We start from the raw sequence: 57364 nt of genomic DNA on the forward strand, positions 1-57364 counted from the left end.
TTTCCTTACTTGCTTCGCGCTTGGTCTCTATCTGGTCTCGGAGTTCACTGGCCAACGCATCCAGCTTCCCGGAAGCTACAGTTCTTAGGTTCGGATATTTAGATTCAATGTGATCGATCCAGGCGAGCGATAAGCTGTTTTTAAACAAAGCAATCCCCTCCTCAATCGAACCTGCATTACTGGACGTTATTTCATCCAAAACTTTAGACTCTTCTGAACTTAAATCCGACTTCAGCTTATGATACTCGCAGATTGCATCAAAATCCTTTTTCAGAAGTTTTTCCAGCTTATGAGGATCTTCCTTTTTCAGGATAATGGCCCGGATTTGATGGATATTCACATACCTCTTCCAAAGTGAAAGCTGATGAGGGATTTTATGAACCAAAGAAACCAGCTGATCCAGACGCTTGTGATAACTTTTGTGATCAAGTCGCGATACAGGGAGATAATCATTGAGAGACCGGATGGTTTGTGCCACAGCAAACATATTGAGCCCCATTTTTTGCCAGTAAAACCAATCCTGTAAATCGATCTTTCTGAATCCAGAAGGAAAATTATGTAGCCACGGATTTTCCTGAATTTGAGAAAGGGAATGTTCAAAGTTCAGCCGATTATCAATTCGTTCAACCAGAATGTTAAATCCCCGCTTATTACTCTTCAGGTCATTTGCAACCATAACTCTCTTTAGGAAGGTTTTTTCTTTAGAAAACAGTCGCCACTTTAGCCAGCTAAAAGGATTCTTTCGTGCTTTCATAGCGGATCTGAGAACTTCCTGAAATCGTCCTAAGTTTTCAGCTTTCAATGTACTCTCCAGACCAGCGCCCCGAAAGCAAGTCATCATGATTCGCTCGGTTTGCGAGAGCCAGTTTAGATCTTTGGTGGGCTTGTCAGCATTAAGTTGTTGATACACCTTGTAAACAACCCCCTCCTTTAATCCTTCGAAAAGTTCAATGAGTTCAGGCAGTTTATTGGCTAGGTACTCACCGGTTTCAAAATCTACTGGTTGGGAACAAAACTCCTTTGATGTAGCTAACAGTTTTTCATTAAAGGCTGGAACTTCATAAAGCACTTCCTTGAGTTTTACTAAATCCTTGGTTTGAAAACCAGCAAAGGATGGTCCCTTGGCCCAAAAGTGGGTGCGCTTCTCAAACTTATCGAAGTACTCCAGATAAGTTTTAAACCTCCTCATGGTTTCATCCAGTTTAGTGAAATGAAACGCCCGATACTCCAGGTTCATACTAAAGCTGGGTTGATCAGGGCTGCTCGTGAGATAAAGTTCTTTGGCGGATTTACCACATTCCGATTCATCAAACAATACATCCCTAAACTCCTGTAGTTCTTCAACTATCTGATCAATTCTCCTGCTGGCCTGCAGGAAACCGCGCTCCAGTTGGATGGCATCTAAGCTATTGTTTTTCTTTTCATAAACCTCTACCGATTCTATCTGCTGATCGATTTGTTCATAGATCGGTTTGCGATCATTTTTAAAGTCATGAACCAACGCCACAAAATCGTGCATCTCTTTTTCTTTGAGCCTTTGATACACCACATCCAGAGCTGCTTTTTTCTGACACACGAGAAGCACGTTCTTACCTCTGGCAATGAAGTCACAGATGAGATTACTTATTAGCTGTGATTTGCCCGTTCCGGGAGGTCCCTGCACAACAAGTGAATTTCCTTTTTTTATTTCCTTAAGTGCGTGCTCCTGGTACGCATCTAGGGGGAACGGTGTGAACGTGTTTTCTTCGTTGACCCGATCAAAAAGAGCAAGTTGATTCTCGTTTTCTTTCTGAATTTTTTTTACAAAGAATTCTTCCAGATCTGTTTCATTCTGATCTTCCAGAAGCTTTACATAGTCAGGAACGAGATAGGAACCGGATTGAGGAAAAATACCCAATACAGCCTGAGGAAACATTTTGAGCGAACCGGTCTTTTCACTGGATTCCAATTGGGATTTTTTCATATCCGCAAATGGCTTTAGCTCATCAGCAAAATTCTCCTGATTGAAATTCAGTTCAACACCACTATTCTTCAAAAGCTCATAAAGCTGAGTCCTAAAAACCGTGGCATCACGATCATAATCATCGATGACCGTCTCTATCAGCTCTTCATCCAGTGGTATTTGGTTGTAGTATGAATAGGCTAGCAAGAAAGTCTTGTTTAAGGTGATGTTCACATCATCCCTGCGAGAGAGAAACCACTCGTTTCCATTTTTTTCAATGGATACTGGGAAAAAGATCAGAGGACACCTTACCGGAGTTTCATCCGAGAATTTTCCTTTGATAAAGGGCCACCCAATGTACAGGTCCTTCGCGCCCCGTTCTTCGAAAATGAACTTCTCTATTCGCTGAATTTTTTTTAGGCGTTTGCTTAGATCATTGGATGATTTACTTCGGCTGTCCACCTCGCTGCAGAGAGGAATTTTCTTTCGCTGCTCAATAAGGTTTTTGATGATGTTGAAGCTTGCTTCATTTTCTGCATAGTCAAAATCATGAACATCAATGAATTGATCCTTCAGCAATCTTAGCAATAGAAGTGAACGATTGTTACCGGATAGATTACTTAACCTCCTTAAATATGACTTGAGGATTTTCTGCATAGCCTAGTCCAAATATGGCTTTAATCTCAGGAAAGTACGTTCATCGATCGCTTTTATTTTTAGCAGTTCTTCCGTGGACGTTATATCACCGTGTTGCTGGCGATAGTTGAGGATAATTCGAGCCAGGTCATAGTTGATGTATGGGTGTTTAGAAAGTACTTTCAGCGAGTCTGTGTTAATCTCAATTGGGTTTACATCAGACATAATTTGGAAGTGTTCTACTAGCTCTTTAATTGTCTCTGTCGTCAGTCCATATACTTCATTTAGTTGCGTGGTGTCTGCGAAACCACCAAGGAGCTTTCTGTATTTTACGATTCGTTCTGAATAGGCCGGGCCAATACCTTTTACAATTTGTAACTCTTCCGCAGTAGCTTTATTTAAGTCTTTTATTTCAATTTTGACAGCTTCCTTTTTAGGCGAGCTACTGGCATTTTTTTTCGCTCTTTTCTCGTAAGGTTTTTTAGTCGGGAGGTAAACTGATTTATCAAATGTTGATTTAGATTCCTTTTTGACTTCAATAGAAGCCTGTACTTCTTCCATCCATTTAAGTGCGGTACTATCTGCGACAATGGGCGCTCCTTTTTTGATGTTTTTAATTTTCCAATTAGTCAATAAAAGGCCTACGAGAATGATAATAATCAGCACCAAAGCACCTCTAGATTCGGTCTTGGTGAAGCCAATCGCTCGTGATATGGTATCAGTTAGGTATTTCAACATTATTTAAAATGATTCTAAATAAGGAATTGCTGATTTTTATCACAACCAATATACACAAGGCGCTGTTATTTTTGCCTTCGCAATTGATTGAGATGGAAGGATTTAAGGCTTTAGGACTGTCGTACAAGAATGCGCCGATCGAAATTCGGGAGAAGGTAGCTTTTAGCGAGCAAGAAGCAGGTCAGTTTTTACTGAGTCTGAAGGACATGTTCGAGATTGAGGAGGCTCTTTTGGTTTCCACTTGTAACCGAACCGAGCTTTATTATACGTCTAGTCAAATGCAGCATGATGAAATTATTCAATTGATTTCGTCATTCAAGTCAATTCCATCTGATAAACTTTCAGGGTTTTTCAGAACATACGACTCATCTTCAGCTTCCCGACATCTTTTTAGAGTAGCCTTGGGTCTGGAATCTCAGGTTTTAGGAGATATCCAGATCAGCAATCAGGTAAAAAGAGCTTATCAGCAAAGCGCTGATTTAAGTCTGGCTGGTCCTCATTTGCACCGATTGATGCACACCATCTTTTATGCTAACAAACGAGTGGTTCAGGAGACGAGTCTTCAGGATGGTACTGCTTCCGTAGCGTCTGTGGCTGTTGATTTGATTGGAGGATTCATTCGAAATATTGAACAGCCGCGAGTGGCATTAGTAGGCCTGGGGGAAATCGGTCAGAATGTGCTTGAAAACCTAAACAGCGATGAGGCTACTATAACATTAGTGAACAGAACAAAATCTAAGGCAGACAAGCTTGCGATTGGAAAAAATATTAAAGTCAGCGATTTTAATTCACTTGATCAGGTGATAGCTGATAATGATGTGATTATCTCAGCAATAACTTGTACCGATCCTATTATTTCTGCAGATAATCTTGGGCAGGGCTCTATCCATAAGCTCTTAATAGATCTTTCAGTGCCAAGAAGCATGAATACGGATCTGGAAAATGTTCCGGGTATCTCTCTTTACAATGTAGATCAACTTACAGAAAGAACGTTGAAAGCAAGGAAGGTGCGGGAAAAAGCCATTCCAAATGCGGAGTGGATCGTTGAAGAGGAGTTTATAAACTTTTCTAAATGGAAAAGTGAAATGGAGGTCTCTCCAACCATTCAAAAACTAAAAAACGCACTGGATCAAATCAGGAGAGAAGAGCTTGCCAGGCATAAAAAATTGTCCGATGAGGAAATGGAGTTGCTCGAAGTGGTGACTAAGAGCATGATCCAAAAAGTAATCAAGCTGCCTGTGCTACAATTGAAGGCAGCATGCAAGCGAGGGGAGGCGGATACATTGGTAGGAGTTCTCAATGACTTATTTAACCTAGAAGCCGCAGTAGTAGAAAAGAAATAGACCCGCTTTATATTTGTTTGCGGGGAGTATGCGGTATCTAACTTTAATTTTATTCATCTTTTGTTTTTCGGCTGTTCAGGCCGATCAATTCACTGTATTCGAAAAAGACGGGTACTTTGGCGTAAAAGACGAAACGGGCAATGTGACCGTGCCAGCTGTTTATGAAAAACTAGGATGGTCAGATGGATCCACGAATGTCGTAAGTGGTGTTATCGGATTTAAAAAGAATAACCTTTGGGGACTTATCAATGTGCGAAACAAGTCGCTGACAGGGCAGAAGTTCTACACCATTCAACCCATCGCCAACAATTACTTTAAAGCTTCGATAAAGGGAAGGTTTAGCAATCATCTATTTCATGGAATATTAGATGAAAAAGGTCGGACTATCATCAGCTTCAATTATTTCACTATTGAGCCTCTAGGCGCAAACTGGCTGGTAAGTGATTTTGATGGAAAACGTCAAAATTTTGGGGTAGTGTCTTTCCAGAATGAAATAATTATACCTTCAAAATATCGGCATATCATTGAGCGCCATTCATTATACACAGCAAAAAGATCTGGAGGTGAAATTGACCTTTACAACACCCGAGGGACGGTACTTGAACTAGGTCTTGATTCTCTCAGCTTTAACAATGGCTGGATTGCATTCCGGGACGGATATGCAGGATATCTCTCCAGAGAAGGAAAAAGCATTCATGATTTTAAATTCAAAAACATTCGGATTTCCGAAGGAGAAGCTCAGCCCATTGAATTTCCAGAATGGACGATTTATGAAGGAGATAGTGTATTGATGCAATGGGAATGCGACTCACTCACTATAAGTAAGAGTGGTCTTTTAATGGCCTACCTAAATGGAGCTCATCATCTCCTACTAAAAAATGCAACTTTACTCAACAAACATGAACTCGTTCTCAAGGAGTTTATTGACGATCATCTGATTGTTCAAAACAGCAAGACACGTTTATGGTCAGTATTGGATGAAGATGGTAACCGATTGTTTACTGGTTACGATTCTATTCATTTTCTGTCTGAACATTATGCTGCTATTGATAAAAAAGGCTGGTGGCTGTTCAATAAAAAGGGAGAAAAAGTAAATCGACTTCCTTTTCAAATGTTGATGGCGGGCAAGGAAAATCAATTCATAACAAAGCGAAATGAACATTGGGCTGTTTTTGATCCGAGAGAAGAAGACACGACGTACAAATACGACAGCCTTTCCCTTTTCTCAGGAGGCTACATTGTTAATTATCTAAACAGGTGGGGTGCCATGGATGAAGCTGGCAATTGGATCATCCGATCAGAGTTTGATGAAATTATTTCAATCGGAAACTTTCTCATCGGCCGGAGAGGAAAGGGGTACTCCTACTTCAAAAAAGGTGAACTAGTGTATAAAACCACCTCTTCTCCTGTTAGAATTTTGGGTTCTCACCTCCTTATCAAAGATGTGGAAGGCTATGGATTACTCAATTCATTAGGTGAAGTTTGGGTTCAGCCTGAATATGACACCATTCGAATGATTGGGGGGCAATTTGAACTAAGCCATGATGGAATGATTACCCTTAAGTCCCAATCAGGGAAAGTACTACTTCATTCAGATGAGGGCTACCAGCAGGTTCTGGATTATAGTGAGGGCTATTTTTTGATTGAAAAAGAAAACAGATGGGGCTTTGTAGATGACCGTGGAAGGCTGAGAATCAGCAACAGGTATGATGCCGCAGGAGCCTTTCATGAGGGTCTCGCTCCAATTATGCTTCGAGGCAAATGGGGGTTTATAGATAAAAATGAGGTAATTAAGATTCAGCCCTACTATGATTCCGTCACACCTTTTTTCGGCGGAGCTTCAATCGTTTTACAAAATGAAAAATATGGTCTTTTGGATAAAGATGGTGATGAAGTATTAGAACTTATTTGGAAATCTGTTTACCGATTGAGTACAGGTAATTATATTGTGCAAAATATGGATGATCAGTATGGTCTTGTTAATGGAGATGGCAGTTTCATTTTAAGGCCGGCTTTCGATTATCTGGAAGATTTTGGAGACCGGGTTTTGGTATCCAAAAATCGGGCCTGGGGTGTTTTGAACTACACCGGGCAACAAGTGTTTAAGATTAACCATGAGAGAGCAAAGATTGTGGGTAATTACACCATGATTAAAAATTAACTTTGCACTTCTTTAAAACAAAAGGGTAGGCCAGCTAAGTACCCAGAATATTTGTATGAATTTTAACCAACTTCTGGAGTCAGTAAACCAGAACATTAGTGAAGCCGTTTTTCGAAGTGACAAGAATGGATTGATCTATGTGAACAAAGCCTTTGTTAAAATGTTTGGTTTTGACTCAGAAGATGAGGTTAAAAACATTCCCATCATCTCAATGTACAAAGATCCTCGTGATAGAGATAGACTTCTAACCAGGTTGAATGATGATAATTCATATGAAAATGAAGAAGTTGTTTTTCTAAGAAAAGACAAGTCAGAATTTACTGGGCTGATGAGCACCACCATGCATAAAGACGAAAAGGGAAATTATTATTGGGATGGTGCGATCAGAGATGTGACCAAAGAGCGTGAATTTTTGGATAGTATTCGCACACGAGAACAGTTGCTTGAAAGCATCAACAAGAACATCAACGAAGCGATATATCGAAGCGAAAGTGAAAAAGGGATCATCTATGTCAATGATGAATTTGTAAAGATGTTTGGGTATGACACTGCTCAGGAAATCATGGACATGGATCCAATGGAATTATACAAAGATCCCAATGAACGATCAGAAGTTGGGAGGGAGGTCTTAGAGAAAGGATCCATTGAAAATAAGGAGGTAGAATTCCGAAGAAAAGATGGGAGTACATTCTGGGGTTATCTCAATTCAATCAAAATTGAAGGTGCTGACGGCAAAATGTACTTTGATGGGGCGGTGCGAAACATCACCAAAGAGAAGGAGGCTGAACGGGCACTCATGAGATATGCAGAGATGCAACGTATTCTGATAAATCTTTCTACAAAATATATCGACTTACCATTGGCCGAAGTAGAGCAGGCGATCAATGATTCGTTAAATGAGTTGGGTGAGTTTGTGGGTGCGGATCGATCCTATGTTTTTGACTTCAATAAGGAAAAAGGAGTTTGCAGTAACACCTACGAGTGGTGTGCCGATGGTATCTCTCCTGAAATTCATAACAATCAGAATCTTCCTTTGGAGATCATGCCTGAGTTGGTGAACGCTCACCTAAAGGGTAATCCTTTGATAGTGGATGATGTAAAGAAGGTGAAGAAAAAGGATTTTAAAGAGTTGTTGGAAGATCAGCACATTAAAAGCCTTATGACCATGCCCATGATCCACAACAAGGAATGCGTAGGCTTTGTGGGTTTTGATTGGGTGAAGATCCATCATAAGGCAAATGAAAAAGAAGTGTTGCTCTTGGAGTTGTTTTCTGAAATGCTGGTAAATATCCGAATCAGATCACACAATGAAAGAGAGCTGCACAAGCTATTCAGCAAAACGATCGAGCAAAACCAACGACTGAAGGATTTTTCTTACATCACCTCTCACAATTTTAGGTCATCAGTAGCAAACCTTGTAGGTCTGCTTACTATCATTGAAGATGATCCAACAAATAAGGAGTATTTCGATATGCTCAAAGCAACAGCCTTGAAACTCAATCTGGCTATTGATGCGATTAATGATTTGTTGAACTTTGAAAAGGATATTTCCATGCTTGAGAAGGAGGAAATAAATCTTTTGGAGGTGGTGAATGATGTGATTCTTCTAAATAGAAAATCTGCTAACGAGAAGGAGATTGTGTTTGATGTAGATATTCCTAAAGACCTCACGCTCAGAATTCTACCGGCTTACCTGCAAAGCATCTTGCATAACTTAATTACTAATGCAATGAAGTATGGGGTGACCAAAGACAAACGATTAATCGAAATTTCTGCAAAAAAAGAAGCAAAAGAAGTACTTTTAACAGTGGCAGACCAAGGTCGTGGGATCGATTTAAAACGATTCGGTGACAAAATGTTTCGGCTTGGCTCTAGATTTCATCCGGAAGAGGAGAGTGGGCACGGGATGGGATTGTATATGACCAAGCAGCAAATCGAAGCAATCAATGGTCGTATTGAGGTGGAAAGCGAAGTTAACCAAGGAACCAAGTTTAAGGTATATTTTAATGGGTAATCCAAATAAAATATTGCTTGTTGATGATGACCCGATTTTTCTGACTTTAGCAGAATTGGCCATTAAAAAAGAGCAAGAATCGATAGAAATTTTCAAGGCAATGAATGGTGAAGAAGCCATTAATTTTCTGAAATCACAATCCGTAGATATTATTTTTCTGGACCTGAATATGCCAGTAATGAATGGGTGGGAATTTTTGGATGCGTTTCCCCAGGTGGATAATAGTGGGAACCAGATTTACATTCTCACGTCATCAATAGACCCATCTGATCAGAGAAAAGCGGATGAAAACCCATTTGTGACTTCAATGCTTGAAAAACCCCTTGATAAAGAGAAAATATCAAAAGCATTAACATCTTAATCTGGAAATAACTCCAGCTGACTCGGTAATAACTGAAAGCTCATCCGATGGTGTGGTGTGCTTCCCTTCTCTTTTATTCCATCTCGATGCGCACGTGTTGGATAGCCAACATTGGTTTCCCACCCATACCCCGGAAAATCTATAGCCAACTGGCGCATCAAATCATCCCTGTATGTCTTGGCCAGGATTGAAGCGGCAGCTATGGAAAGATATTTTCCATCTCCTTTGATGATACACTCATGCGGAATATCATTAAATGGTTTGAATCGATTACCATCTATCAAAAGCAACTCCGGCGTAACCTTCAGATTCTCAACTGCCCGGTGCATGGCCAGGTAGCTGGCGTTCAAAATGTTGATTTCATCAATCTCACCTGGAGATGCGACTCCCACGCCCCAGGCCAGCGCATCTTTTACAATGTCTTTTTTCAACCCTACCCGCTGTTTTTCAGAAAGCTGCTTTGAGTCATTCAGTACCTCATGAGAGTAATCCTTTGGAAGGATCACAGCTGCGGCCACTACTGGTCCGGCCAGGCATCCTCTACCGGCCTCATCACAGCCCGCCTCAATTTTTTCTTTTTGAAAGTAGGGTTTAAGCATTGGCGATCAAATTTAATTGAAGCCTTCTTAAAACATACGAATTGTAAGGAAGGTTACTTTGTTGCTTACTTAATAATCCCATAGACCAGAAGGATCGTACATTACTAAAAACTAAAACGATGAAATACATAGTCTTAATCACAGGTTTATTCTTCTTTAATTGTCAAACCCAAGGCAATAATTCAGACAACACGAAAAAGGCTGCCTCCGAACAAGTCAATTATCAGAAATTGGACACAGCCACTTTTGCAGGTGGTTGTTTCTGGTGCGTAGAGGCATCATTTGATCAAATAAGGGGTGTTGCCGAAGCAGTTTCCGGCTATGCTGGCGGCAAAAAGTCCACTGCTGATTATCGATTAGTAAGCTCTGGGAGAACGGGGCATGCTGAAGCGGTCCAGGTTTATTATGATCCTTCGGTGATTGACTATGAAACCTTGCTCGAAATATTTTTTACAGCACATGATCCTACTCAGCTGAATAGGCAAGGCCCGGATGTAGGTGCACAGTATCGATCTGAAATTTTTTATCATAACGAAGGCCAAAAAAGAATGGCCGAAGCGAAAATGAAAGAGCTTGCACCTGAATTTTCAGACCCCATAGTGACCAGATTGAGTAAACTGGAGGCTTTTTATATGGCTGAGGAGTATCACCAGGATTATGAAAAAAAGAATCCGAACAATAGCTACATCGTGAATGTCTCACGTCCCAAAATCGAGAAAGTGGCCAAAAAATTTAAAGACAGACTGAAAAATAAATAAGAACGTCATGCCGGACTTGATCCGGCATCTTCTTTATTTGAAAAGAATTTTTCAATCGCATCTACAGCACACTTTTTACGCTCTTCCTCTATTCCTGACACAAGAGCATATGGAAGCTCGTGTTCTTCCAGGTAGTTTTTGTAAACTTCAAAAAAGTGTTGTCTCAAATTTGGGTGCTCCCGTTGTGGGTCTGGTCTCCAAGGGATGTCAATGTTTGAGAGCAGGTAGAAATCATACCTTCTCTTCTGGAGCTGGGTTTCGATCCAGGGATCAGTTTCTCCATATTTATGATCACTCCATATTTTGATCACAATTAAGTTGGTATCACAGATCAGGTAGTTGTTGGCATATCCTGCTTTCTCGTCTTCCCAGGCCAGTTGCCCCTCAGCAATAGATGTTAAATCTTGCTGTTCATAATCCCGGTCTAGCCGATCGATGTAAAAGCGGGCATACTCAGGTACCCACTCTGTATCGTAGTGTCTCGCAAGATGCTGGCATAGTTCACTTTTGCCTGTAGATTCAGGGCCTATTATGGCGATTTTTCTAGGTTTATTGACAATCACTTTTTAATGCTTTCAGTATAGGATGTCATTTCGAGCCTGTCTGCCGACAAAGGCAGGTGAAGCGAGAAATCTTTAAACCTGAGGTAAAGATTCCTCCTTCGTCGGAATGACACAAAAAGTATTCATTTCTCACCCATCAACAACTTCCTTCTCCAGGAAATCCACCCCAAAACAGCTATGTAGGTAAATACTAAAAATTGGAAGCTTGTAAACGGAAGTCCCTTATAGATATAAAGAGGTATAGCAATTAAATCACAGGCGATCCAGAAAATCCAGTGCTCTATTTTCTTCAGTGCCATCAGATACATGCCCGTTACAGCAAGTCCGGTAGTCATGGCATCTAAAATAGGCACATCACTATCGGTGAATTTTATGAGCAACAAATAGATGATTCCAAAAGCGGCCAGAAAGGTAGATACATTGAGCACATGGCCCCATCCGGAGCTTTTAGTGATCGGAATTTGGCTTCTTGCAATGTCTTTCGTGTTTTTCCAGTTCCACCATCCGTATACACTCATTACGAAATAGTAGACATTGATACCGGTTTCGGCGTAGAGTCCGTACTCGTAGGTCAGGTAGACAAAGATCAGTACGCTGACGATTCCGAATGGGTAAACCAAAATGCTTTCCTGCTTACTAAACCAGACGCTTAATATGCCGCATATCACAGCAATAAACTCCAGCCAGGTAGTTTCCAGCAATTGGTCATAAAACGAATTCCATATCTCCATAACATTGAAATTGAAAAGGGCAATTTGACACAAATCAACAGTTTGTTGTTGATTTGACTCAATAATAAAAATAAGTCATGCTTATCCCACTGTGTAAAAATATGTCTTGTCATAGTACTTATTCTAAGTAACCGACATAATTTTGCACGGCAAATAATCATAACAGTTCAGTATTATTTGCCATGACGACAAACGAAAAATTCCTCTTTGAAGCACTTACCTACGATGACGTGCTTCTTCTCCCCGGTTATTCTGAAGTACTTCCCCGTGACACTGACACTTCTGCACAGATCACTCGAAATATCCGATTAAATATTCCTTTGGTTTCCGCTGCAATGGATACCGTTACCGAGGCAAAGCTTGCTATTGCTATGGCACTGGAAGGAGGAATTGGGATTATTCACAAGAACATGACCATCGACCAGCAGGCGATTCAGGTGCGTAAAGTAAAACGATCCCAAAGTGGTATGATCCTGGATCCTATTACATTGGACATTGATGCCAAGGTAGGGGAAGCTGAGGCAATCATGCGCGAAAATAAGATCGGTGGAATTCCTGTCGTGGATAAAGAGCAAAAGCTGATCGGGATTGTGACAAACCGGGACCTTCGTTTTGAAAAAATCATGAAGCGACCGGTGAAGGAAATTATGACAAAAGACAACCTAGTTACTGCAACGGCAGAAGTGGGGTTGAATGAAGCAGAGGCAATTCTTCAGGAACATAAAATTGAAAAGCTTCCGATCGTTGATAAAAATGGAAAACTCACGGGGCTGATCACATACAAGGACATTCTTAAAAATAAAGATCGTCCTAATGCGTGCAAAGATGAGTACGGCAGACTAAGAGTGGGTGCTGCAGTGGGTGTAACACCGGATATTGAGGATAGAATCGCAGCACTGGTTAAGGCAGGAGTAGACCTGGTTTCAATTGATACTGCACACGGTCATTCCAAAGGGGTGATTGATATGGCAAAAAGAATCAAGAAGGCATTCCCTGATTTGGAAACCATTGTTGGGAATATCGCTACTCCGGAAGCAGCAAAGGCACTTGTGGAGGCAGGAGCTGATGCCGTAAAGGTTGGGGTAGGACCGGGAAGTATATGCACAACACGCGTAATTGCCGGTGTGGGCGTTCCACAGCTTTCAGCCGTTTATGAATCATCCAAGGCGATCCAAGGCTCTGGTGTTCCTGTTGTAGCTGATGGAGGAATTCGGTTCTCTGGTGATGTAGTCAAAGCAATAGCCGGAGGGGGAAACACTGTGATGATTGGATCATTGCTCGCGGGAACTGAAGAAGCACCAGGAGAGGTGATCTTATATGAAGGAAGAAAGTTTAAATCTTACCGAGGAATGGGCTCTGTTGAGGCAATGGAAGAGGGCTCTAAAGACCGCTATTTCCAGGATGCAGAGGATGATATTAAAAAGCTTGTTCCGGAAGGAATTGTAGGCCGTGTGCCTTTCAAAGGATCTGTTCAGGAAGTGCTTTATCAAATGGTAGGAGGATTAAGAGCCGGTATGGGCTACTGTGGGGCTGGTTCAATAGAGGACTTACAGAATGCGAAGTTTGTGAAGATCTCAGGAGCAGGCGTAGCAGAGAGCCATCCTCACGATATTCATATTACCAGAGAAGCGCCTAATTATAGTAGAAAGTGATGTCGCTCAAGCCGCTGGGCTTTTACTTTTTTCATTGTCAAAAAAGTAAATAAAAAGACTAGTCAAAATCAAACCAGCCTTGGCGCTTGCCATCACGTGATTTTGACGCTCTCCGTTATACGGAGATGAACTCGGCCTTTAAATCATGAACGTTGAGAAAATTGATTCAAGAGAATGATTATGCAAAATCATTGTCTGAGCTGACGCAGGAAGCGAGTTTGATTTTGCGTGTAGGGTCAAATCAATTTTTAGTGAATGATTTACAGCCTTGAATTTTTGTTTCTTTTTCTTCAAGGAAAAAGAAAATAGATAAGCTAGTAACCTTGTCTTCTTAAAGCTTCATCAACTCCATGAAGTAGGAGCTTAACCTGAATCAAGTATCTCTTTTGTCTTGAGCTTTCTTTGTTTGAGAAAGGCATTGGGTCTTTTAAGCGGACAATCATGGCAATGATTTGTTCCACAATAGTTAATTCATAATCATCACTGCTGTACGTAGTTAATTTACTTGCACAATCACGAACCATATGATCATTATATCCAATACCGATCTCTCGAATTTTTACTACTTGTTTTACTAGTCTTAAGTGGTCAAAATCTTTTAACCTTAGCAAACGATCACATTGCTCTATAGCATTCTGAACATACCAACGAAAATCCTTGGGACTCATTTCAAAAAAGCCACTTCCGTCTCCCCACCTTTTGTCAAATCACCAATTTTGACTTTGATGTCTGCATCAAGGGGAAGAAATAAATCCACACGGCTACCGAAGCGAATGAAACCAACGGATGTGCCCTGCTCGACTGCATCACCTACTTTTGGATAGAATGCGATACGTCGGGCGACTGCACCGGCAATTTGGCGCATTAGGATGTTTACTCCGGTCTCTGTTTTAAAACCAACTGAAGTACGCTCATTATCCGTGCTGGATTTTGGGTGCCACGCTACTAAAAACTTACCGGGGTGGTACTGGAAGAAATCTACCTTTCCCTTCACCGGACTTCTATTTACATGCACATTTAGTGGCGACATGAAGATAGAGACCTGAATACGATCTTCTTTGTGATACTCTCCTTCGTAAGTACGTTCTATCACCACGACTTTACCTTCTGCAGGCGCATATACCACGCCATCTTTTTGTGGTGTTTCTACTTTTGGATCGCGGAAAAACCGAACCACAAGAACCATAAAGATAATGGCTGCAGCTGCCAAGATCATCTGGATGATGAAGATCGGTATCAGCCAGTATAGCAATGCATACAGACCACCTGTCAGCACTGCCATTATTGGGATCATCTTAAAACCTTCCTTGTGTATCCTCATTATTAAGTCAATTTTAGAATGTCATTTTGAACAAAGCGAAAGAGCTATCTTCTAAAAAGCAGATACTTTACTGCTCAGAATGACACAAATAAAAGGGCGGCCGCCCCACGGTCTAGAAACCGCCTCGGAATTTGTAAGTCTTAGCTACTTTATCGATCGCAACAATATAGGCAGCAATACGCATGCTTACATTGTACTCCTGCGACGTTTGATAAACCTTGTCAAAAGCAGTTTTCATGATCCGATCTGATCGACGGCTTACTCGCTCTCTGGTCCAGCCATAGCCTAACCTGTTTTGAACCCACTCGAAATATGATACAGTAACACCTCCGGCATTCGCCAGGATATCAGGAACAGCCAAAATGCCTTTTTCATTCAAAATTGCATCTGCTTTTGCAGAAGTTGGGCCATTGGCGCCCTCAACGATCATTTTCGCTTTGATCTTATCCGCATTTGCTTTGGTTATCACATCCTCAATAGCAGCCGGAACCAGTACATCCACCTCTAACAACAGTAACTCTTCAGGGTCGATCTTCTCTGCTCCTGCAAAGCCTTCCATGCTTCCATTGTTACCATTTCGGTATTCAATTGCTTTCTTGATGTTGATCCCCTCTGCATTATAATATGCTCCTGAAAGGTCACTGATTGCGACGATATTCACTCCTCTTTCTTCAAGGAGCGTAGCAGCCCATGATCCCACGTTTCCAAAACCCTGAATAGCACAGGTAGCTTTGAAAGGGTTGATTTTTTGTTTTTCCATTGCAGCCAGAGCGGAGATCATCACGCCTCGTCCGGTTGCTTCTTCACGACCAAGTGATCCTCCAAGTACAATTGGTTTGCCAGTCACCACAGAGTTTACAGTCATTCCCTGATTTCTGGAATACTGGTCCATCATCCAGGCCATCTCTCTAGGGCCTGTTCCCATGTCCGGAGCAGGAATATCACGGTCTTTTCCAAAGACATCATGCATTGCTTGGGTGAATGCTCGCGTAAGGCGTTCCACTTCACCTGCAGACATTTCTCGTGGGTTACATTTGATCCCTCCTTTGGCACCACCATAAGGGATATCAACAACGGCGCATTTCCAGGTCATCCATGCTGCTAATGCTTTTACCTCATCGATGTTTACATCCATGTCGTATCGGACACCTCCCTTGGAAGGTCCCAAAATCGTGGAGTGAATCACTCGATAGCCTTCAAATACTTTGATGGATCCATTGTCCATCGTAACGGGCAAAGACACGATCACCTGCTTGGCAGGGGTCTTTAACACATCGTACACTTCCTGATCCAAACCCAGATGCTCTGCTGCAATCTGGAAGCGGGACATCATCGATTCAAATGGATTGTCTCTGTCCTTTATTGGCGCGGGTTCTATATATGCCATAGGAAATTAATAAATGGGGTTGCTGTTTATTTCAGGCGCAAAAGTAAGTGGAATTCCACATCTCTTTAGAATAATTTCAGGAAAACTACGACGAAAGGAACAGCAATTAACAAGCTATCAAATCGATCCAAAAATCCACCATGTCCGGGGATGGTGGTTCCGGAATCTTTTATCTGAATAGAACGCTTGAAATGTGACTCTACCAGGTCGCCATAAGTCCCCGCAATTACCACAATAATGGAGACACTGATCCACTCAATTGGGTTGAGTCCTTCGAAATAAAAACCAATGACCACAGCCGTTAAAGCAGCAGTAATCGCACCTCCGATACTGCCTTCCCAGGATTTGTTAGGCGAAATACGCTCAAATAATTTTCTTCTTCCGAAAAGGATACCGGAAAAATAAGCGCCGACATCATTGGCCCAGGTAAGGAACAAAAGCCCCATTATTATCTCGAAGGAATATTCCCCGCTGTGAAAAACAAGGAAGTTGATTAGTGCAAATGGTAATGCTACGTAAAGTATACCAAGGTAGAAAAGTGCAATATTGATAAAAGGGTGTACATCGCTTTTTTTGTAGAGCTTGATCAGAAAAACAAATGAGGCAAGAGGAAAAAGCAATACATAGTATTGAGAGGGAAGGATGTCGGCTTCAATGAGAAAAGTAAACACAAATAGCAGACCTCCAATCGTCACACCCAAAAGCCGGATAGGGACATAGCTCTGCAGTCTCATCAGTCGGTAAAACTCCCACATGGTCATACAGGAGATGAACAGAAACACCGCGAAGAATCCCCATTGATTCCAAAGCAACGAAAGAATAATGATCATTCCGCCAATAACAGCAGAAAACAGGCGTGGGGCTAAATCGGGGTACTTACTCAAACTTTATTTCCTCTTTAATAACTTTCAAAGCCCTGATCACCTGATCAGGAGCCACAAATATTTCGAAATTTCCGAAACCATACGCAGAAACTTTTTTATTCACGATCACAGGTTGCATCCCCAGGTCTTCCAGCACTTCCTTCACAATGAGTGCCCGATACTCTCTGCCGTCTTTAAATACGGATTGCCAATCACGCATGATTGAATTTTTTGTAGAACGTCCGGATGAGGAAAAATGAAATTCCTGCAAAAATTAAAACTGCTGGCCATGGAGCCGACTGTTCCATTTGTTCTGGAGAAACTTCCACTACATCCTTTTGTGCCAGGTAGAGTGCTATTAAAGCAAACCCATTATTGACCAGATGGCCAATCATTGCCACACTCAGTTTCCCACTCCAGTGATATAGGTATCCAAAAAGTACACCCAGAAGCATTCGTGGCATCACACCAAAAAACTGCATATGTATAGCGGCAAAAATGAATCCTGTCACCCAAATAGCCACATGATGATTAGCAAATGCTTTTGCAAACATGTTTTGTATCAGGCCCCTAAAGAGAAGTTCTTCACCGATTGCTGGGATAATCGCAACAACAATCAAAGCAATAATAAAATGATTGGTTGAGGTGAAGTCGGTCAAATGTTCTGTCAATACCTTCAATTGCTCTTCTGATCTTTTTGCCCATTCGGCAAAGTCTGAATTGCCAAAGTCCAGGTTCATGTTCCACTCGCCAATGGCGCTATTCACCACCATAAAGCTGATTGAAATCAAAACAGTTAGTCCGGCAGTCGTTAACGACACTTTTGGAAAAAACTCTTTGAAAGGCACCTTCAGTGCAATTCCAATAAACAGCAATGGAACACCAATAAACATGAAAGTGGATGCAATACCCTGAATAACCAACAGAAAGACAGGGTCCATTTGCAAAATCATGTCGGTCTCGACTTCATCACCGCCACTCCCGCCTAGCATCATCACGATTGAGATGTAGGCCGTAAGGCCCAAACCAAACGCCCAGGCACGTGCCCTTTGTTTATCTTCTGTGTTATTTCTGAGAATGTCCTGCATATGGCTAACTTTGCGGACAAATATAACCGTTCAAGGTGGTTAAGATCAGCAACATAGAGATAGGAGAGTTTCCATTGCTACTGGCACCCATGGAGGATGTCAGTGACCCCCCATTCAGGGCGGTCTGTAAGCAGAATGGAGCAGATTTGATGTTTACGGAGTTTATCTCCTCAGAGGGTTTGATCCGGCATGCAGAAAAAAGTGTCCAAAAGCTGGACATCTATGATTACGAGCGTCCAATTGGAATCCAGATTTTTGGTGATAAGATTGAATCAATGCGAGAGGCTGCCGCAATAGCAGAGGAGGCTGATCCTGAGATCATCGATATCAATTATGGCTGCCCGGTGAAAAAAGTGGCCTGCAAAGGAGCAGGCGCAGGCATTTTGCTGGATCTTCCAAAGATGCAAAAGATGACCGAAGAGATTGTGAAGCAGGTCAATAAACCCGTTACAGTGAAAACTCGTCTAGGATGGGATGATTCTACCATTAAAATTCATGAAGTAGCTCATCGCCTGCAGGATGTGGGCATCAAAGCACTGAGTATTCATGGTCGGACCAGAAAGCAGATGTACAAGGGAGAGGCCAACTGGGAACCGATCGCTGAGGTAAAAAATGACCCGGGTATTCACATACCTATTTTCGGAAACGGAGACATTGATTCACCCGAGAAGGCACTGGAATACAAAAACAAGTATGGGGTAGATGGCATCATGATTGGCCGTGCGGCAATTGGTTATCCTTGGATTTTCAATGAGATTAAACATTTCATGAAAACGGGTGAAATCCTGGATCCACCTTCATTGGATGAGCGTGTGAGGATTGCTGTCCAACACCTGGATTTTTCTATTGAGTGGAAGGGAGAGAAGCTGGGACTTTTTGAAATGAGGAGACACTACACCAATTATTTCCGGGGAATTCAAAATTTCAAACCAACACGAACCACGCTAGTGGAGTCAGAATCATATCAGGAAGTGAAGGAAACCTTGCTTCAAATACCTGAGGTTTTTGGGGAGGCTGCTATTTTCAGTAAAGTGGTTAACTGAATGAAGGTTTATTATTCCAGAAAAAGCTGGATTTTAGGTTTTCTCCTGTGGGGGACTATTGGTTTTTCGTACTATCTGGTGGGGTTAGAAAAATTGGGCTTGATTCACATTCTTATTTTAAGTTTCGTAGGATTTCTGTGGTTCGGATTAAAATATGTGATAGAAAATGAAGTCCTTCTTGTGAAAATAGGGCCTATCACAATTTATCGCATTACAATTAAGAAGATTGTATCAGTAAATCGAAGCTTCAATCCGCTAAGCTCCCCAGCAGCCTCTTTAAAGCGGATAAAGGTCGATTTTGGTAGGGATTCTGTTCTTATCTCTCCAAATAAGGAAAAACAGTTTGTAGCTCACTTGAAGGAAATAAATTCAACCATTTATTGTGGGATCAGTTGGGAGAAAGAAAATGAATCAATCTTTACAAGATTTGTTTATGCTATTTTGTAGGTCATTTATTGAATCAAATTAAATGCAAAAAACACCACTTCTGGCCTGGGTGCTCTTACTCACTCTGGCTTTCATTTGGGGCAGTTCATTTATCCTGATTAAAAAAGGGCTAGTCGGGCTTGAACCCCAGGAAGTGGGGTCACTTCGAATCGTAGCAGCTTCTTTGTTTTTGCTACCCTCTGCTATCAAGCGATTCAAATGGGTTGATAAATCACGCATTGTTTATTTGATGTCAGTGGGCTTTCTCGGGAGTTTGGTTCCTTCATTTCTTTTTGCGATCGCACAGACACAGCTTGAAAGTGCCATCACGGGTGTTTTAAATGCCCTGGTTCCAATTTTCACCATCTTGATCGCACTTATTGTCTTTAAGCAAATACAAACCAAGGCAGTTTATTTGGGTGTCATTATAGGGTTTATTGGAACTGCAATACTGATTACTGCTGGTGAAGGAAATTCCCTGAGCGGAATCAATGCCTATGCATTACTAGTGGTTCTTGCAACCATCTGCTATGCTTCCAACCTCAACCTGATCAAGCAAAAATTGAATGACTTGCATGCGGTGACAGTAACCAGTGTATCATTGATTTTGGTGGGCCCTATTGCAGCAACCTATCTTTTTGGGTTCACAGATTTTTGGCCAAAGCTGATGAATGTGGAGGGTACGGGTTTGGCTACTTTCTATATCGTTTTGCTTGGGGTGTTGGGTACGGCCATTGCCCTCATCATCTTCAATAAAGTTCTTCAGATGAAGGATCCGCTTTTTGCCTCCTCGGTTACTTACATCATTCCAATATTTGCAGTGATATGGGGAGTGCTGGATGGAGAGCGACTTTATTTAATGCACTATGTTGGGATGATCGCTGTGGGGATAGGTGTTTACATTGCGAATTCCAACCGGGCAGCTTACAAAAAGGCTGGTAAAACAAAATAAACCAGTACGCTGATTAGTGTACTGGATACAATATTTAACCAAACACCTGCCCGAACCATATCACTCATTTTTAATTCGCCTGAGCTAAATACGATGGCATTTGGCCCGGTCGCAATTGGAAGCATAAATGCACAAGATGCTGCCATTGTCGCAGGTATCATTAGGTAGAACGGATGAACGCCAATGGCCTCTGCCAATGAAGCTAACACAGGCAGCATGATGGAGGCGGTGGCAACATTAGAAGTGACCTCTGTTAAGAAATTCACCGATAGTGCGATGATTAGAATAATTAGGAAAAGAGGAAGTTCTGCTACTCCTGTAAGTTGTAACCCTAACCATTCGGCTAGCTGTGAGCTTTGAAATGCTGCAGCTATGGAAAGCCCACCACCAAAAAGGATGATGACACCCCATGGAAGGTTTTCAGCCTCTGCCCAGGTCAATAATGGTTTTCCCTTTTTTGATTTTGAAGGAATAATAAATAGCGTAAGTGCCGCAGCAATAGCAATTACAGTGTCGTTGATGGCTGGTATAAATTGATCGAGAATGAAAGAACGTGTGATCCATAAAATAGCGGTAACAATGAAGACAATGGCTATTACTTTTTCTTCTTGCCCCATTTTGCCAAGCAACTCCTTTTCTTTCGCGATCATCTCCTGTCCCACAGCCACATCTACTTTGTGAAGCTGAAATACTAGTCGTGTTAAAACATACCAGCAAAAAATCAGCATTACTAAGGAAAAGGGGAGGGCAAATGCAAGCCATGAAGCGAAACTGAATTCCAATTCATAGAGCTGATTGGCAATGGAGACGAAGATTGGGTTTGTTGGAGTGCCAACCAGGGTAGCTACTCCACCTATTGATGCAGAAAAAGCAATACCAAGTAAAAGTGATTTAAAAAACATCCTTCCGGATTCTCCGGTGAGCTCTTTCATTTCTGCGATTAGGGCAGTGCCAATGGTCACCATTAGAAGAGTGGTGGCTGTATTAGATATCCACATGGATAAGAGGCCTGTAGCGAGCATAAATCCGAGCACAATCAATTGAGCGTTAGTGCCCACTGCTGAGATAATTTCGATGGCGATTCTTCGGTGTAAATTCCATCGTTGCATACCAATTGCGATGATGAAGCCACCAACGAACAAGTATAGCATTTTATCACCGTAAGCAGCAGTTGTTTGCGCTATAGGAGCGCCACCGGATAAGGGAAGCAAAACGATAGGTAATAAGGCTGTGGCTGAAATGGGAAGTGCTTCAGAAAGCCACCAGGTTGCGATCCAGAGCGTGGAGGCAAGTACTGCATTTGCTTCTTGGTTAAGCCCTTCAAACGGGCTGGTGAATAAAACGATGCAAAATAAAATGGGCCCGATCACGAGCCCAATTCTTTTTCTTATCATATAAGGAAAAATTAGAATGTCTCTTCTTCCCTTAATTTCTCAAAATCAAATTCATTTAAGAAATTTCTTGCCTGCTCAATGTTTTGGAAGTCGTATTCTTTTACTTCTCCTTTTCTGCCATGAATTTCTATTTTGATAACAGAGATTCGTGCGTCATGGGTAAGCGGATCATCAATTAACTGACCACTAGAGGCATCCTTGATCTTATGTGCCAGCACCACATTTTTACGTTTGATCCGGTTACAGTAGGAGCACTTAAATTCTTTCAGGAGCTCTCCGTCCTCAGTTTCAGTAGCCTCTTTTATGATCTCTTCTTTTTGCAATCTCAGTGTCTGGAATCCGCAACGATCACACTCAAGCGCACTCAAATGACCCTTGTATTTTTCAATTTTGGTATAACCGGTAGATTCATCAATCCACACATCATAATCCACAGAAAAAACATTTTCCTCTGCCTGCATTCCTTCATCCAGATAGGCGTCTTCCTCATCCTCACTTAACAACTTCATCTTTTTCCCATTCTCTGGATTGATACGAGGTGTGTACCTCAGCTTTTTCAGCTTCTTTTCAAGTATACTCGGATAGTAAAATTTTAAGATTAGCTGTGCTATATATCCATAAAGCACCCCAATACACATGGATACAAACAATCGAATAAAAAACCACAACGGGTCAATTTTCATTGTCTCGTATTCCAGTGTATTGCAGAACAGGAATAGCGCGATGGCTACCATGATATGTCCGGTTAGGAGCTTTTTAGACTCCTTTTCACTGGCGAGATCGTACTTTTCTTTGTACGTTTTCTTGGTTGACAATGTGATCTTGTAAAAGAGGTAATTAAGTACCCCAATACCAAGTACTACAAAAACCAGGATGTAGACGATCTCTTGCCATTTGGCGAGAAAATCGAGATAAAATTCTTCATTCATACGGGTGACAAGTTTTAACAAAAATAAAACGATTAAAAGAATCGCTAAACTTTATTGAAAACAGTACGAATTTTTGCCTCCCTAATTATTCGCCGAATTAACTTTTTTTACTGAATCGGAAAGGAGCACATCCAGAATGGAAGCCTGACGTGCGTAAGGATTGATTGAGTCTACCTGCTGAGGTTTTTGGTTCACAGGAAGTAAAGACGCCCATTTAGAAAGCTCTTCTTTTGCAACTTCAGATACCCTTTCTTCTGCTTCCATAAGGAATGCAAATGTGCCGAGTAGCAGCAGTAGCGTTATGAGTTTATTGAGCTTGGGTTTCATATTAGTCTTAGTCCTTTTTCAAAATGAGCGTCTGCCACTTCTTGCTTGAAAACCTAACCTTACTTAAAAGATGTGCAACACCACTAAAAAGTTGCATCACACCTCAAATTTTACAAAATGAGTGTTAATCACATTTAATTCATGCAATCAACCACCCGAATTGTACAGAATGTACTCACGATAGTTTAGAAGGTTACATGGACGCTAAAACTATTTCCAACTCATTGGATAATTTTCGTCCACATACTTGAGTCCGGTTTCGGTTACATAAAGTGGCCCGAAGGTATCCAGCATGACAGCAAGCTCTTCAGTTTCCTTAGCTCCAATACTCTTCTCAACAGTGCCAGGGTGAGGCCCATGTGGCAAACCTCCCGGATGTAAAGTGAAAGATCCACGATCGATTCCTTTTCTGCTCATGAAATTACCTTCCACGTAGTAGAGAACTTCATCAGAATCGATATTGGAGTGATTGTAAGGAGCAGGAATAGCCTGCGGGTGATAATCGAATAGTCTTGGCACGAATGAACAGATCACATAGCCATGTGCCTGGAATGTCTGGTGAACCGGAGGTGGCTGATGGATTCGTCCGGTAATTGGTTCGAAATCATGAATAGAAAGTGCGTAAGGATACAGATTTCCATCCCATCCCACCAGGTCAAAAGGAGATGTTTCATAGTGATAGTCATGGAGCATGTCTTCATGCTTGATTTTCACCAGATAGTCACCTTTTTCCCGTTCAGTAACCAATTCCGAAGGAGGCCGAATGTCTCTTTCACAATATGGAGAGTGCTCCAAAAGCTGACCCAGCTCGTTGCGATATCTTTTGGGCGTTTCTACAGGATGATTAGATTCAATGACCAGTAGCTTCAAAGGTCCTTCATCCCACTCCAGTCTGTAGATGGTAGTTCGTGGGATCACCACATAGTCTCCTTGTTTTATTCGTAGCTTACCAAACTGTGAGTATAGGTAGCCGTTTCCATCGTGTATAAATATCACCTCATCAGCCTGACCATTTTTGTAGTAATAGTCCATTTTTCTGGAGGTTGGGTGGCAGATGGCCATACTCACGTCCTTATTCTTTAGCAATACCTTACGAGCCTCCAGGTAATCATCGCCCGTAGTTTCGACTTTTGAAGTATTAAGATGGGTTTGCTTCAAGGTATAATCTTTGGCTATTTCTTCTTTCCATGGAATGGATTTCCCCACCTTTTCTACCCTTGTAGGTGGATTGATGTGATAGAGATTTGAATAGATCCCGGAAAAGCCGCGAGATGAAACCAGTTCTTCTGCGTACAGGCTTCCATCTGGCTGCCTAAACTGAATGTGTCTCTTTGGAGGTATCTCTCCTAGTCTGTGATAGTATGTCATATTACCTCTTAGCTATTTTGTCCGCCTCATCCATTAACTGGATGGCTTGCTGAAAAATCTCATCTTGCTCATTGAAGATCGGATAGAAACCTTCATTGTCCCAAATCCCTCTTGCAATATACGCTTTAGTTAGTTGTTTTAACAACCTTTTTGATCGATTGAATTCCTTTTCATTGAATTTCAATCCATTATCAGTCGCTACATCTACAAGTTCTTTTAACATCTTATCTGTAACATCAAAAGAGGCTCTAAATGTTTCAAATCCCATTTCTGCCAGCACTTCCCGGTTTTCCTGAGCATATAGAACGGTGTATTCCTGAAGCGAATTTGTATTGAACAGCCGGTTGAGGTAGCGGGTATTTTGGGCGGTATCCAATGGTACGAAATAGTCGGGAGTGATGCCTCCGCCACCGTAAACGATACGTCCTTTGTCTGTTTTGTAAACCAAAGAATCGTTGAATTTGATGCTATCAGAGGAGTAAACCTCTCCATTTTCAAATCGATTGTAAGCCTCAAGGTAGTATTCGTCTAAATCACCGCTCTTGTACATCTTTTGGATGCTTCTTCCGCTCGGGGTGTAGTACCTCGAGATGGTCAATCGAAGTTCAGAACCATCATTTAGGTCGATAGGAAGTTGCACCAACCCTTTTCCAAAAGATCTTCTACCCACTATCAATCCTCTGTCATGATCCTGAACTGCGCCTGCTACGATTTCGGAAGCTGACGCTGAACCTTCGTCCATCATTATCACCAACGAACCTGTCTCAAAATCTCCTTTTTCACCTGAATAGTGCTCTTCTGCATATCGCTTTTCTTTTCCGTCTGTATAAACAATCATTTGTCTGCCAGCGAGTACTTCATCGGCAATTTGTACTGCTCTGTTCAAATAACCGCCTGGATTTCCAGTTAGGTCGATGACTAATTTTTTCATGCCCTGATCTTTGAGTTTTAACAGGGCCTCTTTGAATTCCAAATAGGTGGAGTTGGCGAAACGAGCGACTTTAATATAGCCTATTTTATCATCCACCATGTATGACACATCTACGGAATATTGTGGGATCACATCTCTCTCGATAGTAAAGACGATCAGCTCGTCTTCACCATTGCGTTTAATGCTGACAGTCACTTCAGATCCACCGGGTCCTCGTAGCATTTCTACTACCTTTTGATTGGTCATCCCCACACCGGCAACATTTTCACCATCAACCTTTACGATTTTGTCACCAGCACGAATGCCTAGCTTTTCTGAAGGTCCGCCACTCAAAGGGCTAACCACATGAATAGTGTCTTTGAAAATATTGAACTCCACACCGATACCTTCATAGTTACCTTCCAGGCGCGATTGAATCAGCTCCAGCTCTTTCGCTGGGATGTAAGAAGTATGAGGATCCAGCTCCTCAAGCATGTTAGAGATGGCACTTTCCACTAATTCTTCACTATCCACATCGTCCACATAATCATTCTCAATGTGAGTAAGTACCTGCCGAAACTTGTTGAGGCCCTTCATGAAATCAGAAGTGGGCGTGGAAGTAGATCCAGCCATATTTGCCCCGATCAGTACGCCAATGCATAGTGTAATGGCAATGTAGAGAGGTAATTGGACTGCTCGGGTTGGATTTTTATGTGTGCTCATGAGATGACGATAAAGTTCAAAAATAAAGGTTATTTAAAAGGAATGAACGCATTGATGATCAAACTGTTGACATGCGTCGATTAACGGGTTATTTTTGTATATGGTCTTCGAAAAAACGATCGGTCAGGTAGTCGATGAAAACTATGTGTATGCAAGAGCGCTGCATTACCTGGGCATAGACTTTTTTGAGGCGCCAAACAGGAAGCTCAAAGAGATTTGTGATGAACGGGGGCTGGATCGAAAGCAAGTAATTAAAAGCTTTTATGAATTTGATTCTTGTCATCGTTTTAGTTTCTCAGATTTAGAACGCTACCCGATTGAGCTTCTGACTGAATATCTAAAGTACTCGCATCATATTTTCATTAAGGAAAAGCTACCCTACATCGTCCATTTGGTGAAAAAATGGGATCGAGAGGAGGGTCTAAAGAACCTGCTGCCTGAATTTGTCGAAGACTTTATCAAGCATATCTACGAGGAGGAAGACACTACTTTTAAGTATATCGAACTGTTAGGTGAATGGAAAAAGGGATCAGTAAGTGCTTCTTATGACTTGTTGATTCGATTTAATAATTATTCTCTGGAGGCAGAATTTGAGGAACATCAGGATGAAGACGAATTTGGAGCTATACGAGCACTAATGTCCTCTTTAGAACCTAAGGATTTGCACGATCGCGTGTTAATGTATGAAATCAAGGCGTTCGATCGGGAAATGATCTACCACGCCGAAATCGAGAATCGAATCTTTTTTCCAAAAGCCATTCAGCTGGAAAAGGAAGTGCATCACAAGGTTAAAACCTTATCCACCCTCAACTAATGCCGAGAATTCTGGCGATAGATTATGGCGCCAAGCGCACAGGCCTGGCCGTAACGGATCCTTTGGGCATGATTGCATCACCTTTGGATGTAATCCCCAGTCATACGCTGGAGAACTTTCTTAAAGAATATTTTGAAAAGGAAGATGTGAGCAGGGTCGTGATAGGGATGCCAAAAAACACCGATGGAAGGCCTACTAATGCAACTCCATTGGTTCAGGCATTTATTAATCGATTCAAAAAAGTTTTCCCGACAAGGGAATTAATTTTGCATGATGAGCGCTTTACCTCTAAGATGGCGATGGATGCCATGATTACAGGTGGGATGAAGAAGAAATACAGAAGGAATAAGGGAAATGTAGACAAGGTGAGCGCTACCATAATTTTGCAATCATATTTAGAAAGTAATTCATGATATTTCCAATCGTACTATACGGGGATCCGGTGCTGAAGAAGAAGGCAAGCGAAGTAGAAGAAGGAGACGAGTCTGTTAAGGAGTTTGTTGATAGCATGTTTGAAACGATGTATGCTGCACAGGGCGTAGGACTTGCTGCACCACAGGTGGGGGAGTCTATTCGGATCTTCGTGGTAGATACCACACCCATGGAAGACGAAGAGGAAGGTGGGTTGAAACAGGCCTTCATCAATCCAATAATGATCGAGGAGGAGGGTGAGAAATGGGCATTTGAAGAAGGATGTTTAAGTATACCAGGTGTACGAGCGGATGTAGATCGTAAACCAAAGATCACCATCGAGTACTTTGATGAAAACTGGGAACTTCATGAAGAAACCTTCGATGGAATGAAAGCCCGGGTGATTCAGCACGAGTATGATCACATTGAAGGCAAGCTTTTCACAGATTACCTCACGCCATTCAAGAAACGTCTGATTAAAGGAAAACTGGCGAATATCAGCAAGGGGAAAACGGATGCGGAATATCGGGTAAAGGTGCCGAGGTAAACTATGAGAATACTCAAATGTTGTCATTTCGACGATAGGAGAAATCTTTAAAATTCTCTACCATTCAACAGTATAGATTTCTCGATTCTCTCGAAATGACAAAAAAGAACTTTTGAGATTATATAATCCATTCAAACCATGAAAGATCTGACCATCTCATTGATTCAAGCAAACCTCCACTGGGAGGAAATAGACGCTAACCTCGCGATGTTCGAGGAAATGATTTGGTCAATTGAAGGGGTTGATTTGATTGTTTTGCCTGAGATGTTTACCACAGGCTTTTCCATGAATGCAGAGAAGCTTGCCGAGCCACCGGGTGGCAAAACCTTTAAATGGATGCGTCAGATGGCTACCCAACGAAAGGTTGCTGTCACTGGGAGTGTCATCACCAAAGACCAGGGTAAGTTTTATAATCGACTTTATTTCGTCTATCCGGATGGCTCTTCCAAACAGTATGACAAAAAGCACCTGTTCAACCTGGCTGCCGAAGGGGAAACATATACGCCAGGAGAAGAAAGGGTCATTTTGGAATATATGGGCTGGAAAATTTATCCGATGATCTGCTATGACCTTCGATTTCCGGTGTGGGCACGGTCTAAAAAGACCAAGGAGCAAATCTATGAATACGATCTGTTACTATATGTTGCCAACTGGCCGGATACGCGAGTGAATGCATGGGATACGCTTTTAAAGGCCCGGGCGATTGAAAACCTCTCTTACTGTGCCGGTGTGAATAGAATTGGGACCGATGGACTTCCAAAGGATTACAATGGGCATTCAGGTATTTACTCACCAAAAGGCAAAGAACTGGCTTTTTCAGACAATATGGAAGAAATACTTACTGCCACGCTATCTGCAGAAGAGCTAAAAACCTATCGAGGGGATTTTCCTTTTCAGGAGGATGCCGATGATTTTGAGTTGAAATAAAAAGTCTACTTGCCGACTATTAAACACATTTTCATAACACTTTGATGAGTTGCAGGTTGTATATGATGTGAAATACATTATTACAAATGCCTTTACACTTCTTGTGTTTGCAGCTTTCAGTCAAAGCTTAGGCGAAATACGATCGGAATTTCATTCGGCGGTACTAAATCCCGATGACTCCCGAATTTTCCATGATTTTGTTTCTGAAATCGAAAACGCATCACCTACTGTTCAGGCATATCAAGCAGTATCGGAAGCACTACTCGCTCAAGTGGTTTGGAATCCCTTCAACAAGCTGAAACAAGTGATTAAGTACAATGATCAAATGAAGGAGGTTATTGAAATGGATCCGCACAATGTGGAAATTCGTTTCTTGCGTCTGGCAATAGAGTATAATCTTCCATCCTTTTTAGGCATGAGTACACACATGGAAGAAGATGTGGATAAAATTGTATCTAACCTCTCCAATATCTCCCGAATGCAGGTAAATCCTCACTTTGGAAAGTACATCTTTGGTTTTTTGGAACAAACGGATTTATGCAGTCCCAATCAATTGGCACAGATGAAGCGAAGTTTTGACGGGGTGGTGATTACTGCTGGAATGGAGTGATCATTATTGCAAAAAGTTCCTAAGTCAAGTATGTTAATTCATACCATGGAAATGAAAGGTATATCACCTCAATATGGAGGTCATATAATATTAGTGCTAAGATTTTTCAATCGTAAGGCTTCTTGTATTTGATAACAAATCCCTTTTGTTCAGTCTCTCTTTTAATTGATATATAAAGATTATGTCTAGAAATCCCTAAGAAATCAGCTGCCTCTTGACCGCTTCGAAATGTCTTAACTATCTTCTTGTTTTTTATTAACTCTACCTCTTTTGCATGCTGAGAACAACGTCCTTTTCTATATAATCCGTTAACTCTAGCATGATATTGATTATCGGCATGAGAGACCCATTCTAAATTTTCAACATGGTTATTCAGCTTGTCGCCATCTTTATGATTCACCTCAGGACAATTTTCTGGATTATCAATAAATGACATTGCTACCAGTCTGTGAACATAATAAAGTTTACTATTAATGAGAACAGTTTTATATCCGCTAGATAGCCCTCCCTTTAGCAAACTTTCATGACCTCTTTTTAAAGATTTTACACGCCCTAAAGAAGATATTGAATAATCATCCTCAAATATTTTCCAAAGCTCATTGCTTAGGCATTCTATTTTTTGATTAAGCCTAAGTGATAACATCTTAATTTTCTTTGTTGAAATTCCTTTTGCTTCAATTGCTTTAAGAAACTTTTCAAGGATCGGTCCCGACTTGACGTGAAATACTGTGTTTCCGATACGAATGGATTGGTATAAAGATGATTGATAATCAATTAATCCTGAAGCTACTTTAGACTCAAAACTGTCTGGTAATTTGTCAATGTCACTTGGTTCTTGGATTTTGAAACTTGAAGTTATCATCCATTAAAAATAAAAACCTATGCTGTGACGATATTGATTTTTTTCCAGAAATAAGAAAGAAGGTGAATTTCACTTCGATCCATCTCGAACCCTCTTGGGAGTTCTCATATCATCAGCATAATAAAATGAAAAAGGGCAGTTTGGCATTACTGGCGTGATCCCTTGGGGTGGTGTGTCAAGCAATGGCCCTTCCTCGTTTTGCTCGAAGGTTGTTTTTTATTTTTTTCACTCATTCGAGCAAGCTCGATTCGTTCCAAAACAAAAAACCCTGATGTTTCCATCAGGGTCATTGCTTGCAGAGGCGGAGGGATTCGAACCCCCGGTACCTCGCGGTACAACGGTTTTCAAGACCGCCGCATTCGACCACTCTGCCACGCCTCTGTGATCTCTGCAATTTCTTTGTGAGTAGCTTTCTACTCTTCTTTGACCTTCCGAGGCGGTTCCGCCGCATTCGACGCGGACGGCTAGTCCACTCTGCCACGCCTCTGTGATCTCTTCCTTTTACTTCGCTCTTTGCGAAAATTGGAACGCAAAAGTAGCCGTTTTTCGGAAAGAGACAAATTCAAATCACTCGAAAAATGGAGAAATGGATTCTTTCATTCGTTCAGGCATTTTTACCGGCCTTCCGGTCTCCATATTCATAAATGCTAAGGTGGTTTCTCCAGTGTTTAAGAGCTTCCCTTCTTCATTCCTGATTTCATATTGAAAGATCATTCGTGCCCTAGGCATTTCCGGAATAATAAGCTTGATGGTTAGAAGGTCATCATATTTAGCAGGTCCATGATATTTGATCTTCATATCCAAAACAGGCATCCCCACGCCGGAATCTTCCATTTCTTTATATGGAAACCCTAATGCTCGAAATGATTCTACACGAGCAATTTCATAATACCTTGGATAGTTGCCATAGTAGGCAAAGCCCATTTTATCGGTATCGGCATATCTGACTCGGAGTTGTATTTCGTGCGTGTACATTATCGGTAGATTCGTTCCCTATTCAAGGCTCGCTGAAACTTGCGGGCGTTCACATTGTGCTCACTCAAAGTGCGGGCAAATACATGATATCCTGAGAAATCGGCTTTCGCACAGAAATATAAGTAATTATGGTCTTCATAATTCAAAACCGCATTTAATGCTGGGATACCTGGCAGGTTGATTGGTCCGGGAGGGAGTCCGCGGTATTTGTAGGTATTGTATGGCGAATCAAATTCTTTGTCTTTGTTCAATATTCGGCGAATGCTGAAATCACCTATTGCAAAAACTAAAGTAGGGTCTGCCTGTAGCGGGATACCTCTTTTTAGCCGATTGATATACACTCCTGCTATGGATGGAGCTTCGTCCATTTTATTGGTTTCACCCTGCACAATGGAAGCTAGTGTTGAAACTTCCGTCTGGGTCATTCCAAGGTTTTCGGCTTTTTGCTTACGCTCATCCGTCCAGAAGCGATCATATTCCATTTTCATTCTGTCCAGCAATCCTTTTGGTGTGATGGTCCAGTACACCTCATATGTATTTGGAATAAACATGCTGATGAAGGTCTCCTCCGTGAAGCCATAATGTGCTGCGGTTGTATCGGCTAAAAGAATAGGTGCCAAATCAGCTGAATCAATCTCCAGGCTATGAGTTAAAATTTTCGGAAGCTGCTTTAGCAGTCGGGCGTTGGAGAAAGTGAGCTGGATGGGCGTTTGGGATCCAGACCTCAGCAAATTGATTAGCTCGATATTGGTCATGTCTCCTTTGATCAGGTACATTCCGTTTTTCACGTTCGTATCCAGGTCTTTTAACTTGGCCAGAAAGCTGAATGAAACCAGATCATTGACTATACGTTCCTCAGCAAGCTTATTCTGAAGTTGCTTAAAGGTGGTGCCTTTTGGGATGGCAAAATACCTGTCATCCTGTTCGATCAGCACATTAGGTGTGTATAGAATCTGATAGGTGTAAAAGGCAAACGATGACAGCATCATCGTGAAGACCACAAGAAAAATGGCGATGAAATATTTTTTACGCATGCGTGCAAAAATAATGTTGGAATACGGACTATAGCAGATTTATTGGGAATGCTACAGCACCATAACGTCCATGGTGAGAAATGGATATTTCTTTTTTTGATGGTTCGATAATCGGTAGGTTCAGCTCATCAGATCCGATGTGGTAGTCCAGCCCCTGATCCCTGAAAAATTCGATTACCATGAACCGAATACCCTCACTCCAGTCGTCATCAGATTGCTCGAAAATCTTATGTGTGATGTTTTCCAGATCTCCGCACATAGCCAGTATATATTCATCAGTTATTTTGATTTCACCTTTAATGTCGCCCGATTGGAAGGAGATATTACCATCTGATTCGGACAGCTTTATTGGAATTTTTTTTGGTGCAAAATTCAATGGCTCTCGCTTGCATTTGAAAGCCGCCTCCTTTGCTGACCAGAGAATCCAAAAAATATGAGGGTGCTCAATGGAAACATCATCAGGATTAGAAATAAGGTCGAGTGTTCGGCTATTTCGTTCCTTAAACGACGGGTCTTTGATGTCTACTATGTCTATGCCCAGCATGAAACAAATTTAAGCAAGTGATCTTAGTCTAGCATTATAATACTGGAAACAGATAGATAGATGTTTGTTTGGTCATCCAAATAATACCTGTTGTAGTTGTAGCTAAATATACCTTCGAGGCTAAGGATCATTGAAAAAAGCTTTTTTTGAAGATTTGCGCCCAAAGAGTACTCAATGTCGTGGTTATCTCTTCCCTGCACATTAATGATGAAATAATCTTTGTTTGCTTCAATCCGCTGAACCACAAAACCTAAGATTTGATCTTCACCTTTTATTCGTAGACCAAAAAGCGCGCTGTTTCCACCCGGACCAATACCAGCACCAATGATTTGACCGTCATTGGTATAGCCTTGCTTATTTACATGATGCAAATAAAAGGATGGTGTGGCCCTCCACAGATAGGTGTGGTTGATAGAAAGGTTGGTGTGCTCATAATTGATTATGATTTCCTTACCTTTCTTTGTTTCAAAGACCTTTTCGAAACCAATAGTGTATGCCCTGCTGTGCTCTGGCTCCAGCAAAAACCTTGAAGCAGCACCGGTAAAATCATTTTTGGCGAACTCCAGATAGGCTTTAAATCCGGATTTAGGAAGCTGCCATTCTAACGAAATAGACGCTACCTGATCGAAAGTATCATTGGTGTTAATGCTGTCACCTCGCTCACCACCATCAAATATGTAAATAGGTGAGAAAAGATCTTTGTTTTCAAAGAACTGGGTGTCTTTGTACAACACTTTATTAAATCCAAGGGTCAGCTCAGGTAAAAACTTCGGGCTATAACCGACAAATATTCCATTAAAAAACCTGTCATTGTTTTTGGCGTTTGTGTCAAAGTAGTCTGACTCTTTGAGTAAGCCTGCGATGTAGTTAAATTCCCATTTCCCTGTTTCAGCTTTTCTAATGGTTAAGTCAAAAGGCTCTGTTCCAATTCTCAAGTGAGGGAATCCACCTGCCTGATGACTCAATAAGATGGGGTTGAACATCGATGGTCCTAAAGAATAATTGATTGTCGAAATAGCTGTTTCAAGGACACCAAAGTCCATTTTCAATTCACTTTGTCCAGGGTGCGCTTTCACAAATCCTCCATTACCATAGCGCTGAACCCAATCTATCTGAGCGCCCCCTCTTATGAAGTGGTAGCGAAACTCAGTATTTTCACCTGTTAGGACATCAGCAGTTTCGAATGGTCTGTTTTGTGAATAAAACACGGTAGGGTAGAAAACATAGGATAGTTTCCCTTTTTTCCCTGCAAATCCTCCGTGTAGTTCAAGCGTCAGGCCTTTTCCTTTCCAAATCGGCCCATCATTGTATCCTCTTGGGTAATGAGAATTGAATGAAGTGCCGATTCTGGGGTTTAGGACGTAAAAGTCATCAAGTGGAGTTTTAACTGTTTTATGGAATGTTAAACTAGTAGAGTCTCGAATTTCACTCCATGGAAAATAAGTTGTTCTAAAATTGATTACTTCCTGACCAAGGCTCGTTGAGTGAATCATCAGGCCAAGGATGGCAATATAAATGGGTCTGACACGCATGGAGGATTACTGTTCTTCTTTCTGCAGTTTGCCGTCTCTTAGTTTCAGCAAGTGATCGGCCAGGCCAAAGTACCTGTCATCATGAGTGATAACAATCAAGGTCTTACCTTTTTCCTTTAAGAAAGGAATGATCTTGTTGTAGAAGATATCCTTGAAGTAAGGATCCTGGTTGGCGGCCCACTCATCGAAGAGATAAATTTCTTTGTCTTCAAGAATGGAGCTAATGAGAGAAAGTCTCTTTTTCTGCCCTTCAGAGAGATTCTTCGTGGTGAAGCTACGGTTTTCAATTTTTACTTTCTTGGTAAGCTCCAGCATATCAATGAGCTCTTGTCCCTTTGCTTCTAAAAATTCAGGGTCAATGTGATCTAACTCTTTGAACACATATGAATCAGTAAAAACTGCTGAGAAGCGACTTCTGTAAAACGACAGGTTTTCATTCTTAACAGGAACCTCCCGGTATTCAATGGAACCTCCTTTAGCCTTGTAGAGTCCCAGGATGATTTTTGCTAACGTAGTTTTTCCACTACCATTTCCACCCACGATAAAGACGGACTCACCCTTCATAATCTCAAGGTCAATCGGGCCAAGTTTGAAGTGTTCGTCCTCATCTGCATGATAATAGGTGTGCTCTACCTGTTTAAGACTTACCAGTGGTTTAGACTTATTCCAGGCCTCATTTTTTATTTCCTCGTCATATTCGAATGAAGGCTCCATGGAAATACCTACTTGTTTGATGTGCTTGAATGAGGCTTCAATATTTTTTAAGCTACGCAAAAAGCCGGTTGCAGAAGAAAGAGGCGCAAGCGTAAAAAGAACCAACGTCAAATATTTACCGAAAAATTCGAGTGTTACGAATCCTGTTTGGAAAATGATGACAACCAAAGCTCCCATACCCAAAAGAAGAACCAGGTCAGTAGACCTGTTAAAAATCGCTGCGACCACACTTTCCTTCAAATAATACTTCATTTGAGTCTTGCTGGTGGGAATCACGTGTTCATCAATAAAGGATTTGGAAAAATTCTTATTCAATGAAAGCTCTTTTATACCCAAGATCAATCCTTCAAAATGCGTGAATAGATTATTTAGGTGGCTCCTTGCACTAAATGCATACTTTCTGATCAATGGAAGTGCAACTTTACTTATTACCACAATAAGTGAGAAAAGAAAGATGGTAGCCAAAGAAAGGATTGGTGAGTACCACACCATATAGCCCAGAATACCGATAACTGTAGCTAAGCCTGTTGTTACAGCAGGTAATGTCCTGATGTGCGTAGCTATTTTGTCAATATCACCACTAAGGATCGGGAGGAGATTGGTTTGATTAAACTCAATCTCTTCATAAGGAGCCTGGATGATTTTCCTGGACATTTCTATCCGTAGCTGATGAATGATACGTTGCATCAATTTTGAAACAGCATAAGATGCCACGATCGATAGGGCTCCATAAGCAATCCAAAAGAGACCAAACTCTAATATGAATGAAGAAAGCTGAAAATTGTCATCCTGAATAGCCTGGTGAATGCTCTTAATTACCATGGTAGAGGTGAATCCAGTAAGGACACTGGCAATTAGCGCAATGGTAAAAAGCTTTAAAGAAGACTTGATTAAAATTCGTATTACTACCATGAAGTCGTTATTCAGCCGCGAAGCTAGCTAGATTTGAAACAATCATCTATGAATTTATTGATATGGTCAGCTCTTATAAGGCCTACCATAATTCATCCAAATAGAATGTTTCGGTATAAACCTTGCCTACTCTTCCATCATCTCCCGATTCACGAACAAACTCAACCAGTTCATCATTCCTCATGATATCATATACAATATCCCAGTGAGTATCCAACTGATTGTATGGCTCCTTGCCATTATACAAATCAACTCGTAGCTCAATTGCCCCTTCCTCAACGTATTTAGTAATATCTATTTCTATATTAAAGTCACCAGCCACTGTCTTACTATCGTAGATGACAGAATCATCTATATGCACGATAGCCCGATTGTCGATTTGTCGAAGCACTACTTTATATTGACCGGCTTGATTAGCACCCTTTACGGTTGCATTTTCGGTTTTATCATTTGCCTCTTCTTTGGAATCATTATTGGGGGCTGTGCATCCAATAGAGATGAAGAGAATAATAATCGAGTGAAAAATGTATTTCATATTTTAACTTATTTGAATCCAGATTTTAGTAATGTCATTAATAATAGACCAGAACCTCAAAACTGATTGAGAAAATTTCCGCAAAGATAGTGAGCATTGTCCGGGAACCCTCGTGATCTCAGATTCACGATATACCTTTGCGCCGAAAATCAGAGACCAACTCAATGAAAGAAGCAGTAGTCGCGTATTACGATAGTAGAAATCTAGGGGACGAGGTGCAAACCATTGCAGCCCTAAATCTTATAAATAATGATGAAGCTCTTGTTCTGGATAGGGAAAAGCTAAACACATTTAAGTCTGATGAAAAAGTGAAATTGCTTTGCAATGGTTGGTTTATGCACGAGCCTGAAAACTGGCCTCCCTCTAAAGACATAGAACCCTACTTCACTTCTTTCCATGTTGCTAAGTTTAAAGAGGTAAGACAGAAGCTAATTACGCCAGAGCTTACAGACTACTACAAGCAATTTGAGCCAATTGGCTGCAGAGATCACAATACAGTGGAGTTGTTTAAGTCTATTGGTGTTGACGCTTATTATTCGGGATGTGTTACTCTTACGCTACCGAAGTACGAAGGGGAAAGAAATGATAAGATTGTGGTTACTGATCTTTTTTACGATGGGCTATTAAGTGAAAAGTACGCAAAAAAAGTGGTGTACAAGCTGATTCCCGAAAAGTATCACCATCGCATTCAAATGATGACTCATACCCGGGAAAACAGGGAACTACCTATCGATAAAAAAATTGAGGAAGCACAGCAATACCTGGACACCTATGCAAAGGCTGGATTAGTAATCACTTCCAGAATCCATTGCGCACTACCTTGTTTGGCTATGGGCACTCCGGTCATATTTTTTGACTTTGGCTATGCCAAAAAGTACGATAAATATCGATTTGGGGGGATAAAAAATTTATTCAACACGGTGAGACCGAAATTGCCTTTGCATGAAAACAGAAACATCGATAAGTTCTTTAAAATGCTGGGCGTGCACCGATTGTTTTTTCCATTTATAAAGCCACTTGATATTGATTGGGAAAACCCACCTGAGAACCCAAAAGACTATCAGCCAATAGCTGAGGAGATTAAGCGAAGATTTAAAGAGAACTTTAGAAAAGCCTAAGCCAAATAGCCCAATAATCCGACAATAAGTGCAATTGAAATTGTCCCTACGAAAACCTTCAGGAGTAGGTGAAAGAGATAATTATCCGCAGTTGTTTTTGCCGTCAATGAATTCCAGAATTTAGATTTCTTGTATTGTTTGATTTCCTCTTCTGTAAAGGTCTCTTTCGGGAAAAATTTTAGCTGACTGATAATCTTATAGAGACCATAATAGTTTTTTCCTGGCGCATGAAGAATAGCTGGGTTACTTCCTGTGATGGTACTTTGCAACTTGCCATTTTCATCGATTCTATAGTCATGATCTTCCATGCCCGTTCTTCCTGCCATCACTGCAAAAATCTTTTGATCCGTGTCATGTTTAATAGCAGTCTTATGTTTGGAAACGTATTTCAACAACAAGCTCTGATCATCACCACCAACAACTTTGCTTAAAAGCTCTTTTGCATATCCGGCTCTCCCTATCCAGCCACCGGCGTTGAGGAACCGATACGGTCGTTTTCCTTTAGGAAATTTTAGATAGAAATCAATCTTTTTGAAAAAGGACGCCTCACAATTGAAATTTTGCTCGGCTCCAAACACCATTGGGTGGTCTAATTTTTCAAACGCTTCTTTTATGTAAGATTCATTCTGTAGCAAAACACTGTCATAACCATCTGTGTAGAGAATAATCTCATCTTTGTCTACCGTTTCTAAATACTCAATCAACCAGTCTGTCTTGATGTAATGATCAATATACTCTCTTCCTTCTCCAATTAGCTCCACTTCTATTCCTTGTTTTCGTGCAGAAACTAAGAGTCTCTCGAGATGGTGATTGTGATGAGTCGCGACTGTTACTACCTTCATTTTAAGGGCTAAAAATTAGTGTCGCGCAAAGCTAATCATTGCGTGGAAGGAAATAACATTTGGGGCTCATTTGGTAGTGTTTGTGTCAATTATCTGGTTAATTTGTGCCAGACTTTAAGACCATGAGCAAAAAGCATTTCTTAACCTTTGCTACTAATTTCAAAAACGAAAATCCTTATCTGAAAGATTGGATTGAATATCACGTGAAAGTAGGCGTGGATCATTTCTATTTGTACGATCAGGATGGAAGTGAGGAAGCGAAAGAAATCCTAAAGCCATACGAAGAAAAAGGAATAGTGACCAGACATCCCTGGACACACTTGGATGGTACAAAATACGATGGGGCAACTAAATGGTATCAACGAAATAAAAATCATATGGGCTTTGCTCATGCTGCTAAAACCTATCGTAAGGAATTTCAGTGGCTTATGAAAATCGATGTGGATGAATTTTTATATCCCCTCGATGGAAGTGACAGCCTGCTGACATGGCTGAAGACTGTCGATATAAAGAAGATCAAAGGCATAAAAATTCCTCGAATCAATTTTGGCAATAACGGATTTGATGAGAAGCCGGAAAAATCTGTCCTGGAGGCTTACACGAAGAGAGAAGAAAATTATTCCGATCATAAAGATCTGGGAAACGGAGACTTCCTTTCCAGGAATCGTTTTGCTTACAGCGCACACTGGTGGCACTATAAATGGTATAAGTTTGGTGAAATGCTGACTGATACCAACGAGATTGGCTGGAGAATTAACCATTATTACACAAAGTCACTAGAGGAATACCTGTCTCGTCAGAACGTTTCAGGAGGCAGGCCGGTTGGCAGAGAAGGTTTTGATGAAAAGAACCGAGGCTGCAACGACATTGAGGACACCAGTATGCTTGACTTGCTAAAGCGAATTGGCTGGTAGGCACCCTCTAAACCAATTTTTGATACCAGGGCTTCTTTAGTTTGAATGGACTCATGGATGGCACCTCTTCCATTAATGCTTTTTCATACTCATCTAAATAGGGTTTAAGAAGTGGATCTTCTTCATTCAATATTCCTTGTATGGTATCGGAGGTGAAGTGGATGAAGACCAGTTTGTCCTGACCATTCAGCAGGACTTCTCCATTTTTTTGTGAGCGTGGACTTCCCGTAATGTTCCAGTTAGCGACGTTGCACCCATGGTTTCTAATAATGCCAATATCCTCGAAAATTACCGGAAGCATATTGAGGTGAGACTGATCAACATAGTACCCTGCTTTTTTATTCACTTCACAAACACTGTGACATGCTTTAGCCCACCAATTTAGTGCAGGTATCCCGTTCTTGCTTGCACCAACAAATCCTCCGTTGAAGAGACCATGAGTGTTATTTCTTCCATATTCATTGTAATCTATGGATGGGTCGGAGCACCGAAAGTGGGGGCTTAGTAAAATGCCTTTATTGATGAGCTTTTCAAAAAGGAAGGTGGGGTCATCAAAAAAGAACAAATCGCTATCCAGGTATAGAAGCTGATCGACGTTCTTTTCTAAGAGATTAGCCATGAACACAGATTTAATGGACCAGCGATAGTGATCCATATTTTTTTGATAGTACTTGTCGTAAATTTTTTTGCCAATTTCTGATTGAGTGATGATCTCATTGGTGTAGGCAGAGGCCCCCTCAAGCGTTTTTGGATTTTCACTTTCAGTGGTATCCACGATAAGCATATGCATATGTATGTCAGGCATAAATCTCAAAATTGACTTATGAAGTACCTGCGCATAACGGAGATGGCTTTTTGTAATTATGGTACAAATAGCTTTCATACTAATTGGATCATGGTGTAAAGATTTTAAAGACGCCTACTTTTGTGGCAAAAGTATGTATAGATGAAAACAGTACTTCGGAAAGGGTTATTTATTCTATTTCTCACAGCCATGACTCAAGGGCTGTCTGCACAGGTGATTATTCCGGGAGACTATGCCAGAGAGTACTATGATTTGCTACTATTTCAAGACACCTCTCTGAATAAACCAATCATTCAATATCCATCGATTGTAAGTCAGTATCATTCCGAGGAGGGCCCTTCATGGAATATCTGGGGAGAAAACTTTAAGCTCAATGGTGGCAGCTCAGTGCTTAGCATTGTAGATCCGGTTTTGCGTACAAATTATAATTCACTTATTCCCATAAGCTACAATGACGGGGCACAATGGAATGGACGCGGAGCAAATCTTTTTTTATCAACTGGAGTAGCTGGCAGGGTAGGTATTTTACAATATGCCTTTGTTCCAAATATTCAAGTTTCACAGAATAAAGACTTTTTCATTCCTGATACCCCTGCGGGACGAAGTGAGTATGCCTATCCATTTGATAGCCGCATCGATTGGGTCCAAAAATATGGAGAGGGTTCCTTTACCAATTTTGATCTGGGGCAGTCGGAGATACGATTGATTTATAAAAATGCAACTATTGGGGTTTCCACAGAAAACTTTAGGTGGGGGGTTACTCAGTTTAGCCCAATTCTGATGAGCTATAATGCTCCAGGCTTCCCACATATAGATATTGGAACGAATGTGCCAGTGGAAACCAAAATAGGAAGACTGGAAGGGCGAATATTTTGGGGACGACTTGTGGAATCAGACTATTTTGACAATGATCCTGATAAGGAGACTGGATATATATCTGGTATGCATATCGGCTATCAGCCCTCCTTTTTTCCTCAACTTAGCCTTGGTTTAAATCGGGTATTAAACACAAGGTGGTCGGATGGGGATTTGTCTTTCAAAGATGCGTTTGCATTATTTACTAAAACGAAGGGGAAAGGAGCTCAGAAAAATGATGAGTACGATCAAATGCTGTCTCTTTATTTTGATTTTGCATTCAGAGAGGTAGGTTTTAGAACATATCTCGAATTTGCGAGAAATGATTTTCCTGGTAGTGTGAGTGAGTTATTTCAAAACCCGGACCGATCCCGTGCATTTACACTGGGGTTAATGAAAACATTTGAATTAGGTAATGAGAGGCTCTTGAGTGTCCTGTTTGAGTCGACCACTTTGAGTACTAATCAGTTGCAAAGATTAAGCACAGGAAACCCAACCTATTATATTCACCCATGGTCTGTAAGAGGGTTTACAAACCGTGGACAAATTATGGGTGCAGGTATAGGTCCAGGTTCCAACTCAAATTTTATACGAGTAGACTTATATCAGCCTAAGGGTAAGTGGAGTCTAACGCTTACCAGAGTCAGATTCAATGATGATTACTTTGTGAGAGCGTTTAATGGTCAAAGTGATTTTCCAACCGATTTCGAGCGGACCATAAGGTTGGGCTATGTTGGCTTTTTTAATAAACTCACTATTAACCCCAATTTCTCATATACTTATAGAAATAACTGGTATTATGTGGATGAAAATGAAGCAACGAATATAATGGCAGGGGTTAACCTTTCATTTCGAATTGACTAAACGATTGCAATTTGGAAAGAGAGAGCGAACACCTTTACGCAACTATAGTTGATAGCAAAGAAACCAGCCTTCTTAAGAATCTTTCTAGCAGCATTAGCTCAATTTATCCGAACGCCCGTTTACATGTGCTTTTATTGGGTGGTTCAGGAAGACAAATCAGGAAGCTAAACATTGAGACTAAAGCTGCGACTTTCTATTCTCCTAATGCCATTGTCCCTTTTTATAAGTATCTGATATTAAAACTACGGCTACTTTTTTCATCAAGCAGAGCAATTAAAGGAGTTCTCAAACCGTATTTTCTTCTCTCATTGATCCAAAAACAGAGGAAAGGTGTAATCCTGATTGATCCTGATCTTAAGATTAAGGAACCAATAGCCGAAGCGGTAAATCAATTTTCAGTGTATGATGCAGTCCTTTTCCCTAATAGATTTTCAATGGATCCCAAGACATCCGAGGAAGGATTTATGAAGAATTTTAAAAGAGGGTTTTATACCTCATCACTGATTGGGTTTTCAAAAAATGCAGAAAGTGTTTTAAAGTGGTGGGCTATGGTTTGTACCTATCGATGTAAGAATGATAAAAAAAGAAGCCTTTATTATGAGCAATCGTATTTGAATTTTATCCCTGTAATCTTTGATAAGGTTAAAGTTATGTCCTCAAAATTCCATGTAATTACTGATGATAATAGTGATTATTTAGGCACTGATGATAAGAATGAAGTTGTAGCCGAATCAACTTTGATATGAATGTAGCTTTTTGCACATGTGTCACAAGCGATTATCTGGGATTTGCTCAAGCAACTTTTCAGTCTCTCAATGATACTCTTCAGGGGGAGGCCAGCTGCATTTCTTTGGTGGTTGATGACAATTATGACAGTTCGAAATATGAAGGGTTTGAAATATTAGATTTAGGTAAAATCGATCTCAAAAAATACGGGGAAGAATTGTTAAAAGTGAAAAAAGAAAGTCTTTCGTCTCGTTTTCGATGGATGTTAAAACCAATACTTCTCCAGTATTTGCTGAAAAGTTACGATGCTGTTTTTTGGGTGGATCCTGATCTGTATTTCTTTAATAATATCTCGTCGATAACCCAAAAGTTAGAATCTTTTGATGTTGTATTAAGTCCACACTGGCGCTCTTTTAATCCGTATGTCAATCAAAATGCTTTCTTCAACTATTTCTACCATGGCTTATTTAATGGGGGTTTTATTGGGGTATCCAGGAATTCAAGTGAACTTCTCGATCGGTGGATTAAAATGATGCTTTGGAAAAATGAGAACTCCAAAGAGTTAGGTGTTTTTGTTGATCAGGGCTATTTAGGATTGTTTCCGCTAATGTCTGAAAAATCTTACATCATTAAAGACAGAGGCTATAATCTCGCAGCATGGAACAAGCAGGAGTGCAAGCGAACCCTGGTTGATGGACAAGTACTTATCAACGGGGAACATACCGTGAAATTCATTCACTTCGTTCCTGACACCATTAAGAACATATTGAACGGGAAGGATAAATTATTGCGACCTCACTTGCGAAAATACCTGGAACATATGCTTGAAATAGAACCAGGCATGTCTCAGCTAAGATCTTATGATGTAAATCTGATAAAGAGGAAAACAAGGAAGGCCATGCCTCTAAGGACTACCACTTATCCTTAAAATATTTTAACGCCACTGTATTATTCCTATCAGCGTTATTGCGATTCCAGTTATTGATTTTAGCCAGGCTTGTTGACTTGAAAAAGCTTTGCTTGACAGGTGAAGTATAGCAGTACCTTTTTAATGGTAAAACGAACTTGTCAACTTTTGAATGTGCACTTATCCAAATGTCGTCAACAAATTTGATTTGCTCAGGAGTACCAGAATAGTCTTTGATGGTTTTAAGATCAAAAAATTCAGGCTTTATCAAGTACCCAGAATAACCCTGAATAATATCGGTTTTATATAAATCTTTAATCCGCGTACCTTTTACTGGAGTCGGAGGTATTTTTAACAAGTTGCTTTTTAGTGTGGTCGGCTTATCAATTAAATCTTTTGGCACTCGCCAGCCACTTGCAGCTAATATGCAGTCCGGATGTTCCTTTTCCGTCTGTTCAAATTCCTTTATGTAGTTAGGAGGATACATTTTGTCATCATCTACCACCAGGATCAACTGGTCTTTCGTTGAACTTTCAAGTGTTGGAATGAATTTCGTGGCGGGTCCGTAATCAATATCAACTCGTACAATTTCGACAGCCTTTAGCTCTTTGAGCCACTCTGGAATAACATACTCCTTGTTATTTCGAAATGATTTAAATGGGATATTGATACAGATTTTTTGAGGAAGTCTCCGTTGGTATAGCAGGCATTTGATTGTTGGTTGAATGTGATCAATTCGCTCGGGAATGGTTGTCAACGAAAGAATAACTTCAGAACGATCACTGGATTTGCTCCACAACTCGTCCAAACCTTTCAATGATTTTTGCTTGATTGTCAGAAAGTGCAGAAAATCTCTAATGAGATTTTTGCCTGACAAATGGTTATAGACCAAGACGCCTAGCACTGAAAGAATAAAAATGGAAATTAGGTATATCAATTCCTCGTATAAAAATTAGTACGCGAAGTTGCGAATACTTCAGCTAAGGTTAAAGCTTTAATTGCAATTATATGCCAAGGCATTCATAGAAACCCCCTCAATTACCTTTGATTTTATTTATGAGGACATCTAAAAACCTAAAAAAGTTGAAGTAGTGGAATGCAAGCCAACCTGGATTCAATGGCAGGTAACGAGGAAATCTATTTCTGACACTAACAAACGAAGTAGGTGAGCCAGAACTGATATCCACTTCGTCATTGGTCAAATTCAGCTCTTCGGAGTAGGACCTGCTGGCTAACAAAGATGATAATACAGATTGATCTCCCCGGTGGTTGGATCTATCTGCGCTTTCTGGCAATACACATTCCTTAACCAGGCAAAGGGATTTCCATTCCTCAACAAGTGCTTGAACATGCTTATTATTCGCTGAAAATGCACACGTATTACCTGCTCTGTTTCTAGATTTATATGCAGATGATGGAACTCCAACGAACTCCAATGTCGCTTTCATTGTCCAGTCTGTTAACCGCCCTGAACCGGCGAAAGGGAGGTAGGTTCCTTTTTCACTAATAATTCGCCATAAGGGCTTTAGGTTTTTCAGAATTTGATTGGCACTATCCATCCAGAAAATATTTCCACCGGTTTCCTTTATCAATTCTTCAATGATAATAGGTTTCCACGCCCATGTCATGTAATTCGGTTTGATGAATTCAGGATATTTTTCGAAATCGAAAACACGATATGTCACATGTTCAAACAATGAGCTATTCTTATTTTTGATGTTTTCCGCTTGCTCTTTTTCCAACCCCAGGTCATAAAAGACTATTGTACTGTTTTCAAACTCTCTGACTCTATTGAAACTGTATGCTAACTGGCAGAAACTTTTATAGAACTTGGCGTTGGCGGCAGTGACGATATAGTTGCTATTGTTCATTAAGCAGTTTCTTGCCTGGTGATTTTACCATCCCTCAGTTTAAGCACACGGTCAGCCATGGTGAAGTATTTTTCATCATGAGTGATCACGATGAGCGTCTTGTTCATGTCCTGAAGCAATGGAAGCACCTCTTTATAGAATACCTCTTTGAATTGTGGATCCTGATTAGCGGCCCATTCATCAAAAAGATAAATGTCTTTGTTTTCCAAAATGGAAATGATCAGTGCCAGTCTTTTTTTCTGCCCCTCTGAAAGATTCTTCGTGGTAAATCGATTGTTTTTGATTTTCACTTTGTGATGTAACTCAAACATTTTGAGCAACTGATTACCGTATTTTTCCAGGTATGCTTTGTTTACATTAAGGAATTCTTCAAATAAATAGGAGTCGACGAATACAGCCGAAAAACAGGAACGATATGTAGAAATATTATTCGATGTGATTTCCTGCCCTTTGTAGAAAATTTTACCAGAAATGGGCTCGTACAGACCTAAAAGCAATTTAGCCAATGTGGTTTTCCCACTACCATTGCCTCCTACGATGAAAAGCATTTCTTCATTTTCGATGGTAAGGTCTATTGGACCCATGGCAAAATGTTGATCAACATCATTGTGATAATAACTATGCTCTAATTGCTCAATACGTATCAATGCACTTTCATCTGTAGGATTGTTGAGAGGCTCCAGTCCACTGTTTTCACTATTGCTCAATAGCGTTAACCCCATCTGATCGATATGCTTCATGGATACTTCGATCCGTTTAAGGCTGGCAAAAAAACCTGAGGCTGTAGACAGAGGTGCCAAGGTGAATAAAACCAGAGTTAGATAATGGCCGAAAAACTCCAGGGTAACTATCTGAGAGAAGAAGACAACCAAAATCAAAACGGCCATTCCAAGCAAAAGAATCATGTCTGTTGCCCGGTTCATAATTGACGAAGCGATGCTCTCTTTCAGGTATCCTTCATTTTGTTTGTTGCTCGTAGGGATGATAAAATCATTAATGAATTTACGTTGCGATTGCTTGTTAAGTACCAACTCCTTTATACCAAAAACAAGTGCGTGAAAATGATCGAATAGATGCGTGAGCTGGGTTCTTCCATAATCAGCATACTTGCGAACGTAGGGGAGCATCACTTTAGTAAACAAAAACACAAAAAAGAAAATCAGCACTGTCGCCCCGGAGAGAAAGGGTGAGTACCACACCATATAAGCGAGTATTCCTATCACAGATGCCAACCCTGTGGTAACATTAGGTAGGCGTTCAATAGCGTATGCAATGGTCTTAATATCTTCAGTTAATACCGGTAACATTTTCTTCTGATTATGCTCCATCGTTTCGAAGCTGGCTCTGAGGAAGTTGTTCGAAAGTTTAACCCTCAAGTCATGAATGATGCGCTGAGTAAGCTTGGAAACGGCATAGGATGACGTGATGGACAGGATGCCATAGAGCAACCAGAAAATGCCGAACGATCTAATGAATATTTCAGGAACAAATTCATCGGCTTGTATGGCTTCATGAATGGTCTTGATGACAAGCGTAGAAAATACACCTGTAAGCACACTCGTAAATGCAGCAATCAGAAAAAGCTTTTTGGAGGCTGATATAAGGAGTTTTATGACTCGCATCTATGAATAGTTCTTGGGTTTGATGTTGGTGGGTTAGTTTTTCCGGACAAAGTTACTTCTCATATCCAGACTTATCAGGGTACATTCGATGTAAGAACTCTTGGACAATCGCTACAACCTTTTGGTTTGGATTTTCTCCCTGATCATCATTCAAACAATAGAATTTTGGTTGCTTCTTTTCCAGCCACTTAAATGCTCGCTTTTGCCTTTTCAGGTTGTTAGTAATCTTGTGAAAAGAATGAATTTTTAGTAATTCGGGTAGTTTGATTGCTCTGCAAAGGCCGGACTGATGTTTGAGCGTGAACCACCGGTAAAGCTTATAAGTCATCACATCTGAGCCTTCTCTAAACTTATGCGACTTGATCTCCTTGATTAGTTCCGGGCGGGCATCCTGCATTCCCTGCCACCACTCCTTCCGAATCAAAAGTGGTGAATGCTCGATAAGCCCCAATCCTACAATGTCATTTTTCTTGTTGAAAATACGCCACCCAAGGTTTTCTCCAATGAGTGTCCCATGGATCAGTACCTTTCCATCTTTAGTATAAAAATCTTCGGGATACACCTCATTACCAAATAGGAAGTCGTCGTTGAGATAAATAAAATCATCGGATAGGCCAGGGATTTTATGAATGTAGCTTTCAATCACATTGTAGTTGAATGTGGGGACATCCGGCTCATCAAATACCTCATCATGATGAACCACTGAGATCTTGGGATGATCGACATTGAGCCAATTGGGTTTCTGAGGACGACAGGTGAAAATGTAAATGTGGTTGATCCATGGAGCAAATTTTTCCACTGATCGCAAACTGTATTTCATTAAATCGAAGAGGTCACGATACCGTTCAGGGTTGAGGTCCAGCGGTTTTTCAGAGTATTTATTCACTAGTTTCTGATACTCCAGATCATTGCCATCTACCCATGTGTAAACCAAATCGATTGGCTTATTTATCTCTTGTTTACTCAATGATTCAATTAGTTTGACCGAATTCCCTTTTTTTGCGTCATGATACGCCTCATCCAATATCTCAAACGCGTTGCAAATGTAGTTTTATTCGCTTTGCCCGGTCGATACCGTCAGCGAAAGCTTGCGATTTTGGAGGAGATGTTTCGAAAATCGATCAGTGTCCTAAAAGAATCAGGTGAGCCTTACTGGCTGGATTTCGGCACTTTGCTCGGTTATCACCGAACAGGAGGTATCATCCCACACGACATTGACATTGATGTGGCCATGATGGAAAGTGCTTATGACGCTATTAAAAAGCTGAAAGATAAAATGCCAAAAGGCCTGCGTTTTTATGATACTTCAGCAAATCATGAAGGGCCAAAGGTTTACTTTTCTTATAAAGGCTATGATTTCGACATCTTCTTTTACCAAGATGAAGGCGATTCTGTCCGCACATTTGTAGAGGCCAACTATCCTAATGAGCGTCAGCATATTCCCAAGAAGCTGATTTTTCCATTGAAGGAAGATTCATTCCTTGGAGAAAAAGTAACCGTCCCTGGTGATACGTTAGGCTACCTTGAACTCATGTACGGTTATTTAGGAACCGGTGGATGGAGAGATCAAAAAACGGGACTGTGGCATCCACCAAAATCTTAGTCTAATCTTGGAAGGATTTTCTCCTTAGCTCGCTCCAGGTGATCTTGATTGTCAATTTCACACCAGGCCAGATCATCCAGCTTTAATACGTTTACCTTATGATCATTTGATAGCTGAGAGATAGCAATCTCATAATCCTTTTTGGATCCGTCTTCGGCTTCTTTATGGTGTTGCTTTAATTTCTCTAGCAAACCCATGGAGATTTTCCAGATGCCCACCAGCTCGGCATCCACAGACGCTAATTCCTCTTTTTTCTTGGAAAGATTTTTCAGTTTACCATCTTCAACTTCCACGTAAACCTCATCATTGGATTGAGTGAATCCACTGCATAAAATGATGTCTTTTTCCTCCGCATCAATCAGGCTTTTGATTGCATCAGAGTGATAAAGCAGGTCAGATTCCAGCAAGAGAAAATCTCCTTTGATCAAATCTGAACCATAAATTAAAGTATGGAAGCTTCCGGTTGTTGCATAGTCAGGACTCAAAAATGTTGTCAGCCCTTGTTCTTTAGCAAATTTCTCGTAGTGCTCATGCAGGTGACCGGTTCCTATGATTACATTTTTAATCCCATTTTCCTTCAAAAGCCTGACGGATCGTTCAATCAACCGTTCCTCACCAACTGGCATGAATCCTTTTGGGATATCAAAAGTGTATGGTTGTAGCCTGGTTCCTCTTCCGGCGGCTAATATTACGGCAGTTTCAATCGTTTGCGTCATCTCTTAGAAAATAAGGAGGAGATTCCCTCGGTTTCCAATTACTTTTGCGCGAAGATAGAATATTCTAAATCGCAATAGGTGAGCATAAATTCATAATTAAAAATATTCTGTTTAGGGGTAAATGAATTTACAAACACCTATTAGAAAATTTTCATAGCTAAATGAAGAAAGTATACGTAGGAATGGGGACAGACCTCATCCACCATGGACACATAAATATCATTGAAGTCGCTCGTGAGCTTGGAGAGGTAACTGTAGGGTTACTCTCGGATAAAGCAGTAAGCAAATACAGCCGAACGCCGTTTTTATCTTACGATGAGCGAAAGAAAATCCTCGAGAATCTCAAGGGAGTGAAGGAAGTAATCCTTCAGGAGGATTTGGATTACGAAAAAAACCTGAAAGAACTGAAGCCTGATTATGTCGTTCACGGCACTGATTGGAAAACCGGCCCACAGAAACATATACGGGAAAAAGTGATCAAACTACTCAACGAGTGGGGAGGAGAACTGGTAGAGCCAGAATATACTTCAGGTATCTCATCAACGGGCCTCCGACAGGCATTGAAAGAAGTAGGTACAACCCCGGACATCCGAAGAAGAATGTTGAGACGACTTCTTGAATCAAAAGATATCGTTAGAGTACTGGAGGCACATAATGGTATCTCGGCGCTTATTGTGGAGGAAACAAAAGTGGATGCTGGAAACGAATCACGGGAATTTGATGCCATGTGGGTGAGTTCATTGACGGACTCAACAGCAAAAGGAAAGCCTGATACAGAATACGTTGACAGAACGTCACGATTTAATACCATTAATGATATCCTGGATGTAACCACTAAGCCAATTATTCTGGATGGCGATACAGGAGGAGTTTCAGAGCACTTTGCTTTATTGGTAAAGAATCTCGAGAGACTTGGTGTTTCAGCTGTAATCATCGAGGATAAGGTAGGTCTAAAACGTAATTCACTTTTCGGTACAGAGGTAAAGCAGGAACTAGATACCGTTGAGGGATTCTGTGAGAAAATCAATACCGGAAAGAAAGCACAGGTTACTGAAGACTTTATGATCATTGCTCGTCTTGAGAGCTTGATTGCTGAGCATGGGATGGATGATGCACTAAAAAGAGCGAAAGCCTACATCGAAGCTGGAGCAGATGCCATCATGATCCATAGTCGTCATAAAGACGGTTCTGAAATCATGGAATTTATGAAGCGCTACCAAGAGTTCGAATATAAAGTTCCTGTCGTATCTGTACCTTCTTCTTACAATCAGTTTACAGAGGATGAACTGAAAGAAGCAGGGTTCAGCATTGTCATTTATGCGAACCATTTGCTTAGAGCGGCGTTCCCGGCGATGAAGAAAACAGCGGAATCGATTTTGGAGAACAAGCGCTCGAAAGAGGCTGATGAGTATTGCATGTCGATAAAAGAAATCCTGACTATACTCCCTAATTAAGCAATGCTAAACCCTAAGAATTTTCTAAAATCAATCCGATCGCAGGGCATTGAGTTTTCAGCAGGAGTACCTGATTCATTGCTGAAAGACTTTTGTTCAGTGATGACCGACGAAGGTTCAGATATTATTGCGGCTAATGAAGGAGGAGCGATTGCTCTTGCCATGGGCCATCATCTGGCTACCGGAAAAATTCCATTGGTTTACATGCAGAATTCCGGTTTCGGAAACTGTGTAAATCCTTTGACCTCATTGGCGGATAGCGATGTATACTCCATTCCAATGCTACTAATGATAGGTTGGAGAGGAGAGCCGGGAGTAAAGGATGAACCTCAGCACGTAAAACAAGGTAGAATTTCTGAGGAATTGCTTCAGGCTATGGAGATTCCATACGCCATTCTTTCTGAGGAGGAGAATGAAGCTGAAAAGCAACTCGAAGACGCAGTAAAAACAATGGGAGAAACAAATGCTCCTTTTGCACTGCTCGTACGAAAAGGAACGTTTGAGAAATACAAGCTTCAAACGAAAGTTGAGAATCCATATACAATCAACCGTGAGGAGGTGATCGAGTGGATGCTAAAAGAAATGGAGGAAGAGGCGGTAATTGTTTCTACTACCGGTAAATCTTCCCGTGAAGTGTTTGAGATTAGAGCACGTAACAACATGGGTCATGGAAAGGACTTCCTGACAGTTGGAGGAATGGGGCACGCTTCTCAGATTGCCTTAGGTATTGCTTTGGGTAAGAAGAATCGTCCGGTTTACTGTCTGGATGGTGACGGTGCAATGATCATGCACATGGGAGCAGGAGCGATTGTTGGCAACCAGTCTGTAAATAACTACAAGCATATTCTCATCAATAATGGCTGCCACGAATCAGTAGGTGGACAAGCGACTGTGGGCTTTGCAATTGACTTTCAGAAAATCGCAGAGGCATCAGGCTACAAACAAACCTGGTTAGTAGAGAAGATGGATGACTTACCTGCTGTTTGGGAGAAATTTCAACAAGCAGACGGCCCGGTGATGCTGGAAGTAAGAACCACAGAAGCTTCAAGAGCTGACTTGGGTAGGCCGACAACCACACCTGTACAGAACAAGGAAGCTTTTATGAAAAACCTTAGCAACTAATAAGATGCTACACAAAAAAGAACTTGATCGTAAAATATTACTGAATCCCGGCCCTGCCACTACTTCCCAACGAGTAAAAGAAGCCCAGTTAGTTTCAGACATCTGTCCGAGAGAAAAAGAGTTTGGGCAAGTAATGCATGATATCTGTGATGGTATCCTGAAGGTAGGTAGTGCGCAGAAAACGCATCGAGTTGCACTTTTTGGGGCGAGTGGTACGGGAGCAATGGAAGCATGCATGGTTTCTGCTATTGGGAAAGACGATCATGTGCTGGTCATCACCAATGGAGCATACGGAATCCGAATTAAAGCAATATGTGATGGATACGGATTGAAGAACACCTCCATGTTTGAGTTCGGTGATTACCCGGAACCAGCAAAAATCAAAAAAGCTCTTGCCTCAGGAAATTACACCCACCTGGCGATGGTGCACCACGAGACCTCTACGGGTATGATGGATCCGTTAGAGGAAGTCGCAGAGATTTGTAAAGAGACGGGCGTTAAATACATTGTGGACGCGATGAGCTCCTTTGGGGCGTATCCAATGAATCTAGCTGAACTAGAGATTGACTATTTGTTTTCCAGTTCGAATAAATGCATTCATGGAATGGCAGGACTTTCATTTGTGATCTTCCATAAAGAACGAACGGATGATTTAAAAAGCAATGGTACCGGCTTCTACTTTGATGTATACAAGCAGTGGGACAACCTGCAGAAAAAAGATCAGTTGAGGTTCACACCGCCGGTGCAGACCAGTTATGCGTTCCTCGAGGCAATAAAAGAGCACGAAGAGGAAGGGTTAGAGAATCGCTGGAAGCGCTACCAGGCCAACTGGCAGAAATTATATGATGGGTTTACAGCTCTTGGATTCACACCATTCCTACCATTAGAACAAGAGTCAAAAATTTTGTTAGCACTGAATTTGGATAAGCCCGGATTGGATTTTAACAATTTTCATGATTACCTCTATGAGCATGGAATCACCATCTATCCAGGAGTAATTCCTGAAAGCAAAACATTCCGAGTTGCTGTGATTGGTGATCTCTACGAGGAAGACATGGACTATGTAATGGAGAAAGTTCGAGCTTACTTCAAGTAAATTTAATGGCCTCATTTCCTTGGGAGTTAAGTCGAGTCATGGGAATCACATATGGTGTTTAACTCAGATTGACAGGATTCCCAAGTCTTGTTCGTATCTCTCTCGCAAGGGAATAGGGAAACCTTATTTCATTTCAAATAAACCTCGTTCACTTCTTTCGACACCTCCGCCCAGTCATATTTCTTCACTTCTTCCAGTCCATGTTGGGATAGTATTTCACGTTTTTTAGATGGAATGAGGTTTTCGATGCATGCTACGAACTCTCTCAAATCTCCCGGCTCGGCGAATCCTGACGCCATCTCCGGAGTGATCACGTTTTTGTAGCCAGAATTGGCATATCCAGCAATCGGAGTTCCGACAGCCATTGATTCCAATAATACAATTCCAAAGCTTTCTCCATAAAGGGCAGGTGCCAGGTAGATGTCTGACTCCATAAGTATACGATATTTTTCAGCCTCACTAACAAAACCCAGTAGTTCCACGTCAACCAGTGAGTGGTCTTTGATGTATTGTTCCACCTCAGCTCTGCCATCGCCATCCCCAGCGATCAGAAGCTTCATTTGCGGGTACCGCCCCTTTAATTGATGAAAAGCCTGCAGCGCATGCATAACCCCTTTGCGTGGTTCTAACCGGCCCATGAAAAACATCTGGAAGTAATCATCACTCCGTTTCGACTTCTGTGGAGCGATTTTTTCTATCTCCTCCAAATCGATTCCGTTTGGGATAATATGAATTTTTCTTTTCGAAAAGCGCGATATAAACTGTGATTGACTTTTTGAAACACTAATGATCTGATCCAGAAACTTAAACACTCCCTTAGCAACAGTTGGCATAATCCAGTCTCCCACAAAACGACTTTTGGGTGTGTCATGAAATGTGGCAACCTGTTTGGTTTTCGAGTGTTTTAATACTTGAAAGGGTAGAAAAGGATTCCAGATGGTGTGATAATGAATGATGTCAAAAGACTCGCCATTCAAGAAGTTCTTTAAAGCCTGCTTCTCTTCACCCAGCGCAACATTTACGTCAATCTTTGTGCCTCCAACATTTACAGATCTATTTCGACCAAAAAAGTGAACATTTTTCTCTTCTACTAAATTGGCATTAATATTGGGTGCAATGATTTTAACATGATGACCTATCATTGTAAGATGCTTGGACAAACTCACAATGTGAGACTTAACACCACCGGGGCGTGAAAAATCATATGGACATACCAGTGCAATCTTCATCTAAATCTTTCTTTCGGGTATGGAAGGTGGCAGTGCTTTGTATTCTGCTGATCCTGGCCGGCTTCCAAATTCAGGCTCAAAATAAATCATATCCATTCAAACCGGGCGAGAAACTGACCTATAACATGAAGTTTGGCTGGTTTAATATTGGTGAGGCTGTGGTATGGTTGGATCCAGAGTTTCATTACCCTAAAGGAAAATCAAAACCACATTACCGAATTCAGTTTACAGTTACAACAGCCAGCTGGTTTAAGGTGTTTTCTAAGCTACGGGTTTGTATGGAGTCTCTGATTGAAGTAGATGAGCTTCAGCCGCTGAGATCTGACCGAGATATGGAGGGAAAGGGGATGATAGATATTCGACATGATTATTTTTCTTATGCTGATTCAGTTTCGGTAAAGGCCTATATTGAGGATGTTGACGAATGGAGATACCACCGTTTCCCCAATGGGAATGTCCCTATTCGGGATGCATTAAGCACGTATATGTGGTTAAGAAGCCGTGATAAGTCCCAATTTACACGAACAGTGGAAGTACGCACGTTCTTCTCAAACGACTTGTATGAGTTTAAAATGCTTCCAGGAGAGAATGTTACTCATAGGTATAACAGCCGAAAAGTTCGTGCGTTGGAATTCGGACTTGTCTTCCCCGAGGGTGAATATTTCGATAAAGGCAAGACCGGAAGAGTAGTCATGAGTGATGATCGAAACAGGTATCCCTTACGATTTGAAATTGATATGACTGTAGGATCATTCGTTTTCGAGCTGGATGAAGTGGAGTATATGGACTAGCATCCTTTACCTTTGCACCACAAAAAAATTCATTGGCTAAATCAAACATTTTATTGGGTTCACAAGCCTTTATGAAAAGGCTGGAGGAAGTTGCTGCAAAAGCAAAAGATTCTTTTTATGCCCAGGCAATGACCTTCGAGGGGGACGAAGCAGGTAAGTGGTTGATTGAGGTGATGAAAGCTAGTCCGGCCAGTAAGAAAAAACTTTTGATTGATTGCTATTCCAAACTGGTAATCAATGATCACTTTATCCCATCTCTCAAGTATCTCCAGGATAAAGACTTTAGAAATGAGGTAAAGGCAACTTCTAAACTGATTAATGAAGCCAGGGAAAATGGGATTGAAGTAAAATTCACTAATCCAATTGGGTTTTTAGCTTTGAAGTATCCACTTAGGAATCACAAAAAAATGGTCATCATAGATGGTGAGATAAGCTTTTTAGGTGGAATCAATTTCAGTGATCACAACTTTGTTTGGCATGATATGATGGTGGAGGTATCTGATAAAACCTTAGGCAAAAGCTTGAATGAAGACTTTGAAATGACCTGGCAGGGAAACAATCAATCCGGCAGCTTTGAAACCGATCAAGGTCAATTGTATCTTTTTAATGGATCCAAAAGCAAAGAACTATATCAGTCTTTTTTTGGTCATATCAGGGTCGCCAGAAAGCAAGTGCAAGTGATCTCACCTTATATTTCTGAGCCATTATTAGGGGTATTGCGGTCGATAGCTGACAAGGGTGTAGAGATCACGGTTATTTCTCCACAAGAGAACAACAAGTCGATCTTCAAGAACATCATTTTATCAGAGCAGGAAAAGGGATATTTTCATTTAAAAGAATACCCAGGCATGTCACATATGAAAGCCATTCTGGTGGATGATGAAAAGTTGATTTTTGGGAGTAGTAATTACGATCTGGTAAGCTACTATTTTGAGCAAGAAGTGGTTTTTGTGTCAGAGGACAAAGCATTGATCGATGAATTTCGTGAGAAAGTATTGGCTGATGTTGGTGATTTTAATGCTGAATCTGTTTCAGCATTCGGGAAACGAAAAGCTGATTTATTGATGGGAATGCTCAATACGGTAGGTGGATTTGTGTCAAGAACTTTTTTACGTCCCCATTAGTTAAATTTGCGGTTGATTATGAAGGACTTAGATTTTATACGAAGCGAAGAGAAGGAACCTCACTTTCAACGAAGAAAAGTGATTATGGAGGAGCACCCTGAAGTGAAAAAATTATTTGGGAACGATCCCTCATTGATTTTTAAGACATTATTTGTGGCAGCTCTACAGTTGGCTATACCCATCTTTTTCCTTCCGGAAAATCCGTGGTTATTTGGCTTGTTGGTGTTGCTGGTTGGCACCACACTGACTCACATTATTGTTTTGGCTGTTCACGAAATCACACATGACCTGGCCTTCAAGAAAAAGGTTTTAAATAATTGGTTAGCTATAGTTGTTAATTTTCCGCTGGTTGTTCCTTTCGCAATGGCTTTTAAGGCATACCACGCAAAACATCATTGGCATCAGGGCAAAGAAGGAGTTGATACCGATTTAGCTGTTTCATGGGAGGCAAGATTCTTTAGAGGGCCAATCGGAAAGTTTGTATGGCTGATCATTCAGATACCTATTTATGCCATTCGTCCATTATTTGTTCACCCGATGGTTCCGGACAAGTGGCAAATCATTAATGCAATTGTGCAGGTTGCTGCTATGATAGGCTTCTTCTTCCTTGCAGGATGGGAGGGCTTGCTTTACTTAGGACTTTCCACAGCATTGGCAACAGGATTACATCCCATCTCCGGTCACTTCGTAGCAGAACACTTTGTTTACAAGGAAGGTCAGGAGACGTATTCCTATTATGGCTGGTGGAACAAACTAATTTGGAATGTGGGCTACCATAACGAACACCATGATTTTCCTACCATACCGGGATCTAAATTGCCGGAACTAAAGAAGATTGCTTCAGAACACTATGACAACCTTTATGCTCACAAAAGCTATTCTAAGGTTATCTGGCAATTCTTGTTTGACAACAAGATTTCTTTATTCTCACGGGTGAAGCGAAACAAGTAATCAATGCTCAATTACTTTAAGAGGAGGTATCAAAACCACCTGGATAAGGTATTATCCACTATTAAGTTAATCGATGTAGAAGAGCGCTATGATCTTCATTTTAGCCGT

At 41.0% G+C, this 57364-nt stretch carries 58 protein-coding genes and 1 tRNA gene (2 of these 59 cut by a window edge); 27 read left to right on the top strand and 32 right to left on the bottom strand.

All coding sequences use genetic code 11. The features are described from left to right. Positions 1-2599 carry the 5' portion of an AAA domain-containing protein gene (locus ACXAH9_RS11950; protein WP_474895096.1) on the bottom strand. 1397 nt of this gene lie to the left of the window's left edge, so 2599 of the gene's 3996 nt are visible here — the first part of the coding sequence; the start codon lies at positions 2597-2599; its stop codon lies off the left edge, out of view. A 3-nt stretch (positions 2600-2602) separates the two neighbouring features. After that, positions 2603-3316, bottom strand: a complete 714-nt coding sequence (locus tag ACXAH9_RS11955; protein WP_474895097.1) for a ComEA family DNA-binding protein — start codon at positions 3314-3316, stop codon at positions 2603-2605. Between the two features lie 8 nt (positions 3317-3324). Between ACXAH9_RS11955 and hemA the strand changes: the two genes are divergently transcribed. From hemA to ACXAH9_RS11975, 4 genes are read left to right on the top strand one after another with little or no spacing between them, the layout of a single operon-like run. Further along, entirely contained in the window at positions 3325-4659 is a 1335-nt protein-coding gene (gene hemA, locus ACXAH9_RS11960) for a glutamyl-tRNA reductase (protein ID WP_474895098.1), read from the top strand. A gap of 28 nt (positions 4660-4687) precedes the next feature. Beyond that, the gene (locus ACXAH9_RS11965; protein WP_474895099.1) at positions 4688-6820 is read left to right on the top strand and encodes a WG repeat-containing protein; all 2133 of its coding nucleotides are present in this window, start codon (positions 4688-4690) and stop codon (positions 6818-6820) included. Positions 6821-6875: 55 nt separating this feature from the next. After that, positions 6876-8834 (top strand): PAS domain S-box protein, encoded by a 1959-nt coding sequence (locus ACXAH9_RS11970; protein ID WP_474895100.1) that lies wholly within the window; start codon positions 6876-6878, stop codon positions 8832-8834. Continuing rightward, positions 8827-9195 carry a response regulator gene (locus ACXAH9_RS11975; protein WP_474895101.1) on the top strand — a complete coding sequence of 123 codons (369 nt, stop codon included), beginning with the start codon at positions 8827-8829 and terminating at the stop codon, positions 9193-9195. Before ACXAH9_RS11970 ends, ACXAH9_RS11975 begins: the two co-directional genes overlap by 8 nt. Here ACXAH9_RS11975 and ACXAH9_RS11980 read toward each other — a convergent pair. Then, positions 9192-9794, bottom strand: a complete 603-nt coding sequence (locus tag ACXAH9_RS11980) for a ribonuclease HII (protein WP_474895102.1) — start codon at positions 9792-9794, stop codon at positions 9192-9194. The two genes, ACXAH9_RS11975 and ACXAH9_RS11980, sit on opposite strands and share 4 nt — an antisense overlap. Positions 9795-9913: 119 nt before the next feature. Here ACXAH9_RS11980 and msrA point away from each other — a divergent pair, with 119 nt between their 5' ends. Continuing rightward, positions 9914-10552 carry a peptide-methionine (S)-S-oxide reductase MsrA gene (gene msrA / locus ACXAH9_RS11985; protein ID WP_474895103.1) on the top strand — a complete coding sequence of 213 codons (639 nt, stop codon included), beginning with the start codon at positions 9914-9916 and terminating at the stop codon, positions 10550-10552. 5 nt (positions 10553-10557) lie between these two features. Here the strand turns inward: msrA and ACXAH9_RS11990 are convergent, their stop codons facing one another. Together ACXAH9_RS11990 and pnuC are read right to left on the bottom strand one after the other, a co-directional pair. Further along, positions 10558-11115, bottom strand: coding sequence for an AAA family ATPase (locus ACXAH9_RS11990; RefSeq protein ID WP_474895104.1), 558 nt, complete (start codon positions 11113-11115; stop codon positions 10558-10560). Positions 11116-11237: 122 nt separating this feature from the next. After that, a complete protein-coding gene (pnuC, locus tag ACXAH9_RS11995) occupies positions 11238-11846 on the bottom strand; it encodes a nicotinamide riboside transporter PnuC (protein ID WP_474895105.1) in 609 nt (202 codons plus the stop codon). Positions 11847-12028: 182 nt separating this feature from the next. On the opposite strand from pnuC, the gene guaB reads away from it, so the two are divergent. After that, positions 12029-13498, top strand: coding sequence for an IMP dehydrogenase (gene guaB, locus ACXAH9_RS12000; RefSeq protein ID WP_474895106.1), 1470 nt, complete (start codon positions 12029-12031; stop codon positions 13496-13498). A 314-nt stretch (positions 13499-13812) separates the two neighbouring features. Here the strand turns inward: guaB and ACXAH9_RS12005 are convergent, their stop codons facing one another. The 6 genes from ACXAH9_RS12005 to ACXAH9_RS12030 form a co-directional block, all read right to left on the bottom strand. Then, positions 13813-14166, bottom strand: coding sequence for a hypothetical protein (locus ACXAH9_RS12005; protein ID WP_474895107.1), 354 nt, complete (start codon positions 14164-14166; stop codon positions 13813-13815). Then, positions 14163-14819, bottom strand: a complete 657-nt coding sequence (locus ACXAH9_RS12010; RefSeq protein ID WP_474895108.1) for a phosphatidylserine decarboxylase family protein — start codon at positions 14817-14819, stop codon at positions 14163-14165. The genes ACXAH9_RS12005 and ACXAH9_RS12010 overlap by 4 nt, the downstream gene beginning before the upstream one ends. 112 nt (positions 14820-14931) lie before the next feature. Further along, the gene (locus ACXAH9_RS12015) at positions 14932-16206 is read right to left on the bottom strand and encodes a Glu/Leu/Phe/Val family dehydrogenase (RefSeq protein WP_474895109.1); all 1275 of its coding nucleotides are present in this window, start codon (positions 16204-16206) and stop codon (positions 14932-14934) included. Positions 16207-16271: 65 nt separating this feature from the next. After that, positions 16272-17090 carry a phosphatidate cytidylyltransferase gene (locus ACXAH9_RS12020; RefSeq protein ID WP_349563856.1) on the bottom strand — a complete coding sequence of 273 codons (819 nt, stop codon included), beginning with the start codon at positions 17088-17090 and terminating at the stop codon, positions 16272-16274. Beyond that, a complete protein-coding gene (locus ACXAH9_RS12025; RefSeq protein ID WP_349563855.1) occupies positions 17083-17289 on the bottom strand; it encodes a hypothetical protein in 207 nt (68 codons plus the stop codon). Before ACXAH9_RS12025 ends, ACXAH9_RS12020 begins: the two co-directional genes overlap by 8 nt. Then, positions 17282-18157, bottom strand: a complete 876-nt coding sequence (locus ACXAH9_RS12030) for a CPBP family intramembrane glutamic endopeptidase (RefSeq protein WP_349563854.1) — start codon at positions 18155-18157, stop codon at positions 17282-17284. The genes ACXAH9_RS12025 and ACXAH9_RS12030 overlap by 8 nt, the downstream gene beginning before the upstream one ends. 35 nt (positions 18158-18192) lie before the next feature. Here ACXAH9_RS12030 and dusB point away from each other — a divergent pair, with 35 nt between their 5' ends. Genes dusB through ACXAH9_RS12045 form a run of 3 tightly spaced genes read left to right on the top strand, consistent with a single transcriptional unit; the run spans position 18193 to position 20578 of the window. Next, on the top strand, positions 18193-19200 hold the full coding sequence (dusB, locus tag ACXAH9_RS12035; RefSeq protein ID WP_474895110.1) for a tRNA dihydrouridine synthase DusB: 1008 nt from the start codon (positions 18193-18195) through the stop codon (positions 19198-19200). Beyond that, positions 19201-19647 carry a PH domain-containing protein gene (locus ACXAH9_RS12040; protein WP_474895111.1) on the top strand — a complete coding sequence of 149 codons (447 nt, stop codon included), beginning with the start codon at positions 19201-19203 and terminating at the stop codon, positions 19645-19647. A 22-nt stretch (positions 19648-19669) separates the two neighbouring features. Beyond that, positions 19670-20578, top strand: a complete 909-nt coding sequence (locus tag ACXAH9_RS12045; protein WP_474895112.1) for a DMT family transporter — start codon at positions 19670-19672, stop codon at positions 20576-20578. Here ACXAH9_RS12045 and ACXAH9_RS12050 read toward each other — a convergent pair. The 5 genes from ACXAH9_RS12050 to ACXAH9_RS12070 form a co-directional block, all read right to left on the bottom strand. Then, positions 20551-21972 (bottom strand): SLC13 family permease, encoded by a 1422-nt coding sequence (locus ACXAH9_RS12050; protein ID WP_474895113.1) that lies wholly within the window; start codon positions 21970-21972, stop codon positions 20551-20553. The genes ACXAH9_RS12045 and ACXAH9_RS12050 overlap by 28 nt on opposite strands. Positions 21973-21983: 11 nt before the next feature. Continuing rightward, a complete protein-coding gene (locus ACXAH9_RS12055; RefSeq protein ID WP_474895114.1) occupies positions 21984-22901 on the bottom strand; it encodes a hypothetical protein in 918 nt (305 codons plus the stop codon). Between the two features lie 81 nt (positions 22902-22982). Next, on the bottom strand, positions 22983-23228 hold the full coding sequence (locus ACXAH9_RS12060; RefSeq protein WP_474895115.1) for a hypothetical protein: 246 nt from the start codon (positions 23226-23228) through the stop codon (positions 22983-22985). A 210-nt stretch (positions 23229-23438) separates the two neighbouring features. Then, a complete protein-coding gene (locus ACXAH9_RS12065) occupies positions 23439-24596 on the bottom strand; it encodes a homogentisate 1,2-dioxygenase (protein WP_474895116.1) in 1158 nt (385 codons plus the stop codon). A gap of 1 nt (position 24597) precedes the next feature. Next, on the bottom strand, positions 24598-26229 hold the full coding sequence (locus ACXAH9_RS12070) for a S41 family peptidase (RefSeq protein ID WP_474895117.1): 1632 nt from the start codon (positions 26227-26229) through the stop codon (positions 24598-24600). Between the two features lie 100 nt (positions 26230-26329). Here ACXAH9_RS12070 and ACXAH9_RS12075 point away from each other — a divergent pair, with 100 nt between their 5' ends. The 5 genes from ACXAH9_RS12075 (at position 26330) to ACXAH9_RS12095 (ending at position 29538) form a co-directional block, all read left to right on the top strand. Then, positions 26330-27043, top strand: a complete 714-nt coding sequence (locus ACXAH9_RS12075) for an iron-sulfur cluster repair di-iron protein (protein ID WP_474895118.1) — start codon at positions 26330-26332, stop codon at positions 27041-27043. After that, positions 27043-27456, top strand: a complete 414-nt coding sequence (ruvX, locus tag ACXAH9_RS12080; RefSeq protein WP_474895119.1) for a Holliday junction resolvase RuvX — start codon at positions 27043-27045, stop codon at positions 27454-27456. The genes ACXAH9_RS12075 and ruvX overlap by 1 nt, the downstream gene beginning before the upstream one ends. After that, positions 27453-28001: a peptide deformylase gene (gene def, locus ACXAH9_RS12085; protein WP_474895120.1), complete on the top strand. Its 549-nt coding sequence runs from the start codon at positions 27453-27455 to the stop codon at positions 27999-28001. The genes ruvX and def overlap by 4 nt, the downstream gene beginning before the upstream one ends. Positions 28002-28139: 138 nt before the next feature. Continuing rightward, positions 28140-28928 (top strand): amidohydrolase, encoded by a 789-nt coding sequence (locus tag ACXAH9_RS12090; protein WP_474895121.1) that lies wholly within the window; start codon positions 28140-28142, stop codon positions 28926-28928. Positions 28929-28977: 49 nt separating this feature from the next. Continuing rightward, positions 28978-29538: a hypothetical protein gene (locus ACXAH9_RS12095; protein ID WP_474895122.1), complete on the top strand. Its 561-nt coding sequence runs from the start codon at positions 28978-28980 to the stop codon at positions 29536-29538. A 106-nt stretch (positions 29539-29644) separates the two neighbouring features. Here the strand turns inward: ACXAH9_RS12095 and ACXAH9_RS12100 are convergent, their stop codons facing one another. From ACXAH9_RS12100 to ACXAH9_RS12135, 8 genes are all read right to left on the bottom strand, one after another. Further along, entirely contained in the window at positions 29645-30400 is a 756-nt protein-coding gene (locus ACXAH9_RS12100) for an HNH endonuclease signature motif containing protein (RefSeq protein ID WP_474895123.1), read from the bottom strand. A gap of 296 nt (positions 30401-30696) precedes the next feature. Then, positions 30697-30781: transfer RNA gene (locus ACXAH9_RS12105), tRNA-Ser, on the bottom strand. A gap of 186 nt (positions 30782-30967) precedes the next feature. Further along, on the bottom strand, positions 30968-31375 hold the full coding sequence (locus ACXAH9_RS12110) for an acyl-CoA thioesterase (RefSeq protein ID WP_350206169.1): 408 nt from the start codon (positions 31373-31375) through the stop codon (positions 30968-30970). Beyond that, positions 31375-32409: an endolytic transglycosylase MltG gene (gene mltG, locus ACXAH9_RS12115; RefSeq protein WP_474895124.1), complete on the bottom strand. Its 1035-nt coding sequence runs from the start codon at positions 32407-32409 to the stop codon at positions 31375-31377. The genes ACXAH9_RS12110 and mltG overlap by 1 nt, the downstream gene beginning before the upstream one ends. A gap of 28 nt (positions 32410-32437) precedes the next feature. Next, a complete protein-coding gene (locus tag ACXAH9_RS12120) occupies positions 32438-32953 on the bottom strand; it encodes a 4'-phosphopantetheinyl transferase family protein (protein WP_474895125.1) in 516 nt (171 codons plus the stop codon). A gap of 23 nt (positions 32954-32976) precedes the next feature. Beyond that, the gene (locus tag ACXAH9_RS12125; protein ID WP_474895126.1) at positions 32977-34446 is read right to left on the bottom strand and encodes a capsule assembly Wzi family protein; all 1470 of its coding nucleotides are present in this window, start codon (positions 34444-34446) and stop codon (positions 32977-32979) included. 45 nt (positions 34447-34491) lie between these two features. Next, positions 34492-36111 carry a cyclic peptide export ABC transporter gene (locus ACXAH9_RS12130; RefSeq protein ID WP_474895127.1) on the bottom strand — a complete coding sequence of 540 codons (1620 nt, stop codon included), beginning with the start codon at positions 36109-36111 and terminating at the stop codon, positions 34492-34494. Positions 36112-36193: 82 nt separating this feature from the next. Next, positions 36194-36646, bottom strand: coding sequence for a hypothetical protein (locus ACXAH9_RS12135; protein WP_474895128.1), 453 nt, complete (start codon positions 36644-36646; stop codon positions 36194-36196). A gap of 164 nt (positions 36647-36810) precedes the next feature. Between ACXAH9_RS12135 and ACXAH9_RS12140 the strand changes: the two genes are divergently transcribed. Beyond that, positions 36811-37764 (top strand): polysaccharide pyruvyl transferase family protein, encoded by a 954-nt coding sequence (locus tag ACXAH9_RS12140; protein ID WP_474895129.1) that lies wholly within the window; start codon positions 36811-36813, stop codon positions 37762-37764. On the opposite strand, the gene ACXAH9_RS12145 is transcribed toward ACXAH9_RS12140, so the two are convergent. Then, positions 37761-38606, bottom strand: coding sequence for a glycosyltransferase domain-containing protein (locus tag ACXAH9_RS12145; RefSeq protein WP_474895130.1), 846 nt, complete (start codon positions 38604-38606; stop codon positions 37761-37763). The genes ACXAH9_RS12140 and ACXAH9_RS12145 overlap by 4 nt on opposite strands. 122 nt (positions 38607-38728) lie before the next feature. On the opposite strand from ACXAH9_RS12145, the gene ACXAH9_RS12150 reads away from it, so the two are divergent. Then, a complete protein-coding gene (locus tag ACXAH9_RS12150) occupies positions 38729-39520 on the top strand; it encodes a glycosyltransferase family 92 protein (RefSeq protein ID WP_474895131.1) in 792 nt (263 codons plus the stop codon). Positions 39521-39527: 7 nt separating this feature from the next. Here the strand turns inward: ACXAH9_RS12150 and ACXAH9_RS12155 are convergent, their stop codons facing one another. Next, entirely contained in the window at positions 39528-40403 is an 876-nt protein-coding gene (locus ACXAH9_RS12155) for a glycosyltransferase (RefSeq protein ID WP_474895132.1), read from the bottom strand. Between the two features lie 63 nt (positions 40404-40466). Between ACXAH9_RS12155 and ACXAH9_RS12160 the strand changes: the two genes are divergently transcribed. The 3 genes from ACXAH9_RS12160 to ACXAH9_RS12170 are packed head-to-tail and all read left to right on the top strand — an operon-like array spanning position 40467 to position 43698. Next, positions 40467-42044 (top strand): capsule assembly Wzi family protein, encoded by a 1578-nt coding sequence (locus ACXAH9_RS12160; RefSeq protein WP_474895133.1) that lies wholly within the window; start codon positions 40467-40469, stop codon positions 42042-42044. An 11-nt stretch (positions 42045-42055) separates the two neighbouring features. Beyond that, positions 42056-42790: a hypothetical protein gene (locus ACXAH9_RS12165; protein WP_474895134.1), complete on the top strand. Its 735-nt coding sequence runs from the start codon at positions 42056-42058 to the stop codon at positions 42788-42790. Further along, on the top strand, positions 42787-43698 hold the full coding sequence (locus ACXAH9_RS12170) for a hypothetical protein (protein ID WP_474895135.1): 912 nt from the start codon (positions 42787-42789) through the stop codon (positions 43696-43698). Before ACXAH9_RS12165 ends, ACXAH9_RS12170 begins: the two co-directional genes overlap by 4 nt. On the opposite strand, the gene ACXAH9_RS12175 is transcribed toward ACXAH9_RS12170, so the two are convergent. From ACXAH9_RS12175 to ACXAH9_RS12190, 4 genes are all read right to left on the bottom strand, one after another. Beyond that, entirely contained in the window at positions 43682-44554 is an 873-nt protein-coding gene (locus tag ACXAH9_RS12175; protein WP_474895136.1) for a hypothetical protein, read from the bottom strand. The two genes, ACXAH9_RS12170 and ACXAH9_RS12175, sit on opposite strands and share 17 nt — an antisense overlap. A 157-nt stretch (positions 44555-44711) precedes the next feature. Next, entirely contained in the window at positions 44712-45548 is an 837-nt protein-coding gene (locus ACXAH9_RS12180) for a DUF1647 domain-containing protein (protein WP_474895137.1), read from the bottom strand. Then, the gene (locus ACXAH9_RS12185) at positions 45548-47170 is read right to left on the bottom strand and encodes a cyclic peptide export ABC transporter (protein ID WP_474895138.1); all 1623 of its coding nucleotides are present in this window, start codon (positions 47168-47170) and stop codon (positions 45548-45550) included. The genes ACXAH9_RS12180 and ACXAH9_RS12185 overlap by 1 nt, the downstream gene beginning before the upstream one ends. 52 nt (positions 47171-47222) lie before the next feature. After that, complete coding sequence (locus ACXAH9_RS12190) at positions 47223-48137, bottom strand: Stealth CR1 domain-containing protein (RefSeq protein WP_474895139.1); 915 nt, start codon at positions 48135-48137, stop codon at positions 47223-47225. Positions 48138-48176: 39 nt separating this feature from the next. On the opposite strand from ACXAH9_RS12190, the gene ACXAH9_RS12195 reads away from it, so the two are divergent. Then, on the top strand, positions 48177-48773 hold the full coding sequence (locus ACXAH9_RS12195; RefSeq protein ID WP_474895140.1) for a LicD family protein: 597 nt from the start codon (positions 48177-48179) through the stop codon (positions 48771-48773). Here the strand turns inward: ACXAH9_RS12195 and ACXAH9_RS12200 are convergent. Then, the gene (locus ACXAH9_RS12200) at positions 48770-49489 is read right to left on the bottom strand and encodes a phosphocholine cytidylyltransferase family protein (protein ID WP_474895141.1); all 720 of its coding nucleotides are present in this window, start codon (positions 49487-49489) and stop codon (positions 48770-48772) included. The two genes, ACXAH9_RS12195 and ACXAH9_RS12200, sit on opposite strands and share 4 nt — an antisense overlap. 161 nt (positions 49490-49650) lie before the next feature. Between ACXAH9_RS12200 and aepX the strand changes: the two genes are divergently transcribed. The 3 genes from aepX to ACXAH9_RS12215 are packed head-to-tail and all read left to right on the top strand — an operon-like array spanning position 49651 to position 53161. Beyond that, positions 49651-50943 (top strand): phosphoenolpyruvate mutase, encoded by a 1293-nt coding sequence (aepX, locus tag ACXAH9_RS12205; protein WP_474895142.1) that lies wholly within the window; start codon positions 49651-49653, stop codon positions 50941-50943. A 3-nt stretch (positions 50944-50946) separates the two neighbouring features. Continuing rightward, positions 50947-52065 (top strand): phosphonopyruvate decarboxylase, encoded by a 1119-nt coding sequence (aepY, locus tag ACXAH9_RS12210; protein ID WP_474895143.1) that lies wholly within the window; start codon positions 50947-50949, stop codon positions 52063-52065. 4 nt (positions 52066-52069) lie between these two features. Then, positions 52070-53161 (top strand): 2-aminoethylphosphonate aminotransferase, encoded by a 1092-nt coding sequence (locus ACXAH9_RS12215; protein WP_474895144.1) that lies wholly within the window; start codon positions 52070-52072, stop codon positions 53159-53161. A gap of 128 nt (positions 53162-53289) precedes the next feature. Here the strand turns inward: ACXAH9_RS12215 and ACXAH9_RS12220 are convergent, their stop codons facing one another. Then, complete coding sequence (locus ACXAH9_RS12220) at positions 53290-54390, bottom strand: glycosyltransferase family 4 protein (RefSeq protein WP_474895145.1); 1101 nt, start codon at positions 54388-54390, stop codon at positions 53290-53292. On the opposite strand from ACXAH9_RS12220, the gene ACXAH9_RS12225 reads away from it, so the two are divergent. From ACXAH9_RS12225 to ACXAH9_RS12240, 4 genes are all read left to right on the top strand, one after another. Further along, on the top strand, positions 54366-55181 hold the full coding sequence (locus ACXAH9_RS12225; protein ID WP_474895146.1) for a DUF3108 domain-containing protein: 816 nt from the start codon (positions 54366-54368) through the stop codon (positions 55179-55181). The two genes, ACXAH9_RS12220 and ACXAH9_RS12225, sit on opposite strands and share 25 nt — an antisense overlap. A 71-nt stretch (positions 55182-55252) precedes the next feature. Then, positions 55253-56305: a phospholipase D-like domain-containing protein gene (locus ACXAH9_RS12230; protein WP_474895147.1), complete on the top strand. Its 1053-nt coding sequence runs from the start codon at positions 55253-55255 to the stop codon at positions 56303-56305. Between the two features lie 18 nt (positions 56306-56323). After that, entirely contained in the window at positions 56324-57256 is a 933-nt protein-coding gene (locus ACXAH9_RS12235; protein WP_474895148.1) for a fatty acid desaturase, read from the top strand. A 3-nt stretch (positions 57257-57259) separates the two neighbouring features. After that, positions 57260-57364: the start of a CDP-alcohol phosphatidyltransferase family protein gene (locus ACXAH9_RS12240; RefSeq protein ID WP_474895149.1), read on the top strand. 810 nt of this gene lie beyond the right edge of the window; only the first 105 of its 915 coding nucleotides appear in the window; its start codon is at positions 57260-57262; its stop codon lies off the right edge, out of view.

The organism is Ekhidna sp. ABH4_415 (assembly GCF_056161305.1).

Excerpts from the sequence above, each read along its gene's own strand:
- ACXAH9_RS11955 (WP_474895097.1), bottom strand. The coding sequence starts at position 3,316 with ATGTTGAAATACCTAACTGATACCATATCACGAGCGATTGGCTTCACC.
- hemA (WP_474895098.1), top strand. The coding sequence starts at position 3,325 with ATGATTCTAAATAAGGAATTGCTGATTTTTATCACAACCAATATACAC.
- ACXAH9_RS11965 (WP_474895099.1), top strand. The coding sequence starts at position 4,688 with ATGCGGTATCTAACTTTAATTTTATTCATCTTTTGTTTTTCGGCTGTT.
- ACXAH9_RS11970 (WP_474895100.1), top strand. The coding sequence starts at position 6,876 with ATGAATTTTAACCAACTTCTGGAGTCAGTAAACCAGAACATTAGTGAA.
- ACXAH9_RS11975 (WP_474895101.1), top strand. The coding sequence starts at position 8,827 with ATGGGTAATCCAAATAAAATATTGCTTGTTGATGATGACCCGATTTTT.
- ACXAH9_RS11980 (WP_474895102.1), bottom strand. The coding sequence starts at position 9,794 with ATGCTTAAACCCTACTTTCAAAAAGAAAAAATTGAGGCGGGCTGTGAT.
- msrA (WP_474895103.1), top strand. The coding sequence starts at position 9,914 with ATGAAATACATAGTCTTAATCACAGGTTTATTCTTCTTTAATTGTCAA.
- pnuC (WP_474895105.1), bottom strand. The coding sequence starts at position 11,846 with ATGGAGATATGGAATTCGTTTTATGACCAATTGCTGGAAACTACCTGG.
- guaB (WP_474895106.1), top strand. The coding sequence starts at position 12,029 with ATGACGACAAACGAAAAATTCCTCTTTGAAGCACTTACCTACGATGAC.
- ACXAH9_RS12005 (WP_474895107.1), bottom strand. The coding sequence starts at position 14,166 with ATGAGTCCCAAGGATTTTCGTTGGTATGTTCAGAATGCTATAGAGCAA.
- ACXAH9_RS12010 (WP_474895108.1), bottom strand. The coding sequence starts at position 14,819 with ATGAGGATACACAAGGAAGGTTTTAAGATGATCCCAATAATGGCAGTG.
- ACXAH9_RS12015 (WP_474895109.1), bottom strand. The coding sequence starts at position 16,206 with ATGGCATATATAGAACCCGCGCCAATAAAGGACAGAGACAATCCATTT.
- ACXAH9_RS12025 (WP_349563855.1), bottom strand. The coding sequence starts at position 17,289 with ATGCGTGATTGGCAATCCGTATTTAAAGACGGCAGAGAGTATCGGGCA.
- ACXAH9_RS12030 (WP_349563854.1), bottom strand. The coding sequence starts at position 18,157 with ATGCAGGACATTCTCAGAAATAACACAGAAGATAAACAAAGGGCACGT.
- ACXAH9_RS12040 (WP_474895111.1), top strand. The coding sequence starts at position 19,201 with ATGAAGGTTTATTATTCCAGAAAAAGCTGGATTTTAGGTTTTCTCCTG.
- ACXAH9_RS12045 (WP_474895112.1), top strand. The coding sequence starts at position 19,670 with ATGCAAAAAACACCACTTCTGGCCTGGGTGCTCTTACTCACTCTGGCT.
- ACXAH9_RS12050 (WP_474895113.1), bottom strand. The coding sequence starts at position 21,972 with ATGATAAGAAAAAGAATTGGGCTCGTGATCGGGCCCATTTTATTTTGC.
- ACXAH9_RS12055 (WP_474895114.1), bottom strand. The coding sequence starts at position 22,901 with ATGAATGAAGAATTTTATCTCGATTTTCTCGCCAAATGGCAAGAGATC.
- ACXAH9_RS12060 (WP_474895115.1), bottom strand. The coding sequence starts at position 23,228 with ATGAAACCCAAGCTCAATAAACTCATAACGCTACTGCTGCTACTCGGC.
- ACXAH9_RS12065 (WP_474895116.1), bottom strand. The coding sequence starts at position 24,596 with ATGACATACTATCACAGACTAGGAGAGATACCTCCAAAGAGACACATT.
- ACXAH9_RS12070 (WP_474895117.1), bottom strand. The coding sequence starts at position 26,229 with ATGAGCACACATAAAAATCCAACCCGAGCAGTCCAATTACCTCTCTAC.
- ACXAH9_RS12075 (WP_474895118.1), top strand. The coding sequence starts at position 26,330 with ATGGTCTTCGAAAAAACGATCGGTCAGGTAGTCGATGAAAACTATGTG.
- ruvX (WP_474895119.1), top strand. The coding sequence starts at position 27,043 with ATGCCGAGAATTCTGGCGATAGATTATGGCGCCAAGCGCACAGGCCTG.
- def (WP_474895120.1), top strand. The coding sequence starts at position 27,453 with ATGATATTTCCAATCGTACTATACGGGGATCCGGTGCTGAAGAAGAAG.
- ACXAH9_RS12090 (WP_474895121.1), top strand. The coding sequence starts at position 28,140 with ATGAAAGATCTGACCATCTCATTGATTCAAGCAAACCTCCACTGGGAG.
- ACXAH9_RS12100 (WP_474895123.1), bottom strand. The coding sequence starts at position 30,400 with ATGATAACTTCAAGTTTCAAAATCCAAGAACCAAGTGACATTGACAAA.
- ACXAH9_RS12110 (WP_350206169.1), bottom strand. The coding sequence starts at position 31,375 with ATGTACACGCACGAAATACAACTCCGAGTCAGATATGCCGATACCGAT.
- mltG (WP_474895124.1), bottom strand. The coding sequence starts at position 32,409 with ATGCGTAAAAAATATTTCATCGCCATTTTTCTTGTGGTCTTCACGATG.
- ACXAH9_RS12120 (WP_474895125.1), bottom strand. The coding sequence starts at position 32,953 with ATGCTGGGCATAGACATAGTAGACATCAAAGACCCGTCGTTTAAGGAA.
- ACXAH9_RS12125 (WP_474895126.1), bottom strand. The coding sequence starts at position 34,446 with ATGATTCACTCAACGAGCCTTGGTCAGGAAGTAATCAATTTTAGAACA.
- ACXAH9_RS12130 (WP_474895127.1), bottom strand. The coding sequence starts at position 36,111 with ATGGTAGTAATACGAATTTTAATCAAGTCTTCTTTAAAGCTTTTTACC.
- ACXAH9_RS12135 (WP_474895128.1), bottom strand. The coding sequence starts at position 36,646 with ATGAAATACATTTTTCACTCGATTATTATTCTCTTCATCTCTATTGGA.
- ACXAH9_RS12140 (WP_474895129.1), top strand. The coding sequence starts at position 36,811 with ATGAAAGAAGCAGTAGTCGCGTATTACGATAGTAGAAATCTAGGGGAC.
- ACXAH9_RS12145 (WP_474895130.1), bottom strand. The coding sequence starts at position 38,606 with ATGAAGGTAGTAACAGTCGCGACTCATCACAATCACCATCTCGAGAGA.
- ACXAH9_RS12150 (WP_474895131.1), top strand. The coding sequence starts at position 38,729 with ATGAGCAAAAAGCATTTCTTAACCTTTGCTACTAATTTCAAAAACGAA.
- ACXAH9_RS12155 (WP_474895132.1), bottom strand. The coding sequence starts at position 40,403 with ATGAAAGCTATTTGTACCATAATTACAAAAAGCCATCTCCGTTATGCG.
- ACXAH9_RS12160 (WP_474895133.1), top strand. The coding sequence starts at position 40,467 with ATGAAAACAGTACTTCGGAAAGGGTTATTTATTCTATTTCTCACAGCC.
- ACXAH9_RS12170 (WP_474895135.1), top strand. The coding sequence starts at position 42,787 with ATGAATGTAGCTTTTTGCACATGTGTCACAAGCGATTATCTGGGATTT.
- ACXAH9_RS12180 (WP_474895137.1), bottom strand. The coding sequence starts at position 45,548 with ATGAACAATAGCAACTATATCGTCACTGCCGCCAACGCCAAGTTCTAT.
- ACXAH9_RS12185 (WP_474895138.1), bottom strand. The coding sequence starts at position 47,170 with ATGCGAGTCATAAAACTCCTTATATCAGCCTCCAAAAAGCTTTTTCTG.
- ACXAH9_RS12195 (WP_474895140.1), top strand. The coding sequence starts at position 48,177 with ATGATACGCCTCATCCAATATCTCAAACGCGTTGCAAATGTAGTTTTA.
- ACXAH9_RS12200 (WP_474895141.1), bottom strand. The coding sequence starts at position 49,489 with ATGACGCAAACGATTGAAACTGCCGTAATATTAGCCGCCGGAAGAGGA.
- aepX (WP_474895142.1), top strand. The coding sequence starts at position 49,651 with ATGAAGAAAGTATACGTAGGAATGGGGACAGACCTCATCCACCATGGA.
- aepY (WP_474895143.1), top strand. The coding sequence starts at position 50,947 with ATGCTAAACCCTAAGAATTTTCTAAAATCAATCCGATCGCAGGGCATT.
- ACXAH9_RS12215 (WP_474895144.1), top strand. The coding sequence starts at position 52,070 with ATGCTACACAAAAAAGAACTTGATCGTAAAATATTACTGAATCCCGGC.
- ACXAH9_RS12225 (WP_474895146.1), top strand. The coding sequence starts at position 54,366 with ATGGACATACCAGTGCAATCTTCATCTAAATCTTTCTTTCGGGTATGG.
- ACXAH9_RS12220 (WP_474895145.1), bottom strand. The coding sequence starts at position 54,390 with ATGAAGATTGCACTGGTATGTCCATATGATTTTTCACGCCCCGGTGGT.
- ACXAH9_RS12230 (WP_474895147.1), top strand. The coding sequence starts at position 55,253 with ATGAAAAGGCTGGAGGAAGTTGCTGCAAAAGCAAAAGATTCTTTTTAT.
- ACXAH9_RS12235 (WP_474895148.1), top strand. The coding sequence starts at position 56,324 with ATGAAGGACTTAGATTTTATACGAAGCGAAGAGAAGGAACCTCACTTT.